This is a genomic window from Ferruginibacter sp., assembly GCF_049840995.1.
Classification (GTDB): Bacteria; Bacteroidota; Bacteroidia; order Chitinophagales; family Chitinophagaceae; genus Ferruginibacter.
Genome location: NZ_JASGIP010000004.1, coordinates 490,001 through 547,671 on the forward strand (window position 1 = coordinate 490,001; position 57,671 = coordinate 547,671).

The 57,671-nt window shown below is 42.8% G+C and carries 55 protein-coding genes and 2 rRNA genes (1 of these 57 cut by a window edge); 35 read left to right on the top strand and 22 right to left on the bottom strand.

The window, feature by feature from the left end; all coding sequences use genetic code 11:
• Window positions 1–1,853, top strand: a 23S ribosomal RNA gene (locus QM738_RS12895) (it extends 1,024 nt beyond the left edge of the window).
• A 96-nt stretch (window positions 1,854–1,949) separates the two neighbouring features.
• Window positions 1,950–2,061, top strand: a 5S ribosomal RNA gene (rrf, locus tag QM738_RS12900).
• Window positions 2,062–2,342: 281 nt separating this feature from the next.
• On the opposite strand, the gene QM738_RS12905 is transcribed toward rrf, so the two are convergent.
• The 6 genes from QM738_RS12905 to QM738_RS12930 all read right to left on the bottom strand — a co-directional run bounded on the left by QM738_RS12905 (window position 2,343) and on the right by QM738_RS12930 (window position 6,763).
• Complete coding sequence (locus tag QM738_RS12905) at window positions 2,343–2,909, bottom strand: TMEM175 family protein (protein WP_462277135.1); 567 nt, start codon at window positions 2,907–2,909, stop codon at window positions 2,343–2,345.
• 142 nt (window positions 2,910–3,051) lie between these two features.
• Window positions 3,052–3,459, bottom strand: coding sequence for an RNA recognition motif domain-containing protein (locus tag QM738_RS12910; protein WP_462277136.1), 408 nt, complete (start codon window positions 3,457–3,459; stop codon window positions 3,052–3,054).
• Window positions 3,460–3,744: 285 nt separating this feature from the next.
• On the bottom strand, window positions 3,745–4,191 hold the full coding sequence (gene rplI / locus QM738_RS12915; RefSeq protein WP_462277137.1) for a 50S ribosomal protein L9: 447 nt from the start codon (window positions 4,189–4,191) through the stop codon (window positions 3,745–3,747).
• 76 nt (window positions 4,192–4,267) lie between these two features.
• On the bottom strand, window positions 4,268–4,531 hold the full coding sequence (gene rpsR, locus QM738_RS12920; protein ID WP_462277138.1) for a 30S ribosomal protein S18: 264 nt from the start codon (window positions 4,529–4,531) through the stop codon (window positions 4,268–4,270).
• A 22-nt stretch (window positions 4,532–4,553) separates the two neighbouring features.
• Window positions 4,554–4,889, bottom strand: a complete 336-nt coding sequence (gene rpsF, locus QM738_RS12925; RefSeq protein ID WP_462277139.1) for a 30S ribosomal protein S6 — start codon at window positions 4,887–4,889, stop codon at window positions 4,554–4,556.
• Between the two features lie 152 nt (window positions 4,890–5,041).
• Window positions 5,042–6,763, bottom strand: a complete 1,722-nt coding sequence (locus tag QM738_RS12930; RefSeq protein WP_462277140.1) for a M14 family metallopeptidase — start codon at window positions 6,761–6,763, stop codon at window positions 5,042–5,044.
• A 167-nt stretch (window positions 6,764–6,930) separates the two neighbouring features.
• Between QM738_RS12930 and QM738_RS12935 the strand changes: the two genes are divergently transcribed.
• Both QM738_RS12935 and QM738_RS12940 read left to right on the top strand, forming a co-directional pair.
• On the top strand, window positions 6,931–8,196 hold the full coding sequence (locus QM738_RS12935) for a sensor histidine kinase (RefSeq protein ID WP_462277141.1): 1,266 nt from the start codon (window positions 6,931–6,933) through the stop codon (window positions 8,194–8,196).
• Window positions 8,197–8,202: 6 nt separating this feature from the next.
• Window positions 8,203–8,898 (top strand): response regulator transcription factor, encoded by a 696-nt coding sequence (locus tag QM738_RS12940; protein ID WP_462277142.1) that lies wholly within the window; start codon window positions 8,203–8,205, stop codon window positions 8,896–8,898.
• Between the two features lie 272 nt (window positions 8,899–9,170).
• Here QM738_RS12940 and QM738_RS12945 read toward each other — a convergent pair whose 3' ends face one another.
• Together QM738_RS12945 and rpsT are read right to left on the bottom strand one after the other, a co-directional pair.
• Complete coding sequence (locus QM738_RS12945) at window positions 9,171–9,488, bottom strand: hypothetical protein (RefSeq protein WP_462277143.1); 318 nt, start codon at window positions 9,486–9,488, stop codon at window positions 9,171–9,173.
• Between the two features lie 155 nt (window positions 9,489–9,643).
• Window positions 9,644–9,958, bottom strand: coding sequence for a 30S ribosomal protein S20 (gene rpsT, locus QM738_RS12950; RefSeq protein WP_462277144.1), 315 nt, complete (start codon window positions 9,956–9,958; stop codon window positions 9,644–9,646).
• 56 nt (window positions 9,959–10,014) lie between these two features.
• Between rpsT and QM738_RS12955 the strand changes: the two genes are divergently transcribed.
• Both QM738_RS12955 and QM738_RS12960 read left to right on the top strand, forming a co-directional pair.
• Entirely contained in the window at window positions 10,015–10,509 is a 495-nt protein-coding gene (locus tag QM738_RS12955) for a paraquat-inducible protein A (RefSeq protein WP_462277145.1), read from the top strand.
• A gap of 87 nt (window positions 10,510–10,596) precedes the next feature.
• Window positions 10,597–13,356: a 2-oxoglutarate dehydrogenase E1 component gene (locus QM738_RS12960; protein WP_462277146.1), complete on the top strand. Its 2,760-nt coding sequence runs from the start codon at window positions 10,597–10,599 to the stop codon at window positions 13,354–13,356.
• 52 nt (window positions 13,357–13,408) lie between these two features.
• Here QM738_RS12960 and pdeM read toward each other — a convergent pair whose 3' ends face one another.
• Both pdeM and QM738_RS12970 read right to left on the bottom strand, forming a co-directional pair.
• Window positions 13,409–14,077, bottom strand: a complete 669-nt coding sequence (gene pdeM, locus QM738_RS12965) for a ligase-associated DNA damage response endonuclease PdeM (RefSeq protein ID WP_462277147.1) — start codon at window positions 14,075–14,077, stop codon at window positions 13,409–13,411.
• Between the two features lie 150 nt (window positions 14,078–14,227).
• A complete protein-coding gene (locus tag QM738_RS12970; protein ID WP_462277148.1) occupies window positions 14,228–16,711 on the bottom strand; it encodes a ligase-associated DNA damage response DEXH box helicase in 2,484 nt (827 codons plus the stop codon).
• A gap of 138 nt (window positions 16,712–16,849) precedes the next feature.
• Here QM738_RS12970 and ffh point away from each other — a divergent pair, with 138 nt between their 5' ends.
• The 3 genes from ffh (at window position 16,850) to rimM (ending at window position 19,484) form a co-directional block, all read left to right on the top strand.
• Window positions 16,850–18,172 (top strand): signal recognition particle protein, encoded by a 1,323-nt coding sequence (gene ffh, locus QM738_RS12975; RefSeq protein ID WP_462277149.1) that lies wholly within the window; start codon window positions 16,850–16,852, stop codon window positions 18,170–18,172.
• Between the two features lie 169 nt (window positions 18,173–18,341).
• Window positions 18,342–18,791, top strand: coding sequence for a 30S ribosomal protein S16 (rpsP, locus tag QM738_RS12980; RefSeq protein WP_462277150.1), 450 nt, complete (start codon window positions 18,342–18,344; stop codon window positions 18,789–18,791).
• A 177-nt stretch (window positions 18,792–18,968) separates the two neighbouring features.
• Window positions 18,969–19,484: a ribosome maturation factor RimM gene (rimM, locus tag QM738_RS12985; protein WP_462277151.1), complete on the top strand. Its 516-nt coding sequence runs from the start codon at window positions 18,969–18,971 to the stop codon at window positions 19,482–19,484.
• A gap of 5 nt (window positions 19,485–19,489) precedes the next feature.
• On the opposite strand, the gene QM738_RS12990 is transcribed toward rimM, so the two are convergent.
• Window positions 19,490–19,888, bottom strand: coding sequence for a hypothetical protein (locus QM738_RS12990; RefSeq protein WP_462277152.1), 399 nt, complete (start codon window positions 19,886–19,888; stop codon window positions 19,490–19,492).
• Between the two features lie 127 nt (window positions 19,889–20,015).
• Here QM738_RS12990 and dinB point away from each other — a divergent pair, with 127 nt between their 5' ends.
• On the top strand, window positions 20,016–21,158 hold the full coding sequence (gene dinB / locus QM738_RS12995; protein ID WP_462277153.1) for a DNA polymerase IV: 1,143 nt from the start codon (window positions 20,016–20,018) through the stop codon (window positions 21,156–21,158).
• Window positions 21,159–21,235: 77 nt separating this feature from the next.
• Here dinB and QM738_RS13000 read toward each other — a convergent pair whose 3' ends face one another.
• Window positions 21,236–21,652 (bottom strand): RrF2 family transcriptional regulator, encoded by a 417-nt coding sequence (locus QM738_RS13000; RefSeq protein WP_462277154.1) that lies wholly within the window; start codon window positions 21,650–21,652, stop codon window positions 21,236–21,238.
• Between the two features lie 93 nt (window positions 21,653–21,745).
• Here QM738_RS13000 and QM738_RS13005 point away from each other — a divergent pair, with 93 nt between their 5' ends.
• The gene (locus QM738_RS13005; protein ID WP_462277155.1) at window positions 21,746–22,384 is read left to right on the top strand and encodes a peroxiredoxin; all 639 of its coding nucleotides are present in this window, start codon (window positions 21,746–21,748) and stop codon (window positions 22,382–22,384) included.
• Window positions 22,385–22,500: 116 nt separating this feature from the next.
• Here QM738_RS13005 and QM738_RS13010 read toward each other — a convergent pair whose 3' ends face one another.
• From QM738_RS13010 to rlmN, 4 genes are all read right to left on the bottom strand, one after another.
• Entirely contained in the window at window positions 22,501–23,256 is a 756-nt protein-coding gene (locus QM738_RS13010; protein ID WP_462277156.1) for an RluA family pseudouridine synthase, read from the bottom strand.
• Window positions 23,257–23,262: 6 nt separating this feature from the next.
• Window positions 23,263–24,285 carry a pseudouridine synthase gene (locus QM738_RS13015; protein WP_462277157.1) on the bottom strand — a complete coding sequence of 341 codons (1,023 nt, stop codon included), beginning with the start codon at window positions 24,283–24,285 and terminating at the stop codon, window positions 23,263–23,265.
• 100 nt (window positions 24,286–24,385) lie between these two features.
• Window positions 24,386–25,060, bottom strand: coding sequence for a hypothetical protein (locus tag QM738_RS13020; RefSeq protein WP_462277158.1), 675 nt, complete (start codon window positions 25,058–25,060; stop codon window positions 24,386–24,388).
• A gap of 246 nt (window positions 25,061–25,306) precedes the next feature.
• Window positions 25,307–26,347: a dual-specificity RNA methyltransferase RlmN gene (gene rlmN / locus QM738_RS13025; RefSeq protein WP_462277159.1), complete on the bottom strand. Its 1,041-nt coding sequence runs from the start codon at window positions 26,345–26,347 to the stop codon at window positions 25,307–25,309.
• A gap of 222 nt (window positions 26,348–26,569) precedes the next feature.
• Between rlmN and QM738_RS13030 the strand changes: the two genes are divergently transcribed.
• Window positions 26,570–27,763 (top strand): thiolase family protein, encoded by a 1,194-nt coding sequence (locus tag QM738_RS13030; protein WP_462277160.1) that lies wholly within the window; start codon window positions 26,570–26,572, stop codon window positions 27,761–27,763.
• Here the strand turns inward: QM738_RS13030 and QM738_RS13035 are convergent.
• From QM738_RS13035 to QM738_RS13055, 5 genes are read right to left on the bottom strand one after another with little or no spacing between them, the layout of a single operon-like run.
• A complete protein-coding gene (locus QM738_RS13035) occupies window positions 27,758–28,942 on the bottom strand; it encodes an FtsX-like permease family protein (RefSeq protein WP_462277161.1) in 1,185 nt (394 codons plus the stop codon). The two genes, QM738_RS13030 and QM738_RS13035, sit on opposite strands and share 6 nt — an antisense overlap.
• 12 nt (window positions 28,943–28,954) lie before the next feature.
• Window positions 28,955–29,596, bottom strand: a complete 642-nt coding sequence (locus QM738_RS13040) for an ATP-binding cassette domain-containing protein (protein ID WP_462277162.1) — start codon at window positions 29,594–29,596, stop codon at window positions 28,955–28,957.
• 49 nt (window positions 29,597–29,645) lie between these two features.
• Window positions 29,646–31,328: a DUF4836 family protein gene (locus QM738_RS13045; RefSeq protein WP_462277163.1), complete on the bottom strand. Its 1,683-nt coding sequence runs from the start codon at window positions 31,326–31,328 to the stop codon at window positions 29,646–29,648.
• Window positions 31,329–31,358: 30 nt separating this feature from the next.
• The gene (gene hisS / locus QM738_RS13050; protein WP_462277164.1) at window positions 31,359–32,747 is read right to left on the bottom strand and encodes a histidine--tRNA ligase; all 1,389 of its coding nucleotides are present in this window, start codon (window positions 32,745–32,747) and stop codon (window positions 31,359–31,361) included.
• An 8-nt stretch (window positions 32,748–32,755) separates the two neighbouring features.
• Window positions 32,756–33,208: a low molecular weight protein-tyrosine-phosphatase gene (locus QM738_RS13055; RefSeq protein ID WP_462277165.1), complete on the bottom strand. Its 453-nt coding sequence runs from the start codon at window positions 33,206–33,208 to the stop codon at window positions 32,756–32,758.
• Between the two features lie 232 nt (window positions 33,209–33,440).
• Between QM738_RS13055 and QM738_RS13060 the strand changes: the two genes are divergently transcribed.
• From QM738_RS13060 to QM738_RS13170, 23 genes are all read left to right on the top strand, one after another.
• Complete coding sequence (locus QM738_RS13060) at window positions 33,441–34,256, top strand: energy transducer TonB (RefSeq protein ID WP_462277166.1); 816 nt, start codon at window positions 33,441–33,443, stop codon at window positions 34,254–34,256.
• Window positions 34,257–34,280: 24 nt separating this feature from the next.
• On the top strand, window positions 34,281–34,607 hold the full coding sequence (locus QM738_RS13065) for a hypothetical protein (RefSeq protein WP_462277167.1): 327 nt from the start codon (window positions 34,281–34,283) through the stop codon (window positions 34,605–34,607).
• On the top strand, window positions 34,607–35,545 hold the full coding sequence (locus tag QM738_RS13070; protein WP_462277168.1) for a PstS family phosphate ABC transporter substrate-binding protein: 939 nt from the start codon (window positions 34,607–34,609) through the stop codon (window positions 35,543–35,545). Before QM738_RS13065 ends, QM738_RS13070 begins: the two co-directional genes overlap by 1 nt.
• Window positions 35,546–35,617: 72 nt before the next feature.
• Entirely contained in the window at window positions 35,618–37,345 is a 1,728-nt protein-coding gene (locus QM738_RS13075; RefSeq protein ID WP_462277169.1) for a tetratricopeptide repeat protein, read from the top strand.
• Window positions 37,346–37,468: 123 nt separating this feature from the next.
• Window positions 37,469–37,864, top strand: a complete 396-nt coding sequence (locus tag QM738_RS13080; RefSeq protein ID WP_462277170.1) for an NADH-quinone oxidoreductase subunit A — start codon at window positions 37,469–37,471, stop codon at window positions 37,862–37,864.
• Between the two features lie 61 nt (window positions 37,865–37,925).
• Window positions 37,926–38,489 carry an NADH-quinone oxidoreductase subunit B gene (locus tag QM738_RS13085; RefSeq protein ID WP_462277171.1) on the top strand — a complete coding sequence of 188 codons (564 nt, stop codon included), beginning with the start codon at window positions 37,926–37,928 and terminating at the stop codon, window positions 38,487–38,489.
• A gap of 81 nt (window positions 38,490–38,570) precedes the next feature.
• A complete protein-coding gene (locus QM738_RS13090; RefSeq protein WP_462277172.1) occupies window positions 38,571–39,074 on the top strand; it encodes an NADH-quinone oxidoreductase subunit C in 504 nt (167 codons plus the stop codon).
• Window positions 39,075–39,351: 277 nt separating this feature from the next.
• Window positions 39,352–40,578, top strand: a complete 1,227-nt coding sequence (locus QM738_RS13095; protein WP_462277173.1) for an NADH-quinone oxidoreductase subunit D — start codon at window positions 39,352–39,354, stop codon at window positions 40,576–40,578.
• 20 nt (window positions 40,579–40,598) lie between these two features.
• Window positions 40,599–41,132: a hypothetical protein gene (locus QM738_RS13100; protein WP_462277174.1), complete on the top strand. Its 534-nt coding sequence runs from the start codon at window positions 40,599–40,601 to the stop codon at window positions 41,130–41,132.
• Window positions 41,129–41,635: an NADH-quinone oxidoreductase subunit NuoE family protein gene (locus QM738_RS13105; RefSeq protein WP_462277175.1), complete on the top strand. Its 507-nt coding sequence runs from the start codon at window positions 41,129–41,131 to the stop codon at window positions 41,633–41,635. Before QM738_RS13100 ends, QM738_RS13105 begins: the two co-directional genes overlap by 4 nt.
• A gap of 19 nt (window positions 41,636–41,654) precedes the next feature.
• Window positions 41,655–42,086, top strand: a complete 432-nt coding sequence (locus QM738_RS13110; protein ID WP_462277176.1) for a nuclear transport factor 2 family protein — start codon at window positions 41,655–41,657, stop codon at window positions 42,084–42,086.
• Complete coding sequence (locus tag QM738_RS13115; protein WP_462277177.1) at window positions 42,087–42,506, top strand: nuclear transport factor 2 family protein; 420 nt, start codon at window positions 42,087–42,089, stop codon at window positions 42,504–42,506.
• Window positions 42,507–42,524: 18 nt separating this feature from the next.
• Window positions 42,525–43,190: a hypothetical protein gene (locus QM738_RS13120; RefSeq protein ID WP_462277178.1), complete on the top strand. Its 666-nt coding sequence runs from the start codon at window positions 42,525–42,527 to the stop codon at window positions 43,188–43,190.
• A gap of 80 nt (window positions 43,191–43,270) precedes the next feature.
• Window positions 43,271–44,626, top strand: coding sequence for an NADH-quinone oxidoreductase subunit NuoF (nuoF, locus tag QM738_RS13125; protein WP_462277179.1), 1,356 nt, complete (start codon window positions 43,271–43,273; stop codon window positions 44,624–44,626).
• 111 nt (window positions 44,627–44,737) lie between these two features.
• Entirely contained in the window at window positions 44,738–45,916 is a 1,179-nt protein-coding gene (locus QM738_RS13130; protein ID WP_462277180.1) for an NADH-quinone oxidoreductase subunit G, read from the top strand.
• 21 nt (window positions 45,917–45,937) lie between these two features.
• Window positions 45,938–46,999 (top strand): NADH-quinone oxidoreductase subunit NuoH, encoded by a 1,062-nt coding sequence (nuoH, locus tag QM738_RS13135; protein ID WP_462277181.1) that lies wholly within the window; start codon window positions 45,938–45,940, stop codon window positions 46,997–46,999.
• A gap of 29 nt (window positions 47,000–47,028) precedes the next feature.
• The gene (nuoI, locus tag QM738_RS13140; protein WP_462277182.1) at window positions 47,029–47,571 is read left to right on the top strand and encodes an NADH-quinone oxidoreductase subunit NuoI; all 543 of its coding nucleotides are present in this window, start codon (window positions 47,029–47,031) and stop codon (window positions 47,569–47,571) included.
• Between the two features lie 23 nt (window positions 47,572–47,594).
• Window positions 47,595–48,089, top strand: coding sequence for an NADH-quinone oxidoreductase subunit J family protein (locus QM738_RS13145; protein ID WP_462277183.1), 495 nt, complete (start codon window positions 47,595–47,597; stop codon window positions 48,087–48,089).
• A gap of 6 nt (window positions 48,090–48,095) precedes the next feature.
• A complete protein-coding gene (gene nuoK, locus QM738_RS13150; RefSeq protein ID WP_462277184.1) occupies window positions 48,096–48,428 on the top strand; it encodes an NADH-quinone oxidoreductase subunit NuoK in 333 nt (110 codons plus the stop codon).
• Between the two features lie 69 nt (window positions 48,429–48,497).
• Window positions 48,498–50,399 (top strand): NADH-quinone oxidoreductase subunit L, encoded by a 1,902-nt coding sequence (nuoL, locus tag QM738_RS13155; RefSeq protein ID WP_462277185.1) that lies wholly within the window; start codon window positions 48,498–48,500, stop codon window positions 50,397–50,399.
• Window positions 50,400–50,414: 15 nt separating this feature from the next.
• Window positions 50,415–51,944, top strand: coding sequence for a complex I subunit 4 family protein (locus QM738_RS13160; protein WP_462277186.1), 1,530 nt, complete (start codon window positions 50,415–50,417; stop codon window positions 51,942–51,944).
• A gap of 43 nt (window positions 51,945–51,987) precedes the next feature.
• The gene (locus QM738_RS13165; protein WP_462277187.1) at window positions 51,988–53,385 is read left to right on the top strand and encodes an NADH-quinone oxidoreductase subunit N; all 1,398 of its coding nucleotides are present in this window, start codon (window positions 51,988–51,990) and stop codon (window positions 53,383–53,385) included.
• A gap of 313 nt (window positions 53,386–53,698) precedes the next feature.
• A complete protein-coding gene (locus QM738_RS13170) occupies window positions 53,699–54,979 on the top strand; it encodes an ABC transporter permease (RefSeq protein WP_462277188.1) in 1,281 nt (426 codons plus the stop codon).
• A gap of 76 nt (window positions 54,980–55,055) precedes the next feature.
• Here QM738_RS13170 and QM738_RS13175 read toward each other — a convergent pair whose 3' ends face one another.
• Window positions 55,056–57,596, bottom strand: a complete 2,541-nt coding sequence (locus QM738_RS13175) for a zinc-dependent metalloprotease (protein WP_462277189.1) — start codon at window positions 57,594–57,596, stop codon at window positions 55,056–55,058.
• Window positions 57,597–57,671: the final 75 nt, after the last annotated feature.

Sequence of the window (57,671 nt, forward strand, 5' to 3'; positions counted from 1 at the left end):
GTCCCTAATACATGGTTAAGTTGATCAAACGAGGTGGGATTTCTATAACAGCCAGGATGTTGGCTTGGAAGCAGCCATTCATTTAAAGAGTGCGTAACAGCTCACTGGTCGAGAGATCCTGCACGGAAAATAATCGGGCATCAAACCATGAACCGAAGTTCTAAACTCTAGCCTAGGGCTAGATGTGGTAGGGGAGCATTGAAATCTGCTGCGAAGGTGATAGGCGACTATTGCTGGAGCGATTTCAAAAGAAAATGTAGGCATAAGTAACGATAATTAATGTGAAAAACATTAACGCCGTAAACCCAAGGTTTCCTGATCAATGTTAATCAGATCAGGGTTAGTCGGGTCCTTAGGCAAACCCGAAAGGGGTAGCTGATGGAAAGTTGGTTAATATTCCAACACCTACTATAGTTTCGATGGGGTGACGAGGTAGTGAAAGATCCGCGTTCTTACGGAATAGAACGTTAAAGGGTGTAGTTATAGGTTGTACAGGTAAATCCGTACGACTTGGCGAACCTGATAGTACAGCAAAGCTTCGGCAGCGCTGATAGTGATCCTAATCAAACCTCCGAGAAAAACCTCTAAGTTATGACTATAGCAGCCCGTACCGCAAACCGACACAGGTGGGTGGGATGAATATTCTAAGGCGCTCGGGTGAGCCGTGGAGAAGGAACTAGGCAAATTGACGCTGTAACTTCGGGATAAAGCGTACCGATTTCGGTCGGTCTCAGTAAAATGGTGCAACCAACTGTTTAGCAAAAACACAGGGCCCTGCAAAATCGAAAGATGACGTATAGAGCCTGATACCTGCCCGGTGCTGGAAGGTTAAGGAAGGATGTTCGGCGCAAGCCAAAGCTTCTGACTGAAGCCCCAGTAAACGGCGGCCGTAACTATAACGGTCCTAAGGTAGCGAAATTCCTTGTCGGGTAAGTTCCGACCTGCACGAATGGTCTAATGAGTTGCACACTGTCTCCTCCACGAGCCCGGTGAAATTGTAGTATCGGTGAAGATGCCGGTTACCCGTCACGGGACGGAAAGACCCCATGAACCTTCACTACAACTTTGCATTGATTTTGAATTTTTGATGTGTAGGATAGTTGGGAGACTTTGAAGAGGTGTCGCTAGGCATCTTGGAGTCGTCGTTGAAATACCAACCTTTAAACATTTAGAATCTAATCCCTAACGGGAAACAGTGCATGGTGGGTAGTTTGACTGGGGTGGTCGCCTCCTAAAGTGTAACGGAGGCTTGCAAAGGTTCCCTCAGTACGGTTGGTAATCGTACATAGAGCGTATTAGTATAAGGGAGCTTGACTGTGAGACTTACAAGTCGAGCAGGGACGAAAGTCGGCTAAAGTGATCCGGCGGTTCTGTATGGAAGGGCCGTCGCTCAAAGGATAAAAGGTACTCTGGGGATAACAGGCTGATCTCACCCAAGAGCTCATATCGACGGTGAGGTTTGGCACCTCGATGTCGGTTCGTCACATCCTGGGGCTGGAGAAGGTCCCAAGGGTTCGGCTGTTCGCCGATTAAAGTGGCACGTGAACTGGGTTCAGAACGTCGCAAGACAGTTCGGTCCCTATCTGTGATGGGCGCTAGTAAATTGAGAGGACATGACCTTAGTACGAGAGGACCGGGTCGTACGTTCCGCTGGTGTATCTGTTGTGCCGCCAGGTGCAATGCAGAGTAGCTATGAACGGCCAGGATAAACGCTGAAAGCATCTAAGCGTGAAACCTTCCTCAAGATGAGTTTACTTTTAAGGGTCGTCGAAGACTACGACGTTGATAGGCTATAGGTATAAAGGTGGTAACATCAAAGCCGAGTAGTACTAATTGCCCGTAAGCTTTATTTTTTATTTTTTCTTAGGAAAAATAATTTTAACTGGTTACTTTCTTTGCAACTTATCCCAATATGTAATTTATTATCCGTTTATTTCGGACAACCGTCTTATGGTGGTTTTGCCGAGGGTGTTCACCTCTTCCCATCCCGAACAGAGAAGTTAAGCCCCTCATGGCCGATGGTACTACACAACAATGTGGGAGAGTAGGTAGCTGCCATATTCATTTAAAGCCCTTCGATTTATCGAGGGGCTTTTTTATTGTACCTATAGCAAAATGAGAAGAGGAGGTGCTTCTTTATTTGCCTGTAAATTGAGCAGACTTATTTAGTGTATCCTGCGGTGTTAGTTGTTGCTGTAAAGCGAAAGATATTGTGCAGAAAGCGCTTGATCTGATTGAAGGGAGTAAATGAACGGCGTAGCTGCGGGAAATGATCAATGCGCTGCAGAAGAGATCAACGATCACCTTCCTTTTAGAAGCGGGTACTTATTTATAGAATTGTTTTATTTCTTCTCGATCCTCCTGTCCGGCACCAGCCATATAGCTGCTATTAGTACATAAAAGGCAAGCCCTATCGATGGGTATATAAATGCAAATGCAATACCGGGTATATTGAGCAAAATAGAGACCAGGCCTTTACGGTCTTTCCCAAAAGCCTGCGCCAGGGCAGAATCTTTTCCATTAGCATTGATAAGACATTTTACTAAAATAAAATAAGCCACGCCGGCACCGGTAGAAACCACGCCGTATGAAACCACGGGCCAGGTAGCAAAATGATTTTCGCCCATCCAGGCGGTTGTAAATGGAAAGAGGGATAACCAGAACAATAAATGAACATTGGCCCACAATACGCTGCCACTGATCTTACTTACCGAATGCAGCATATGGTGATGATTGTTCCAATAAATAGCAACATTGGTAAAACTGAGCACATAACTGAAGAACACTGGCAGCAAAGGTTTCAGGTCGCTTAAATGATCGCCGTGCGGCACTTTCAACTCCAGCACCATAATGGTAATGATGATGGCAATAACACCATCACTAAAAGCCTCCAGCCTGTTTTTTCCCATAAGCCATTTTTATAATCAGCTGCAATATAAATGCAATGGATTAATTTGACCTGCTTTAATTATTAATAACAGATCAACCTGGTTAAAATAAAAGATCCTTTCATTGCTGAAAGGATCTTCAAAAAGGTTATGATGGATGATATTAATAATCCCTGTTGTAACCGCCGCCGCTTCTGCCGCCGCCCCTGTTACCGCCACCGCCGTAACCGCCGCCGCCTCTGTTGCCGCCGCCGTAACCACCACCACCTCTGTTACCACCGCCGCCGTAGCCGCCACTTTTCTTGTAGCCACCACCGCCGCCGCCTTCCTGGCAAGGTTGTGATTCGTTAACGATCAATTTACGACCCTGTACTTCAGTTTCGTTTAATGCAGCGATTGCAGCTTTAGCAGCTTCATCGTCTTCCATTTCAACAAAACCAAAGCCTTTGCTACGGCCGTTCATTTTGTCCTTAAGGATCTTAGCGCTGGTTACGCTTCCGTATTCGGTGAAGAGATTCATTAAATCATCGTCAGTCATTGACCAACTAAGATTTCCAACATAAATGTTCATTGTAAAAACTTTTAAAATAATTAAATAAAAACTATAATGACTTAGTTGTAACAATGAACTGAATCCGACTTTTTAAAGGCTACTTCAGCTAATAGCGAAAAACTAAAACCATTAAATCGTGGTAAAGATAGGGGTTTTGTTGAAAAATTGCTATAAAAGCATAAAATTTTAATAAAATGTGATTTCGGCCCCTCCGGGTGGCTTTTTGGCTAAAACCCGGCCCTCCAGGACATAAAAAAATCCATCCGGGTAAGGGATGGACTTTTATGGTAATTTTTAAACTGCTTATTCAGCTACTACTTCAAATTCAACTTCGGTTTCGTTACCGTTACCAAAATCGATCTTGGCTTTATAAGTGCCCAGTTCTTTAACGTCATCTGAAATAGTGATACGGCGACGGTCGATTTCGTAGCCTTTTTGTTCTTTGATAGCTTTTGCTACCTGAACTGAAGTTACGCTACCAAAAATCTTACCGCTGGTACCGGTTTTAGCACCCAGCTTTAAAGCGCCATTTTGTAAAACGGCAATTACGCTGTTGATCTCAGCCAGTAATTTTGCTTCTTTTTTAGCCTGTTGCTTCTTTTTTTCTTCCATCATCTTAATGTTGGAAGGGCTGGCTTCAACAGCCAGTTTTTGAGGAATAAGATAGTTACGACCGTAACCATTTTTTACTGTAACCAGTTCGTTAACGCCGCCTAAATTATTTACATCCTGTATTAATATTACCTGCATGATTTTGCATTTTTACCCAATCTCGCCTAAGGCGAGACTTTCTCTCGCCTTAGGCGAGATTAGGGTGGTTAGAAATTTATTTTAAAAGATCTGTTACGTATGGTAAGATCGCCATTTGACGGGCTTTCTTTACTGCATCGCCTACTTTACGCTGAAACTTTAAAGAGTTACCTGTGATACGGCGTGGTAATAATTTACCCTGCTCGTTCAGGAATTTCTTTAAAAATTCTGCATCCTTATAGTCGATATAATGAATGCCCATTTTCCTGAAACGGCAATATTTCTTCGGACGCTTCTCCTGCTTAATGGCAGTAAGATATTTTATTTCGTTTTTTGCCATGGCTTAAGCTTCGGATTTTTCGTTAGTAAATTTGCTCGCCACTTTTCTTTTTGGCATTGTACTCAACGGCGTACTTGTCGAGTGCAGTGTACATGTGACGCATTTGAGATTCGTCACGTAAAAGCTGAATTTTCAACTTTTCATTGAAGCTGGATGGCGCTTTATACTCCATTACCCAATAAAGACCAGTGGTCTTTTTAGCAATGGGATAGGCCAGTGATTTCAATCCCCAGGGATTGCTGTTTAATACCTCACCTCCGTTATCAGTAACGAGGTCAGCATATTTTTTCTGAGCGGCTTTAAATTCGTCGTCAGACAGCACAGGGGTAAAAATCACCATCAATTCGTAATTGTTCATTTCCCTTGTTTTTGTTTTAAAAATTGTTTTATTCCGTTTGTTTTAAACGGGCAGCAAAGGTAGCGTTTTTAATGAATAATTAGGTAATGGATAATGGATAATTTTTTAATGAATAGATGGTTGTTTAATTAGTTGATTATCAGTTACATTGATTAAAGTAGCCTGTAAACAGGATAGCGGTTGTGGCCTGGTTCGTAATAAGGGGAGTTTTTATAGATAAAATCCAGCTGGGCAGAACCATTGGTGGCAAATTTGGGATCTGCCTTTTTCTTTTCTTCCAGCCTGCTTTTAAGCCCGGGATCATTCTTCAAAACTTCAGCAGCCAGATCTTCCCAACGGTAATCGCTGTAGCCTTCTTTCTGCTGCAGTATGGCATCAAAGAAATTCCACGCAAAAAAACTATCGTCGCCGGTGGGCTCCAGCATTTCGGTAATATAACGGTTAGTCACCTGGTTCATCGGTATCCAGTAATCGCCTTTTAAAAAACGTATTTGCTGTTTCATTACAGATACTTTTACGCCTGCATTTTTATGATGCTTCTCATAAGGCCTGGGCGAACTTTTGTAATCATCAATATGATAGGCTTCCACTTCAATAAGTGTATCTTTTGCAAATGTTTTCATTGCAACACCGTTCAGTTTTAAAAGATCGATCACGGCGCCCCATCCTTGCGGAATGATATACGCAGTGGGCAGGTCAACAAAACCGGATGGCGTGAAGCTGTTAAAAAAACGTACCTGTTTGGTAAATGGTTTACTGCGATCGTAATACATGCGTTGCAGCCCTGTGGCATCGCTGGGTTTGTATGCCTGTTCGTATCCTTTAAAAGTGATCAGGGTGTTTTTCGTGGTATCCACTGCCCACATCAATGCTCTTTTCTTTTCACTCATTACTGTTGCCTTTGCTTTATTGCGTTGTGCGATCAGCTCTTTTGCATTGGCAGCAGTTTTTTCAATCATGGTCTGCATCAGTGCATAAGTGGAAAGCACCCTGTCTTTAAAAGGCTTCAGCATATGCGTTTCGGGCATGAATGCAATGGTTTCAAACAATGCTGCATAGCCGGATGAATAACGTGGAGGATCATAAAACATTTCCATTCCTTTATCAGGCGTTTCTGTTTCAAAATTTACATAAGGTACCATATCCCATTTTTTTTCCGCCATGCCACTGTACAATTGCGGTTCAAAATTATTTTTCAGCCATGCACCGAATTCGCTTCCCAGTTTATCGTATTGTGTAGTGAGTAATGTCATCGTGTGCTGGTAATCGGCACCGTCACTTACATGGTTATCGATGAGAATATCCGGATCCAGCAAATGAAATATCTGTGCAAATGCTTTTGCATCTTTACTGTCGCATTTTGTAAAGTCCCTGTTGAGATCCAGGTTCTGTGCATTACCACGAAAGCCATATTCTTTCGGACCATTTTGATTGGCCCTTGAATAGGAGCCACGGTTGAGGCAACCACCGATATTATACACCGGTATAAAAGCCAGTGCGATATTATCAGGAAGCTGGAACTTCCTGAGTACGATATCTCTTACCAGCATCATGCTGGCATCAATGCCATCGGGTTCGCCGGGATGAATGCCATTGTTGATAAGGATCACTGCTTTATTCTGTTTATGCCACTGTGCTGCATCAAATTTTCCATCACTGCTGATCAGTACCAGGTGCAAGGGATAACCTGCATCGGTGGCGCCCATTTCTTTTACCAGCAGCATGGGAGATTGCTTGTCTAAATTCTTGTACCAGTCAATAGCTTCAAAATAAGTAGCGCTTTCCATCCCGTTTGTTTTTTCAAAACGGCATTGTTGTGCAGTACTGTTATTGAAAACAAAAAAAAGTGCAGAAACAAAAATGATCTTTCTCATTGCAATGATAAGTTTTGGTGAAGCTACAATGATTTTTCTATTGATGCATACCGTTGATAAAAATCGTTGTATCGCTGTGTGGCAGAGCTTTAACCAGTGTTTAACTTTAAATAAAACTGCTTGTTATCAATTAAGTTTCAATTTTGCTTTGTATCTTAAAAGGAATTATGAGGTCATCTGCTACAAGGTTACTTATTCTTATCACTACCATCCTGATCGCGGTCATTATCGGCCTGCAGATGCATTGGCTTAACAAGACGTATTCTTTTGAAAAAAAAGAATTCAAAACCTCGGTGGTTAAATGTATACGGGGCCTTTATGAAGATCTTGACCTGGCCGATGAACCGGGCACTAACCTGGTTAAACTGATAGAAAGCCCCAATGAAAATACATTTATTTTTAAAGTGGATGATGTGCCGCCAAGGGATACTTTAGTGAATGCACTGGTAAATGAGTTTGATGATTTTAAAGTGTATACCGATTGTAAAGTGGCAGCTTATGACGATAGTACCAAACGATACTTATACGAGGCGATTCTGCCAACGGCCGCTTCTATACATCCTGTTTCCATCGATGTGGATGCACCCAATTTTGTAAAAGATTATTCTTTTGTATACCTGAATTTTCCTAACCGCAGCAATTATATTTTAGAGAACATGAGCAACTGGATATTCACCATCATCCTTTTGCTTGCATTGCTGATAGGATTAGGCGCCAGCATTTATTACCTGTACCGGCAAAAATTCTTAAATGATGTGCAGAAGGATTTTATCAATAATGTAACGCACGAGTTCAGCACACCTTTAACGGTGATCGATCTTTCAACAGATGCTTTACAAAAACCGGGCATCCAGTCCAATCCTGATAAATACAATAAATATCTTTCGTCGATAAAATACCAGAACGAGTATTTGAAAAAACATATTCAAACACTGGTGAAAACGGTGGTGACAGAATCTTATCATTTAACGCTTGATATGAGCACGGTCTATCCCAACGAACTGGTGAAGCGGGCGATACTGCAGCTGGAGCCGATCGTGCTGCAAAAGAATGGTAAGATCATTTTTGAAGCAGATGAGAGTGAACAACCCATTACAGCGGATAATGATAACCTGTACCTTGCTATTTTTAACATTATCAATAATGCGGTAAAATACGCAGAGAACCCGAAGATCGTAATTACAACAGGGGTGCAGCAAATGAAGTATTTTATCAGCGTAAAAGACAATGGCGTGGGCATTGCACCGGCCGAACATCAAAAGATATTCAAGAAATTCTACCGGGCGCAGAATGGCAACATACATAATGGAAAAGGGCTTGGTTTGGGATTATATTTCGTGAAAAAAATCATAGACTTGCACCACGGACAGATCGTGATCAACAGCGTGGAAGGAATTGGCACCGAGTTTAAAATTATTTTACCTGTTAATTAAATCATCATGGAAACAAAAGGAAGAGTATTGATGGCAGAAGATGACCTGCACCTGGGCGATGTAATGAAAGATACATTGGAGGATGAAGGATATACAGTGATACATTGTACCGACGGGCAGCAGGCGATCGATATGTTTGACAAGGATAAATTTGATATATGCCTGCTGGATATTATGATGCCGGTGAAGGATGGCTTTACGGTTGCAAAAAAGATACGGCAGCAAACGGATATTGTACCTATTATTTTTATCAGCACCAAAGCTTTGCTGGAAGATAAGATAGAAGGTTATCACCGCGGCGCGGATGATTATATTGTAAAGCCATTCCAGATGCAGGAGCTATTGCTGAAGATGGAAGTGTTTTTACGCCGCACAAAAAAAATGTTTGCCGATACAATGCAGGAATTCTCTATTGGTAATATACATTTTCAATTCACTAATTTAAAGATGACCACGCCCGAAGGAACGATCACCATCACACAGAAAGAAGCAGAGCTGCTGAAATTTTTATGCCTGCATCCCAACAGGATCTTAAAACGGGATGAAATATTAACGGCTGTATGGGGCAAGGATGATTATTTTTTGGGCCGCAGTATGGATGTGTTCATGACCAAGATAAGAAAGTTACTTAAAGCCGATCCTTCAATAGTTTTAGAAACGATACATGGTATGGGTTTTCGTTTCAGCGTTCCCGAAAAGTAAATTATACCTGCTTCATGGTTAACATCTGCTTAACCTGTGCTTAACCAATATTAATACTCCTTAACAAAGAGGTTGCATAAGTTTGTGTTTCATATAACAGTTACCATAGCTTTGGTGGTTTTTTCATTTATGGTAAAAAAGGGGTATTTTTTAATACCCTTTTTTATTGGCCCTACATGATTGCTGTAAATAATTTACATTGATGATTGGATAAAAAAATAAAACCACCTTACGGTGGCTTTATTTTAAATGGACCTTATTGAACCCTAAAATCAACTTTTTTTGTTGGTCTTATACCGCATATCGGGTGTGCCATCTTTTTTCAGTTTTTGATTTGCTTTGAACCTTTTATCCGGTGTACCATCTTTTTTTACAGGAGCAGCAGCTGTAGCAGCAGGTGCTGGTGTTGTGGTTGTTTTTACAACCGGGGCAGTTGCAGGCTTAGCGGCAGCAGCGGGTGCAGCAGCAGGTTTTACAACGGCCATTTTTGGTTTAGCGGGTGGGGTGGCAGGTTTTGCTGCCGCGGTTTGAGCAATCGAAAAGCTTACAAATCCTACCAGCGCCAGGGCTGATAACATTAATTTTTTCATAATAGGTAAATTTGTTGTTTTATGAATAATGAACAATTTCATAAATAAAATGAAGTAAACAAGATTTGGTCTGCCGATTAACTTGTGCTTAACCAAGGTTAAATGCAAAAACCCGTCGTTTGACGGGTTTTAAAATAAAGTATGTTGAAGGCAAGTTATTTTGCTAAAGCATTCACTCTTTTAGCCAGCTTGCTCTTTAAATTAGCCGCTTTGTTTTTGTGGATAGTACCACGCTTAGCCAGTTTATCGATCATAGCAGCTACTTTTGGTAGCTGTTCTGTTGCTACAGCTTTATCGCTTGCTTTTAAATCACGTATTGCATTACGGGTTGTTTTACCGTAGTAGCGGTTACGCTCATTACGCTTTGCACTCTGACGGACATCTTTTTTGGTAGCTGAATGGTTTGCCATTAATTCTAATTTTTGGGCTGCAAAGATAAGGAGAAAGAATGAATAATTAATAATGAACAATTAATAATTTTTTGAAGCCCGCTAATATTTGCCTATTTTTCCCTTAAATAACTGATATGAACAGGGTTATACTACTTGCTTTGCACCTTATTTCACTTGTCTTGCTGGGTTTTGGCTGGGTAATGGATATGCTGCATATTGATATCAGCACCCATTTTATAGTGGATTTTAACCTGTTCAACGAAAGAAGGAGCGTGCTGGGTACCCTGCAAACCCTGTGGGAAAGCGGTAATTTCTGGCCCTTCCTGCTTATTTTACTGTTTGGCATCATCGTGCCCCTGGTAAAGTCGGGGGTTATATTTTACCTGTTGCTGGCCAAAGAGCCGGGTATCAAATGGTATCGCTTTGTAAATGCCATCAGCAAGTGGGCCATGGCCGATGTTTTTGCTATCAGCATACTGGTGGCTTTTTTGGGCGCCACGGCCATGCAGAACACCAAGGCCAGCCTGGAAAGCGGCTTCTACTTTTTTTCTGCCTATGTTTTACTCAGCGGAATCGTGGTAATGCTGTTGGGAAAATTCATCCGGAAGCCTGAAACTTCTATCGCATAATTAACGATATTTGCATACTTGTAAAGAGGCTTTGGATCAAAGGTTCAATATCTGCCGCCGGGCCCCAAAAAATTACTCCCATTTATTATGAAGGATTTCCAGTACATCACTAATTCTCATCCTAATTACATTGAAGGTTTGTATAACGATTTTGTAAAGAATCCAGACAGCGTGGAGCCCGAAATGCGCAAATTCTTTGAAGGCTTTGATTTTGCTGTAAGCAATGGTGTAAAAACGAATGGTGCAGCCACAGCTCCTGTAGCTGCCGTGAGCACTAATGGTGCTGCCATCGACTGGATGAGCGAGATAAGGGTGTACCGGATGATACTGGGCTATCGTAATAAAGGGCATTTACTGGCCGACACTAACCCTATCCGCAAACGCAAGGACAGGGGCGCTAATATTGAACTGGAATTTTATGGCTTTACCGAAGCTGACCTGGATAAAACTTTCAATGCCGGTAACCTGATCGGCCTGGGTGCAACAACACTTAGAAATATCATTGATCATTTGGAGCATGTTTACGCAGGGCATTTAGGAATAGAGTTCAAATACATCAGCAATCAAACAAAAGTGGACTGGCTTACCAAAGCAGTTGAAAAAACAATGCTGGAGCCCGTGGAATTACCACAAAAAAAGCGCATTCTTCAAAAGCTGAATGAAGGCGTGATGTTCGAAAAATTCCTGCACACCAAATACATTGGTCAAAAACGTTTTAGCCTGGAAGGGGGGGAGACGACCATTGCAGCACTGGATGCCATTATTACCACAGCTGCTGATAATAATGTGGAAGAAGTGGTGATCGGTATGGCGCACAGGGGAAGGCTGAATGTGCTGGCCAATATCATGGGTAAAACTTACGAACAGATATTCAGCGAATTTGAAGGCACCAGCACACCTGATACTACAATGGGTAGTGGTGATGTGAAATATCATTTAGGTTTTAGTAGTGAAGTACAGACCGGTCATGATAAACATATTCATTTAAAACTCTGTCCCAATCCTTCTCACCTGGAAGCGGTTGATCCCGTGGTGATAGGTTTTGCAAGAAGTAAGGCAGACATTTTATACAAGAGCGATTACGATAAGATATTACCGATACTGATACATGGCGATGCATCGGTGGCAGGGCAGGGTATTGTGTACGAATTATTGCAGATGAGCGGCCTGCCCGGTTATTATACCGGTGGTACCATTCATTTTGTGATCAATAACCAGATCGGTTTTACCACCGATTTTGAAGATGCACGTACTGCTGATTACTGTACCTCGGCTGCTGCAATGGTGCAGGCGCCTGTGTTGCACGTAAATGGTGATGATGCTGAAACTGTGGTGAAAGCTGTGGAGATAGCAACTTTATACCGCCAGGAATTCAACAGCGATATTTTTATTGATATGGTTTGCTACCGCAGGCATGGGCATAATGAAGGTGATGAGCCGAAATTCACGCAGCCGCAGTTGTATTCTATCATTGACAAACATTTAAACCCGAGAGAGGTTTATACACAATACCTGATCGAGAACGGCGAGCCGGATGCCAAAGCATTGGCAAAAGAAATGGAGCAGAAATTTTTGGCCGACTTACAGGAACGCTTAGATGAAGTAAAACAAAACCCGTTGCCTTACAATTACCAGCCCCCGGAAATTGTTTGGAAGAGTTTGCGTAAAGCGAAGCCCGAAGATTTTGATGCTTCGCCGGTAACAGCCATTAAGGAAGATGAATTTAAAATGCTGTTTGATGGCATGATGAAATGGCCGGAAGGTTTTAAACCATTGCGCAAAGTAGAAAAGCTGATACAGGATAAGATAAAACTCTTTAATGATGAAAATAAAGTAGACTGGGCCACCGGGGAACTGATGGCATACGGCAGTTTACTTACCGAAGGAAAAGATGTGCGTATGAGCGGGCAGGATGTGAAGAGAGGGACATTCAGTCACCGCCATGCTGTTATTTATGATGAAACGACCAATGCCGGCTATAACAGGCTGGATCATTTTAAAGAAGGACAACAGCAGCCTTTCCGCATTTTCAATTCTTTATTGAGTGAATATGCGGTGTTGGGTTTTGAATATGGTTATGCAATGGCCAATCCCAATGCATTAGTGATATGGGAAGCGCAGTTTGGTGATTTTTGCAATGGCGCCCAAACTATGATCGACCAGTTCATTACTGCTGCAGAAACCAAGTGGCAAAGAATGAATGGTGTGGTGATGTTGCTGCCGCATGGTTACGAAGGCCAGGGGCCGGAGCATAGCAGCGCCAGGATGGAACGCTTTTTACAAATGTGTGCCGAACTGAATATTTTGGTAACGAATGTGACCACGGCTGCCAACTTCTTCCATGTACTAAGAAGGCAACTGGCATGGCCATTCCGTAAACCATTGATCAACTTTTCACCCAAAGCGAATTTGCGCCACCCGGGTTCTTACAGCCTGATGAGCGAATTTACCAGCGGCGGTTTTAAAGAAGTGATAGATGACAACAATGTGCAGGATGCCGGTGAAATAAAGAAAGTATTGCTGTGCAGCGGTAAAGTTTATTTTGATCTTTTGGAAAGGCAACAAAAAGAGAACCGGAAAGATACTGCTATCATAAGGCTGGAACAGATACATCCGCTGCCACAAAAGCAACTGGATGCGTTGTATAAAAAATATGGTAAAGCTATCTGGTACTGGGTGCAGGAAGAACCGCTGAATATGGGCGCTGCCACTTTCTTAAGAATGAATTTAAAGAATATTAATTTTTATATCATCAGCCGCCAGGCCAGTGCGTCTACTGCCAGTGGTTATGGAAAGATACATGCCAAAGAGCAGGCACAGATCATTGATACGGCGTTTAGTATTTAAAAGATATTACACAGTTTTAGAAATAGTCCCGGTAAACTTAAACTTACCGGGATCATTTTTTATATAATATCACACTGTCTTCTACTAATGCAAACGCGGTATCTTTTTTGGAAGGCGTTACAGCATACGTACCGGTGAATTTTCCAAAGGCGGGGAGCACCGCATAATTTTCTGTAAAATAAAAACAGGGAAAGCGTAGTGATTGTTTACCCAAACCTTTAATACTTACAGCAGGATGAATATGCCCGCTGAAAAAATAATCCGCATCATTTCTTTCTTCTTCACTTACATCTTCGATATGATGTACAAAAAGAAAGTTATTTTTCCTCCAGGTGCCTTCTGCCACTTCAATGCCGGCATTTTTATACCATTGATCGGGTACAATATCATGATTGCCCCTTACCAGCAATACCGGTACATGCTGCAGATCGTTGCGCCATTTCAAAAACAATTCGTGCTCTTTATTTTCCACGCTGTGAAAAAGGTCGCCTACGATCACCACCTGCGAAGGTTTATAGAACTGGATGGCAGCGATGAACCGCTGCATGTCTTCTTTCATAACAGCGGCGGGTACGGCAATGCCGCTCTTCCTGAAATGCCCCGTTTTACCAAGATGGAGATCGGAGAGGATCAATATTTTTTCCTGCTCCCAGAACACGGTCCGGTTGCTGTTTAAAATAAAATCGTTTTGATTGATAGTATGTTTAATAAATGTTGGCATTTGGTGCATCGAATTTTTTATTCGATAAAATTTAATATTCACTTCGTGAATTTAGTTTGCCACGGATTACACGAATTAACACGGATAAAAGCAGATAATCTGTGAAAATCCGTGTAATCCGTGGCTTTAAAAAAAACAACGAAGCAGTTTTTACTCCCGATCATCCTTTGCTAACTGTTCCTGCATTCTTTTTACCCGGTCTTCCAGTTTTTCCGAAGATACATTTTCCCGCATGCTATCCACCTTTAAAGGGAAACAGAAAGGGGTTAAATGTTGTGGCCAGGTAATTACTATTTTACTGGTTTGTATCCGTTGCAGCATATCCCTTAACCTTGTTTCTTCCATCTGTTGATCAAATACTTCCCGGTACGATTGCTTTAATAAAATATTGTTGGGCTCGTACTCCGAAAATACTTTGAACAGCAGGGAAGCAGAGGATTGCAGGTGTCTTGGTTTTTGATATTGCCCCGGGTATCCCTGGAATATCAAACCTCCAATAACTGCAATGTCCCTGAATTTTCGTTTAGCCATTTCCGTACTGTTCACACTTCGTTGTATATCGGCAAAAAGATCATCTTCTGAAAATAATTCATACACATTGCTGTCGTCCAGTGGTATGGGCTGATCACTCAATAATTCAAAGCCATAATCGTTCATGGCAAACGAAAATGTAATGGGCGTTATCTGTGCAATGCGCCAGGCCAGTATGGCGGCCATGGCTTCATGCACCAGCCTGCCTTCAAATGGATATACAAATAAATGATAGCCGTCTTTTGTTTCGATATGTTCTATCAATAATTCTTTTTCCCGCGGCACATGTGATAAATAATTCTGCAGGTCGAATAAGGGCTTTAATACGTTCAATTCTTCAATCGTATTTTTTTGCTGACTGAGGGTAAGCGCCTGCCGCAATTTCTTACCCATATTACTGCTCAGACTCATACGGCCGCCTTGCCAGCTGGGAATGATGCTTTTTTTAGAAGTTGACTTTTTCACCAGCACGGTCATGTCCTTGATCATGACCAGCTCTAAATTTCTGCCTGCAATAGTAAAAGAATCCCCGGGATCCAATCTTGATATGAACCATTCTTCAATTACGCCGATATAACCGCCACTCATGAATTTTACTTTCAGCATGCTATCGCTTACAATAGTGCCAATGTGCATGCGGTGCCGCATGGCTGTGCGGCGGCTGTTGATCTTATACAAACCATTTTCCAGTATCTCTACTTTTTTATATTCATCATACTGGTTCAGTGCAACACCACCGGCGGTAATATGCAGCAATACTTCATCATATTCCTGCCGGGTGATCTCCGCAAAGCAATACGTACTTTTTACTTCGTTAAAAATTTCATCCGGGTAAAAGCCATCCGAAATAGCAATGGTGCACAGGTATTGGATCAATACATCAAAACATAATAACTGCGGCACTTTGCTTTCGATAAAATTCTCTTCCACCGCATTTTTTAAAGCGGCTGCCTCCACCAGCTCCAGGCTATGTGTGGGTAAAAAATAGATCTTACTAACAGCGCCGGGACTGTGGCCACTGCGGCCTGCCCGCTGTAAAAATCGGGCAACGCCTTTGGGTGAGCCCACCTGTATAACGGTTTCGACTGGACGAAAATCGACGCCCAGGTCCAGGCTTGCTGTACACACCACTGCTTTTAATTTACCGGAATGCAGATTCTCCTCTACCCACAAGCGCAATTCCTGTTCAATGCTGCCGTGGTGCAAGGCTACAGCGCCGGCCAGTTCCGGTGCTGCATTCAGCAGGGCTTGGTACCACATTTCCGTCATGCCGCGGGTATTGATGAATATTAAAGTAGTGCGGCTGGCCTCAATAATGGGCAGCACTTTGTGCACCAGCTTGATGCCCAAATGTCCTGCCCAGGGATATTTTTCTATCTCATCGGGAATGATGGATTGTATCGAGATCTTTTTATCCAGCTCAGCTTTAATGATCACGCCTTCATCCTGCAAAAGACTCAGCAATACTTCTTTGGCTTCTTCCAAATTACCAATGGTTGCAGAGATGCCCCATATACAACATTGAAAGTTGAATGTGGAACGTTGAAGGTGTACAATTCTTGCAATGGCCAGTTCTGTCTGCACGCCTCTTTTGCTGCCCAGCAATTCGTGCCATTCATCCACAGCTATTATTTTGAGTACTTCAAATACCGAAGGATAATTTTTTTGTGCGAGTAATAAATGCAGGCTTTCGGGTGTAATGATCAGCACTTCGGGCATCTGCCTTTTTTGCCTGGCCCTTTCATTCAGTTCCGTATCGCCATTGCGTATGCCTACCTGCCATTGCATGCCCAGTTGCTGTATCACTTCTTCCATGGCACGGGCAATGTCTTTGGCCAGCGCCCGCAGTGGTGTTATCCACAGCAACTGCAGGCCATTATTTTTTTTAGACCGGTATTGTTTGGGGTGTGCGTTGATGAACTGTATCAAAGCGCCTAAAAAAACCGAGTAGGTCTTACCACAGCCGGTGGGTGCATTTACCAAACCATTTTTATTATTGATAATATGCTGCCATGCCTGCTGCTGAAAAGTAAAAGCTGTTCTGCCATTGCTCTTCAACCAACTTTTAATGATCTTATAACCGCTGCTTTCTTCCAGGTTCATACCGGCAATTTAAGGATTGCTAAACAATTTGGCAATAACAATTTTCGTCAACGGGGAAAGGACCTCTTCGCCCTAAAATTGTTCAGGTTTACCGCCCCGTATTATTTACTTTTGCAGTCATTTTTAAATGATCATACTATGTTCAATTCGTTAAGTGAGAAGTTAGATATTGCGTTCAAGAACCTTAAAGGCCAGGGCCGTATCACCGACCTGAATGTGGCCAATACCGTTAAAGATATCCGCCGTGCATTGGTAGATGCGGATGTGAACTATAAAATTGCCAAAGAATTTACTGATAAAGTAAAGGAAAAAGCCCTGGGCTCTAAAGTATTACTGGCGGTTAATCCCGGCCAGCAGATGGTGAAGATCGTGCAGGATGAACTGACCGAACTGATGGGCGGCGAAGCAAGCGAATTCAATATTACCGGTGCACCGGCCATTATTTTAATTGCAGGTTTGCAGGGTAGTGGTAAAACCACTTTCAGTGGTAAGCTGGCCAATTATTTAAAAACAAAAAAAGGCAAATCGCCTTTGCTGGTGGCGGCAGATATTTACCGCCCTGCGGCGATCGACCAGCTGGAAGTGTTGGGTGGACAGATAGGTGTGGAGGTGTTTGCAGAAAGAGAAAATAAAGACGCGGTTTCTATTGTGCAGAATGCCATTAAAGAAGCCAAGAGCAAGAATAAGAATGTGATCATTGTGGATACTGCAGGCCGTTTGGCAGTGGATGAAGTGATGATGACGGAAGTGGCCAATATCAAAGCGGCCATTAAACCACAGGAAATTTTATTCGTGGTGGATAGTATGACGGGGCAGGATGCAGTGAACACGGCTAAAGCCTTTAATGACCGTTTGGATTTTAATGGCGTGGTATTGACAAAGCTGGATGGTGATACAAGAGGTGGTGCTGCTTTATCTATTCAATACACCGTGAACAAGCCCATTAAATTTGCCAGCAGTGGCGAAAAGATGGATACGCTGGATGTGTTTCACCCCGAGCGTATGGCACAGCGTATACTGGGCATGGGTGATATTGTGAGCCTGGTGGAAAAAGCGCAAGAACAATTTGATGAAGCCGAAGCAAGAAAACTGGAAAAGAAGATCCGCAAGAACCAGTTTGACTTTGAAGATTTTAAGACCCAGCTGCAGCAGATCAAAAAAATGGGTAACCTGAAGGACCTGATGGGTATGATACCCGGTGTAGGCAAGCAGATAAAGGATGTGGACATCAATGATGATTCTTTTAAAGGTATTGAGGCCATGATCAACAGTATGACGCTGGAAGAAAGAAGAAATCCCGATATCATCAGCCCCAGCCGTAAAACCCGTATTGCCAAAGGCGCCGGTAAGGATATTGCTGAGCTGAATGCTTTTTTAAAGCAATTTGAGCAAATGAAGGGCATGATGAAGATGATGAACAAAATGCCGATGGGCAGGATGCCGGGCATGGGTAAGCGGTAAAACAGGGCTGAATGCCTGCCAGCCAGGGGATTGCTGGGAGAATATGGCAAATCCTGCTTTCTTAGTAAAATTTTTTAAAATATTTTGGCTAATCGCTTTGGGGTGTATATCTTCGTTGTCCTTTTTTAAGGAGAAACCCTATTTAATAACAACCAAAAATTTCTATTTTATGGCTGTAAAAATGAGACTGCAAAGACATGGTTCAAAAAAGAGACCATTCTATTTCATCGTAGTAGCAGACGGCAGAAGCCCTCGCGACGGTAAATTCATTCAAAAATTAGGTACGTACAACCCATTGACTGTGCCGGCCACCATCCAGGTTGACCGCCAGAAAGCATTGGATTGGTTACAGAAAGGTGCTCAACCCACTGATACTGTACGCCGCATCCTTTCTTTTAAAGGTGTATTGTATTTAAAGCATTTACTGCGTGGTGTAGGCCTTGGCTTATTTGATGAAGCAGCAGCTATGGAGAAGTTTACAAAGTGGAGCAGTGAGCATGATGCTCATATTGCAAAACGCCAGGGTGCACACAAAAAAGCACGTATGGATAAACGTAACCAACCTGTAGTACGCAAAGTAGCAGAAGCACCAACAGAAGGAACTAAGACAGAAGAATAATTCACCTCTGTTCCGTTAATTCTTTTAAGTTCCGTTAATCTTTAGCGGAACTTTTTTTATGGCCTGACGCCCCCGTCTGACCATGTGCATGATCTGACGCCCTCGTCTGATCATGTGCTCCCCGAATTCAACTACTTTTGCAAAGCAGCAACACACTGCCAATCGAATAAGCAAACCATGAGTGAATATTTTAAAATAGGCAAGCTTGCCGCCAGCACAGGTTTAAAAGGCGAGCTGGTACTGCAGCATAACCTGGGTAAAAAAACTTCTTTAAAAGGATTGGAAGTAATTTTTATTGAAGAAAAGAAAGACAACTTTATCCCTTACTTTATACAAACAACCAAGATCCGCAGCAACACCGAAACAGTAATTAAACTGGAAGGTATTGACATCATGGAAGTTGCACGCAAACTCACTCCTAAAGAAGTATGGCTGGCGGCAGATGATTTTAAAAAATTTGCAGCTAAAACCTCGCCTATCGGTATGCTGGGTTTTATGATGGTGAATGATGGGGAAGAGATCGGTATAGTGCAGGAAGTGATAGAACAACCACACCAGGTATTGTGCAGTATTATATACAAAGGAAAAGAAGCGTTGATACCGGTGCATGAAGACAGCCTGGAAAAGATCGATATCAAAAACAAAAAAGTATTTGTTACGCTGCCCGACGGGTTGCTGGATATTTACGCTTAAACAGTTTAGTGCAATTGTGGTTTTTCTGATTTGCTTTTCAGATCGTTTAAAATAGTTTTAAAGCCGGTACATTCTGCAAATACCCGTTGCCCGATTTTTTGCCCTACGGCCCTTATAGCAGTGGCCCTGCTCTTCCGGTCGTCCTGTTGCACAAAACCATCTTCTTTTAATAAGGCATCTATCCGTGGACCAGAAACTCTTTTCAGGCAACTATCCATTTTATTAAAAAGCAATTCCATAGAAGTGATCGATTGCTGGTCGGCCATAAGGCAATCGCATGTTTTTACAGTAACGCTGTCAGTTACCGGTTTGCGGACCGCGGGTGTTTTTGCTTTGGTAAGTTGCGCAGTGGCATTGCCATAAATTGTATGCAGCAGTATAAGGAGAACAAAGTATTTGTACATGCCGGGCTGTAATATTTTAAGCCGTTAAATTAGAGCTTATTATGCAGTGGTTAAAGCTTTGGCCGATATTTTAACGTATTGCAAACACAAAGCGTTCAATAAATTGTAATTTTATCAATAAAATAAATTGGAGCCACAACGCATTATAGCGCATTTTGACCTGGATTCTTTCTTCGTTTCGGTAGAGATACTGAACGATCCTTCATTGAAAGATAAGCCGGTAATTGTGGGGGGAAGAGAGCGGGGTGTGGTGGCAGCCTGCAGTTATGCTGCAAGAAAATTTGGTATCCATTCCGGCATGCCATCCAAAAAAGCCTTCCAGTTGTGCCCGCATTTGATCGTGGCCAACAGCAGCCGGGGCGACTACAGCCGTTACAGCCGTTGGGTAACACAGATCATTGCTGCAAAGGCGCCGCTGTTTGAAAAAGCATCGGTGGATGAATTCTATATCGATCTTACAGGGATGGATAAATTCTTTAAGCCATTGCAATGGACCATCGACCTGCGGCAAGAGATCATCAACGAAACAAAACTGCCCATTTCATTCGGCCTTGCCAGTAATAAAATGATGGCCAAGATCGCTACAGATGAAGCAAAACCCAATGGATATTTACAGGTGCCTTTTGGAAAAGAAAAAGAATTTTTAGCACCGATGCCGGTGAGTAAAATTCCTGGAGTGGGGGAGCAGACCTACGAGATACTGAAGGCGATGGGTATTTATAAGATCAAAGACATCGGTGAAAGAAAGATAGAAGAGCTGGAAGAGCGGTTGGGAAAATGGGGTGCCGATCTTTGGTATAAAAGCCAGGGCATACACAATGGAGAAGTATCGCAGTACCATGAAGCAAAATCGGTAAGTACAGAAAACACTTTTGATGAGAATAAGACCGATGTGGATTTTTTAATGAGCGAACTCGTGCGTATGGTGGAACGCATTGCCTATGAATTAAGACAGGATGAAAAAGTTGCCGGCTGTGTTGCGGTTAAGATACGCTATCCTGATTTTGAAACTACATCAAGACAAACCACCATTCCCTATACCTGTGCTGATGATGAGATAATACCTATAGCCAAAGAGCTGTTTCACAAATTGTGGAAGAAAGGAACGCCCATACGTTTACTGGGTGTAAGGCTGAGTGAATTAACCAACGATGCTGTACAGACCAACCTGTTTGATGATGTGGAACGTAAAACAGACCTGTATAAAGCCATTGATAATGTAAAGGAAAGATTTGGGAAGGCATCCGTTAAAAGGGCTTCTTCAAACTAATATCGAATTTGCGCATATAAAATTTCGAATGTTTTTATAAACAAGCATCTTCTATACATTCCCACATTCGACATTCATTACTGCTCTTCATCAATAAGATCGTACAAGGTTTTCTTCTCCAAAATTTTTAAAGTAGCATCTCTTGTATAGGCCATTGCTTTGTTCAGGCCGCAGGTGGCTTCATCGCAATCTTTGCATTTTTGGTAAAAATTCAGGCTTACACAGGGTATCATGGCAATAGGACCGTCCACAATACGGATGGCAGAAGCAAGAGTGGTCTTTTTAGGGGAATTAGCGAGAAAATAACCGCCTCCTTTTCCTTTCTTGCTGTCCAGCACACCTTTATTCTTCAGCTGCAGCAGGATGCTCTCCAAAAATTTAATGGGGATCTTTTTCTTCCGGGCAATTTCCGATATCAACACCGGTCCCTGGCCATATTTGGATGCGAGGTAACCCAGGGCTTTTAAGCCATATTGTGTCTTTTTAGATAGCATGTAAACAAATATAGGGCAAAATTAAAAAATATTTGTCAATAATAGTCTATTTAATTGGTAGAGTAATTATATTTGTAGCCTAAATAACAATCTATGAGTTTACGATTAGGGGACATTGCTCCCAACTTTAAAGCAAAATCATCTATCGGGGAGATCGATTTTTATGAATACCTGGGCAATTCATGGGGGATCCTGTTCTCTCATCCTGCTGACTATACGCCTGTTTGTACAACAGAATTAGGACGTACGGCGGCCTTGAAAGATGAGTTTGCAAAACGCAATGTAAAAGTGCTGGCGCTCAGTGTTGATCCTGTTGATAAACATTTAGGATGGATCAATGATATCAATGAAACACAAAACTGCTCTGTTGAATTTCCTATTATTGCGGATGACGACAGGAAGGTTTCTGAACTATATGATTTTATTCACCCCAATGCTTCTGCAACAGCAACGGTACGTTCGCTGGTGGTACTGGGGCCGGATAAAGCGGTAAAACTGATCATCACTTATCCTGCTTCTACCGGAAGGAATTTTGTAGAGGTATTGCGTGTGGTGGATTCATTACAGCTTACTGCCAACTACAGTGTTGCTACACCTGCCAACTGGAAAGAAGGTGAAAAAGTGATCGTGGTACCTGCAGTGAGCACTGAAGATGCTATTAAGAAATTTCCAAAAGGTGTGGAGATCGTAAAGCCTTACCTGCGCTATACGCCACAGCCTAATATCGAATAATCGGTTCTTGTATTTTTAGTTTAAGCCGCTCGTTGAGCGGCTTTTTTTTGCCACGGATTACACGAATTAACACAGGAAATAATCCGTGAAAATCTGTGTAATCCGTGTCTTATGTTCTAGAGTTTTTTTAGCTGTTGCAGCAGGGCCCGCATATCTTTGGGGAGTTCGGCGGTTAAGTTGAATTCGTTGCCTTCGGCATCGGTAAATTTTAAACAATAGGAGTGTAAAGCAAGCCGGTTCAATAAAGGCTTTTCCTCTTCATCGTGTTTGCTGAGTTTGAATTTCTTTTTGATGGCAGAAAGTAACACCGGTTTTCCATCACCATACAGATCATCGCAGGCGAGGGGATGGCCCATGTTCTTGCAGTGCACCCTTATCTGGTGGGTACGCCCGGTATGCAATTGAAATTCTAATAAAGAAAAAGATCGGTGGTCTTCCACCACTTTATAATCAGTAACAGATGGTTTACCACTGCGGTGCACCACCATTAAACCTTTGTGCAAAGGATGTTCGCTGATAGGCGCATCAATAGTACCCGATCCGGCAGCAGGGGAACCATGCACAATGCCCTGGTAAAATTTTTCCACCCTGCGGTCTTCAAAAGCCTGCGATAAATATTTGTGCGTGGCTTCGTCTTTTGCAAAAATGATCAGGCCGCTGGTATCCTTATCAATACGATGAACGGTAAAGATGTGGCCGTATTTTGCAATAAGTATATCTTTTAAAGAAGTCTCACTTTGAGTTCTGTCCGGTATCGATAATAATCCCGCCGGTTTATTGATGGCAATAAAATGATCGTTCTCAAAAACAATATTTTCTGAAAGGCGGAAGGCCGCTTTGTTTTTTTTATTTTCTGAAAAATCCTGCATCATAACAACTTATTTCTTTTTGGATGCATTCATGTATTTCAATAAGCGGATCTCTTTTTCGCTGAGGTAGCGCCATTTGCTTCGTTCTACATTCTTCTTGGTAAGATTGGCATACATTACCCTGTCCAGGCCTTTTACATCATAACCTAAATGTTCAAATATGCGGCGTACAATGCGGTTGCGGCCACTGTGTATCTCTATTCCGATAATAGATTTGTCTTTACTGTCGGCATAAGCTAGGCTATCCACCTGTATCTCGCCATCTTCCAGTTTCAATCCTTTTAATATCTTGTCAAAATCAGCTTTGGCCAAAGGCTTGTCCAGCTTTGCTTCGTAGATCTTTTTTATCTGGTAACTGGGGTGCGATAATTTCTGTGTAAGATCACCATCATTGGTGAGCAATAAAACACCCGAGGTATTTCTGTCGAGCCTGCCGATAGGATATACTCTTTCGGTAGTGGCTGTTTGTATCAGTTGTAATACGGTCTTTCTTCCCTGCGGATCATCCGTAGTAGTGATATAATCTTTGGGTTTGTTGAGTAAAATGTATACGAGGTTCTTGGTTACAAATAATTTTTTGCCGTTGAACGCTACTTCGTCGGTGTGTTTTACTTTATAACCCGGCTCTGTAGCAACGGTACCGTTTACTTTTACTTTACCTTTTTCTATCAATTCCACCGCATCCCTGCGGGAACATACCCCGCAATGCGCTAAATATTTATTCAACGGCATTACTCCTGTTGAGGGATTGTCGTTGGCGGCTGCGGCTTTTGCTGATTTTGCAAAAGGCACTTTTTTAGTGGCCTTTGCCGGCTCTTCTTTTACAGGAGCAGCTTGTTTTTTAGCGGTATCCGCAGACACAGGCGCTATGCCCGATCTTTTGGCTGCCCTTGCCTGGTATTCTTCTTCTTTTTTCTTTTCAAAAAAGGCATTGCGTTCTTTACGGTAGGCTTTTTTTTCCTGGCGTATCTCTTCTTTGATCACGCTGTTTTTTTTCTTGCCTGCAAATTTCTGGAATGGAGACTGGCTCATACTATGAAGTGATTTACTGTTTTACAACAGGAGTGAGCTGCAAAGATAGCAATAAAAAAGCGAACCGGTCGGGTTCGCTTTTTTATTGCTGCAACAGTAATTATTTTGCTGCTCTTTTATCCATTCTTTCTTTCCTCATTTCTTCCATTTTTTTCAGCTGCTCATCAGTGAATATCTTTTTATTGCTTTCTTTCATTTCTGCCCTTAAAGAGGCCAGTTTTTCTTTTTTAGCCGTACGGTCCATGCTGTCATTTTCTTTTATTGCTTTTAATTTCGCTATCATGGTTTCCCGCTGTGTTTTCAATTGTGCCACTTGTTTATCGGTAAGATTCAATCGTGTTTTCATCTTATCCATTCTTGCGGCATATTGTTGCTGGCCTTTTGCTTTGGCAGTGGCTTTTAGCTGCGCCATTTTATCTTTTTGTTCCGGCGTAAGCAGGCTTTGCATTTTAGCAGCCTGTTCTTTACGTAAAGCAACTTTTCTGTCCCTTGATTCTTTTACAGTAATGTTCTCGTTCTTATTCAGTTCCTGTAATTGTTTTTTGTAATCTGCACGGTACAGTTTTGCCTGCGATTTTTGTGCTTCTGAAAGATTCAATTGCTGGGCCACACGATGATGGCGGTGGTGCCTGCGGAACTTGCGGTGACGGTGATGTTTAATAGCCTCTCTTTTTCTTTCATTCTTTATATGTGGTCTTGCTGAGGGGCTGGTTGTTTGTGCGCTGGCAGCAGATACGGATACCAGGGCGATCAATGCGATCAATAATTTTTTCATGGTAATTTATTTTTTTAATTACCAATAGACCTTGAATATGGGGAAGGGTTTAATGGGGGTGGAAGTTTTAGTGGCAGGATGGGTTGGCAGGGAGTGGTCAGACGGGGGCGTCAGAGCAAACACGATCAGACGAGGGCGTCAGATCGGGGAACACGATCTGACCGGGGCGTCAGATCGAAAAACACGATCAGACGAGGGCGTCAGATCGCGGAACATGGTCTGACGCCCCCGTCTGACCATGTGTTGTTATTTCTTATTGGCCAGTTGCCCGCAGGCTGCATCAATATCCTTACCCCTGCTGCGGCGCACCCTTACATTTACTTTATGTTTCACCAAATGATCGGTGAACAATTGCGTGGTATCTTCATCAGGTTTTATAAAGGAAGCGCCATCAATAGGATTGTATTCAATTACATTCACGAGGTGCGTAGGAATTTTCCGATAGATCTTAACCAATGCATCTGCATCTTCAATAGAATCATTCACATCTTTCAGTAAAATATATTCCAGCGTGATATCATTCTTAGTTTGTTCGTAAAAATAATTCAAGGCCTCTACCAACACTTCAATGTTGTTGCTTTCGTTGATGGGCATAATGGAATCCCGCTTTTCATCGGTAGCCGCATGTAATGAAAGGGCCAGGTTAAAACGCACTTTATCATCGCCCAGTTTTTTGATCATCTTAGCAACACCGGCAGTGGAAACGGTAATGCGTTTGGGGCTCATGGCCAGGCCGTCGTTGCTGGTGATCTTATCAATGGCCTGCAATACATTGGCGTAATTGAGCAATGGTTCGCCCATACCCATAAACACAATATTGCTGAGTTTTTTATTGTATACTTTTTCGCTCTGCTGGTTCAGTTGCGCCACCTGGTCGTAGATCTCATCAAAATTCAGGTTGCGTTTGCGTTCCATTTTGCCGGTGGCACAGAAGGAGCAGGTAAGGCTGCAGCCTATCTGGGAGGACACACAGGCCGTATTCCTGTTCTCGGTAGGTATCAACACACCCTCGATAAAATGCCCGTCATAGGTCTTAAAACGTGATTTTAAGGTGCCGTCGCTGCTGATCTGCGTGGTATCGGTGGTAATGGCGGGCAGGCTGAAATGTTCGGCCAGTTTGGTACGTAACTCCTTGCTTAAGTTGCTCATGTCATCAAAACTGGTGGCGCTTTTCTTCCATATCCATTCATAGGTCTGGATGGCACGGAATTTTTTATCGCCGATCGATTCAAAGTATTCTTTAAGCTCCGGAAGAGAGAGTGTACGTATATTTTTAACTGTGGACATACTGCAAAGATACTTTATGTAGAATTAATCGCTCAAAAGAGGGTTTTTGAGCAAACCGAAACGATTGAAGGGCGCAAATGCAGCCTGGAGCAGTGAAACAGGATTATTCCATAAATTTACGCTTTATAAAAGCTGAATAAAATAATACGGTACAAGAGTTCGACGCCAGTGAAGATGAGAACAGCTTCATAGCACGGCTCAAAAAAAGAAAGGCAATTAATTATGGAACCAGTTTATGTAATTGACGCGATCAGGACCCCTATTGGTAAATACGGCGGCGCTTTAAGCAATATCAGGCCCGACGACCTGCTGGCTTATGTGATCAAAACATTGATCAAACGCAATGATGCCATTGATGTAAATGCCATTGAAGATGTGATAGCCGGTGCTGCCAACCAGAGCGGCGAAGATAACCGCAACGTAGCGAGGATGGCGGCATTGCTTGCCGGGTTACCCGTAACCGTTAGTGGCAATACGGTGAACCGTTTATGCGCCAGTGGCTTACAGGCCATTATGGATGCAGCAAGGGCCATTGCCTGCGGCGATGGCGACCTGTTTATTGCCTGCGGCGTGGAAAGCATGAGCAGGGCGCCTTTTGTAATGCCGAAAGCCACAGCCGCTTTTTCAAGAGAGAACCAGGTGTTTGATACGACGTTAGGATGGCGTTTTGTAAATAAAAAATTATCGGAATTATATTATCCCTACAGCATGGGCGAAACTGCAGAGAATGTAGCAAGGCAATGGAATATCAGCCGCAATGCGCAGGATGAATTTGCTATGGAAAGTCAGCAGAAATATGCCAAGGCGTTGGCTGCTGATAAATGGAAAGAGGGAATCATTCCATTACAGGTGCAGGTGGGCAAAGATGTGTTTGATTTTGATAAAGATGAACATCCGCGTTTATCGAGCCTGGAAAAACTGGGGCAGTTAAAACCTGCTTTTGCAAAAGACGGCACCGTTACAGCAGGTAATTCTTCCGGCATTAATGATGGTGCTGCAGCTATGTTACTGGCCAGTGAAGTTGCGGTAAAAAAATATGGTTTGCAACCCATGGCAAAAATTGTGAGCATGGCGGTTGCTGGTGTTGATCCATCGGTAATGGGCATCGGTCCCGTGCCTGCCACTAAAAAAGCGTTGGAAAGAGCAGGCTTAACTGTTGCTGACCTTGACCTGGTGGAACTGAATGAAGCTTTTGCATCACAATCCATTGCCTGTATACACGATCTTGGTCTTGACCTGGAAAAAGTAAATGTGAATGGCGGCGCTATTGCTATCGGTCATCCATTGGGTTGCAGCGGTGTAAGAATATCCACTACTTTATTATACGAACTGAAACGCCGTAAGGCAAAATATGGTCTTGCAACCATGTGTATTGGGGTGGGGCAGGGCGCAGCAGTTGTGTATGAGGCTTTATAATTTGTACAATAGTTTTTTCACCAACCTGAAATTTACCGCCACCGAAATAAACAGCAATAATACTGCTATTGCTGCTACAGACCAATGTATGAATGGTGACAGTTCTTCGCGGTCGTTCATAGCAAAATGCTGAAAGCCCCAATGCAAAATGGCAGTTGCAATTACTGCTGCTATTACTACTGCTATGTAAACAGGGATCCATTTTTTTGCTACCGTCTTACTCAACCACTGTGGTGAATAACCCAACGTTAAAAGCAATTGCAGGTTCTCTTTACTTCTTGCGATCATCAATTGTAAATAAAAAGAAAACAAAACAGTTGCCAACAATATCACTAATACACCAAAGCCTGCAAGCCCGGTTACAATAGCCTGTAAGATCTGTTTTATCCTACCGAATTTTGTTTTGTCTTTATTAACGTGGTAATTCTTTTGTTGCAGAAAATCCAGCAACTCAGGATTGTTGGCATCTTTTGTTTTAAGATACACTCTTGAAGCAGGCACATTTTCTTTCGCCTCCAGTTGCTTGTTCATCGCATCCAAAAAATTGGCAGGCACGAGAATGCTGTTGATGCGGTCGCTGAATGCCACTATATGCGACCTGAATTGTCTTTCGCCATTACGTCCATCGCAGTTTAAAAAAAGAGCTATGCCCATGGCCGATTTCTCAGATAATTGCGGAAGGTCCCAGCTGGAAGAAAATACATTGTACATTTCCAACAGATCGGAGGAAAATATCACGGGCACTTCTGCCTGTCCTTCCTGCCAGGTAAAGTTGGGCGGCACCGTATCAATAAAATTATCCGGAATGGCTTCAATAAATATGTCTGTACTGAAGGGGATCACCTGGCCGGCGCTGGCCACCACTTTAAACTGGTTCGATCTTAAAAGCGCAGCATCTGTTATAAAAGGCTGTGATTTTATTTCTGCAAGATCCTGTTCTGTAAAACGATTGTCCTTTGCCATGTTTTGATCGGTGATGGTCTTTGTAACCGATATAAAATCAAAACCTGTTTTTTTAGGATTGCGTTCTTTTAAAAGCTGGTTGATATTGATGTACATCTGCACAGAACACAGTAACAACAGCACACCAATGCCAAGCCCAAAATAACTTAACCAGCGGCTGGCCCTGTTTTCCCCGGTGTTTAAAAATGGAGCGATATTTTTAAAAGACAAATTCATAATGCGGTGCTGTTATAAATGTAATGTTCTTCCTGCTTTAAAATATTCTATTGCTTTAAGATCGGCCAAAATGATGGACGCTTTTCTCAATGCAGCTTCTTCTTCTATCAGTTCCATCGCGATCTTACGGTTCTGTTCATCCAGGTGACTGAAGGGTTCATCCAGTAATAAAAAATCAAAAGGTTGTTGTAAAGAACGGATGATGGCAATACGCTGCTGCTCGCCATAGCTGCAGGTTTTACAAAGTTTCCCGAGTTTATTTTCAATGCCCAGTCTTTTTGCCATGTCAGCGATCCTGCTTTCGGAATGATAGGGTTGCAGTTGTCTTTTAATTTCTAAATTCTGCAATACCGTTTGTTCGGCAAACAAACGCAGGTCCTGGAAAACAATGCTGATATGCTTTTGCCGATATACTGAAAATTCTTCTGCATTAAAACCGGCTATATTATTGGTGTCATATAAAATGCTGCCGTTAAAATCCTTTCTCAGTCCATATAAAAAATGGATCAGAGAAGTCTTACCGCTGCCGCTGGGCGCAACGATCTGTATCATTTCGCCGCTGCTGAAAACATTGCTGCAGTTCCATATCTGCGAACGGGCGATCTTTTCTTGTTCAATAAAAGTGGGAACAGGTTGTTGCAGGTGTATTTGCATAAAAAATAAGCCTGTAAATATTATTTACAGGCCTGTGTTGGTATAAAAATTATTTATGTTTTTTAGCAGAATCTCCCAGTGCGGATAATGGCGGATAAGTGATCACCTCAGGTTCTTTAACTATTTCTTCCTGGTGTTTTTTCTTTTCTTCCAACGCTACTTTACCCACTAAACCGGTATATTGATTCAGCTGTTTCAAACTGTTGGTATTCTTATCCATGAAATTAATTTCTGCGGTCTGTGTAATGCCGCCATCTTCATACTCGCCGCCTTTCATGTATACATTATCCCAGGTTTTAAGCGAGGCTTCATAAACAACTTTTGCAGCACTGTCTGCTGTTAAATTTTTCTCCAGCGCTTTTAAAATGTATTGCACATTCACATAAGCGCCAAATGGCTTACCGCTGATCTTGCTTAAAAAATCGTAATTGTTATTGCTGCCTGCAAAATACTTATCGATATTTTCTTTGGAGTTACCAATAGCAAACAGTTTCCCGTTGCTGTTGTAGGCAACCGGCACAGATGAGGGAATATCTTTTCCGAATTTTTCGCCTGCTTTTATTAAAAGATTAAAAGCATCTTTATCTGCAATAGAACTTGCAAAGATCAGATCGGGTTGTACCGTTTCATCTTTGATCTCTTTGCCTCCGATCGAATCTGTTTTTGTTTTTTGTGTAAGCCCTGTCAGTGCGATCATGATATCACCTTTATTGGCCTTGATAAAATCATCCAGGCTGAATCCTGCAAAAGCCAGTCCCATATTTGCATACCCTTCCACACCCAGCAATTTTAAAAATTCTTTTATTCCTTCGGGTTTAAAGCTCATTGCGAATACAGCTGCCACATCTTTTGAAGGCAGGCGTTTGATCATATCTTCATCAATATCCTTGCCACCGTATTTTTTATATAACGCAGATAATTCTTTACCGGCATAACTTTTTGCATCAACGGATATCTTACCGTTCTCAAAATTTACTGCTGCTGTTGTAAAAGCGCCTTTGTATAATTCGGCAAGATTCAGCATTGCCAGTGCAGGATTCAGCGTATTGTTCTTATTCAATGCTTCGCTGTTCATCCAGAAATGAAGATCGCCCGGTTTTTTTACCAGTTCAGTGAATTTTGCATCATCACCTAAGGAGTTACTTTCTTTCAGGTCAAAAACATCTTTGCAGGTCTTCATCAGGTCACGGCTTTTTAAGGAGCTGCCTGCATTATCCATTGCACCTGACCAACGATGCATACCCAATTCCGGAACATCGGAGATCACTACAAATTTTTCTTTATTCCATCCCACACATACCGGCGCTTTGCTGATGAATTTTACACCGTCTTTTTCATTTTCACTGCCGCCTTCTGTTGCATCTATCCAGAACTGCCTGAATTTTTCTGCATCTTTAACGGTGCCTGTAAGCGCCACTATACCACCAAGCGAATCTCTTTGTGCAAAGAACAACAGATCGGTCTTTGTATCGATACCGCTGTTATCAGGATTGTCCAGTACTTTTTTTGCAAAGGCAGGCACAGAAGTATCGGCATACATTTCCTGGAATAAGGCATTTTGTTTTATTTCTTCCCAGGGTAATTTGGAGGATAAAGAAGCCCCGTCTATATGCATTACAATTGCAGCATCTTTGGGAGCATATCTTCCCTGCTTATTGGTTTTGGAACAGGAAGCCAGTGCCAGCAAAAGCGCAGCAGCCAGTATAGTTTGGATACGAAAACGTGTTTGCATAAAATTGATTTTGGTTTTGATACGATAAAATTATTTTGGTAACCCTTCATTGCTGTTAAAAAAAGCCGCAAGATCTTCAAAAGCCAATTCCTTTTGTTGGCCGGTAGCAAGATCTTTTACCTGGCATCGCTGCTGTTCCATTTCTTTGCTGCCGATGATCACTGCAAAAGGGATGTTCTTTTTTTCGGCATAATTAAATTGCTTGGCGATCTTCGATTCTTCTTTATGATACATTTCGCAGGCAACACCGGCTTTGCGCAATCGCTGCATCACATCAAATGCCACGGCACTTTCTTTTTCACCCATATTAAAGAACAATGCTTTGGTGCTTACCTGTAAATCAGCAGGGAACAGCTGCAATTCTTCCAGTACATCATAGATCCTGTCCACACCAAAACTGATACCAACACCGGGTATGCCATTCACACCAAATAAACCGGTAAGATCATCATACCTGCCGCCGCCACCAATGCTGCCCATCTGCACATTGGCCGGTGCTTTGGCTTCATAAATTATGCCGGTATAATAATTCAGTCCGCGGGCCAGGGTAAAATCAACAATTACGTTTTTACCTTCCGTGTGTGCCAACACTTTTTTTATTTCAGTAAGGCCGGCGCCGCTTTCTTCAATATGCCCGATCAATGCCGTCAGCTCACCGATCTTTTCAGTATTGCTTCCGTCAATGGAAATATATTTTTCTACAATGCTAACCTGTCCCTCTGTCAAACCTCTTGCTACCAACTCCGCTTTTACCTTTTCAATGCCAATCTTATCCAGTTTATCAATGGCAACAGTAATATCGGTGAGCTTGCCGGATGCGTTGCATGCCTGTGCCAGTGCCGATAATATCTTCCGGCTGTTGATCCGCAATTCATAACCCTTTAAACCCAACCGGTTGAAAACCTCGTCATAGATCAATGCAAACTCTGCATCATTCATTAAAGAATGGCTGCCTACCACATCCGCATCACATTGCGTGAACTCACGGTACCTTCCTCTTTGTGGTTTATCAGCTCTCCATACGGGCTGTACCTGGTAGCGCCTGAAGGGAAAAGTAAGTTTGGTGTGGTTCATGGCCACATATCTTGCAAAGGGAATAGTAAGATCGTATTTCAATGCTCTTTCTGTAACATCCACGCTGTTCTTTCCTTCCAGTACTTTTTCAAAACCATTTTTTGCTTTATCAATATTCTTTGGATCGTTAAGACCGTTGTTCAGTATTTTAAAGATCAGTTTATCACCTTCTTCTCCATATTTACCCATCAGTGTTTCCAGGTTTTCAAAAGCCGGTGTTTCCAGCGGTTGAAAACCGTATAATTCAAAAACTGTTTTTATTGTGGCAAGAATGTGATTCCTTTTCCGGATCACGTCGGCTGAAAAATCCCTTGTTCCCTGCGGAATGGACGGTTTATTGCTCATTTATGCGCTTATATTTTATTGATTATTTTTTCACATGCTGCATCGATCATTTGATACACTTCATGGTAGCCAGGTTCGGGCCCGTACCATGGATCGGGCACATCCCTGTTTTGCCCCGGGTATAACTCGTTCATTAAAAGATCCACTTTGCCTGCATCAAATTTTTGTTTTGCAATGCTCTTCATATCATCGATCACATCGCCGGCCATGGCATATATCTTATCATACTTTTCAAAATCAGCAGCTGTAAACCTCCTTGCCACCTGCTGGCGGATATCGATACCATGCTGCAATGCCACTTTTATACTTAACGGATGCGGATGTTCGCCTGTATGATAACCATTGGTGCCGGCGCTTTCCACTACCCAGTTCAATCCTGCTTTTAAAACTTTATCCTGCAAAATTCCTTCTGCCAGCGGGCTCCTGCAAATATTGCCCAGGCATACCATCAAAATCTTCATGCCGCAAAGATAAGCGGGAAGGAGCAAGCCGCAAGGGGAGTAGCTGCAAGGGAAATAGCCTCAAGGGAGAAGCATACTTTTTACAGTACCATGCTTTTCCCTTGAAGCTTGCAGCTATTCCCCTTGTTCTGGCTTTTATGGAATCTGCTGCTTCCTTCATCTCATTGTTGAACAAGCGCTTGTTTCAAAATATTCCTCACCTTCCCGCAAAGGCGGGAGTAAAACTAACATTATGGATGCTGAATTAATTTTGAAAAGCGATGTGCTGGATATAGTTTTTGAAAACCGTAATAAAACCTATGGCGCTTATGACCTGCGGAAGTTTTATGATAACCGCCTCATAAGATCCATTGGGTTGATGCTGGGCACTGTGACCATCTTATGCGCCTTTACATTTATACCAGATAAGAAAAAGCCGGAGAAAAACTGGATCGTTTCAGATCCGGTCTATCTACCCAACGAAAAAAAAGAGGAACCGAAAGAAAAAAAGGAACCGCAAAAACACACGCAGCCCCAAACAGTAAGCACAAAAAAGTGGGTGGCAAATTTTGAAATAGTCAAAGACAGTACCAAAACCGATATACTGGATGTTTTGAAAGAAAACACTGTACTGGGTACTGAAACAATGGATGTGCCGGGCGGCGATGGCCCCGGGCCGGTTGTAGGAGAAGGAGGTGGAGAAGGAACGGATCCCGGTCCTGCAACACCTGCTCCAGAAGTGGTGGATGTAACCACGCCGATGGATAATCCCGATGTGGAGCCCACTTTTCCCGGTGGTATGAATGCACTGGCGAAATTTTTGAAAAAGAACCTCACCAATCCCAGGGACCTGGAAGAAGGAGAGATGATCAGTGTTAAAGTAAGGTTTGTGGTGGGCAATGATGGTAAATTGAAATCATTTACCACTGTGCAGGATGGCGGCGAAGAATTTAACAAAGAAGTAATACGTGTGTTGAAGAAAATGCCCGACTGGACACCCGGTCAGTCAAAAGGAAGGGACGTATCAGTTTATTGTACCATTCCTGTAAAGTTTGTAGCAGAGAACTGACAGAGTACAATATAATTTTGTACTTTGGCAGTCCCGAAAAAATTAAAACTGCAAGGGTGCGATACGCTTGCAGTTATTTTTAAAAAATATTTTATGGCGCTGGAAGAATTTGAAAGAGAACAAATGAGCGACCGGGAAAAACACCTGGTACGCATGAAGAGTATCACTAATTATACCATGGGCGTATTTTTTATAGGCGTAGGGTTTTTCTTTATGTTCCCTATCCAGTCTACACAAAACTTCATAAGTAAGTACGATCCCACTGCTATAAAACTCTTTGCAGTGATATGCTGGATCTATGGTTTGTTCAGGTTGTACCGGGGCTATAAAAAAAATTATTTCAGGAACTGATGATGTTTAAAAATTACAGGTTCATTTTTTTTGCGGTGCTTTGCTTTGTTGCATTACTGTCTTGCGATGACCAGCCTAAAGATAAAAAAACAGTTACCGATACTCCCACCAGCGGTGTTATCAACATCAGCGTGGATGAAAGTTTTAAACCGGTAATTGAAGAGGCGATAAAAGTATACGAAGGTTCTTATCCCGACGCAAAGATCATTGCACATTATAAACCTGAAGCAGATTGTTTCAGGGATTTTTATTCCGATACCAGCAACCGGATGATCATTGTTACCCGTGGGCTTACCAGTAAAGAAAGCCGTTTTTATACCGACTCCTTAAGTTATACACCCTTTAGTAACCGTGTGGCATGGGATGCTATTACTATTGTTACCAATAAGAACAGTGGTGATACAGTGTATACCCTGGATGACCTGAAGCAACTGCTGACGGGAAAAAAAGGCCACAGTACAAAAGTGGTTTTCGACGGGTTGAATGCAACCAGTACCGTACGTTTTGCTGTAGATAGTATACTGCATGGCGGCAGCTTTGATACCAGCGTGGTAAAAGCAGTAAAAAACAGCCAGGAAGTGCTGGATTATGTGGCTTCCAATACCGACGCGATAGGTTTTGTGGGCATCAGCTGGATCGGTAACCCGGAAGATACTGCACAGGTGCATATGTTAACAAAACTAAAAATTGCTTACGTGCAATGTAGTTTATGCGATAGTACGCCCTATGTAAAACCCATGCAGGAGAGCATCAATACTAAAAGATACCCTTTGGTACGTGGTTTGTATTATATCCTCAAAGAAAATTATTCTGGCCTGGGATCGGGGTTCGCCCAGTTCCTCACGTACGAAAGAGGCCAGTTGATTTTCAGGAGAGCTTACCTGGGGCCGGTGATGGACTTTAGTTTGAGGCAGGTAAACATCAACCAGAATTTATAAAAAGTTTATGTGGAAAATAGAAGCTGATGTTTATAAAATTGATAACATTGTAAAGTAAAACAGCAAAATAAAATGAACAAGTTCAAAGCAATCGTATTCTTATTGGCCGCTGTGCTATTTGGAAACTTTGTAAATGCGCAAAGTATTGATGAAGGAAAGAAATTTCTCTACTACGGGAAATTGCTCAGCGCCCGCGCTACATTTGAAAAATTAGTGGCTGCCAACCCGGCTAATGCAGATGCTGCCTATTGGTTAGGCCAAACATACCTTGCCGCAGATGATAAAAATGATGTGGATGTTCCTGCAGCAAAAGAAGTTTACCGCAAAGCACTTGAAGCCAGCAGCAACAGCGCCTTACTGATAGCAGGTATGGGCCATGTGGAATTGCTGGAAGGCAAAACACAAGACGCACGTAACCGTTTTGAAACCGCTTTGTCTTTAAGCAGCAGTAAAAATATCGCTGTATTAAATGCAATTGGTTTGGCCAATGGCGATTTTGATATTAAGAATGGTGATGCCGCTTATGCAGTGGAAAAACTGAAACTGGCTACCACGTTAAAAGGATTTAAAGATCCTGAAACCTGGTGCCTTTTGGGTGATGCATACCGTAAGCTGGGCGATGGTGGTGCTTCATTATCCGCCTATCAAAATGCATTGACTGTTGATCCAAAATATGCAAGGGCTAAATACCGTATCGGTAAAATCTACCAGACACAGGGCCGTAGCCAGGAAGATTTGTACATGCAGTATTTTAATGACGCAATAGCGCTGGATGCTAACTACATTCCTGTATATTTCAACCTGTACAATTTATTTTACCAGTACAATGTGGTGAAAGCTGCAGAATACCTGGAAAAATATCTGAACCTTATGGGCACCGATGAACCACAGGCTTGTTATTACAGAACCACTATTAAGTATGCACAGGGTTTGTTTGCAGAAACTGTTACGCAGGCCAACTCCTGCATCGCTGCAGGCGGCGCCAATCCTGATCCACGCCTGTATGGTGTATTAGCTTATGCTTATACAAGGCAGAATGATTCTGTGAATGCAAAACAGGCATTTGAAAAATTCTTCCAGTTACAGAAACCTGAAAAGATCGGGCCAACCGATATCGGTACTTATGCAAATGTGCTGTTGAAGTTCCCGGGTAATGAAGCAAAAGCTGCAGAGCTGGTGGACAAAGCTGTTGCACTTGATAGCACTGAAGCTGGTAAAGTAACATTAATGAGGACCATGGCATCAAAATTTGAAGCACAGAAAATGTATGCCGATGCCGCCACCTGGTATAAAAAGATAGCTGATACCAAGAAAGCATCTACAAAGACCGATATCTTTAACTATGCCAACAATTACAGCCGCGGCGGTAATTACCAGGCTGCAATTGACGGATGGACCTTGTACACTACCAAATATCCCAACGAAACTTATGGATATTATATGACGGCTGTTACACAGTCCAAGATAGATACCACGATGGCACAGGGCCTTGCTGCACCAAGCTACCAGAAAGTGATAGAACTGGGCGAAGCGCAATGGGCTACCGATTCAGCTAAAGTGAAAACACATTTACTGAATGCCTACAAATATTTTATCCAGTATGTGTATAACATTAAAAAGGATAAACAAGGCGCTTCTGATTATGCGGCAAAATATCTTGCAAAAGAGCCTACCGATACAGAAGTACAGGATATCAAGAAGCAACTGGATGCTCCTGCAAGGCCGGCAACCCCTGCAAGACAACCTGCTGCAAGGCCAGCTGCGCCTAAAGCCCCTGCACCTGCAGCAAAAAAAAAGTAAAAGGTAAAAATTAATACATATATCCCCGTTACCAAAAAGTAACGGGGTTTTTTGTGCCCTTTAATATTGAATATTGCTATCGCTGCCTTATTTTTGCGGATAATCTAATAATATAATATCCGAATGCAGTTTTTCTTTCTCCAGGTAGCCAATTCCAGTAATGCAACTAATTATTTGCCGATAGCCCTGCAACTGGTATTTGCAGCGGGGTTAATTACCACCATCATGGTGCTGTCTAATTACCTTGGCCCCAAAAGAAAAACAGCTGATAAACTGGTGAATTTTGAGAGCGGTGTGGAAATAAAAGGCAATGCCCGCCAGCCAATGGCCATCAAATACTTTCTCGTGGCCATCTTATTCGTTTTATTTGATGTGGAAGTGATATTCTTCTATCCTTATGCAGTTAATTTCAGGGAACTGAAATGGGATGGATTTTGGGCTGTAGTAATGTTTGTTGGTCTGTTTGTTGCTGGATTTATATATATCATCAAGAAAGGGGCGCTGGATTGGGAAGACTAATGAGATGGCGAATATAGAATGTCGAATGTGATTCGATGTTTAACTTTTTAAATTTAAAATTATGGCACGTCCGGTTCAATATAATAATCACGTAAAGTTTGAAGGTGTTCCCGAAGGGTATATGGGCGAAGGTTTTATGGCTACCAATTTTGAAAGAGTGGTGAGCCTGGCCCGTAAAAATTCCATCTGGCCCCTTCCTTTTGCAACCAGTTGTTGCGGTATCGAATTCATGGCCACAATGGCCAGCCACTACGATCTTGCCCGTTTTGGCAGTGAGCGTGTGGGTTTTTCCCCCCGCCAGTGCGACCTGCTGATGGTAATGGGTACCATTTCTAAAAAAATGGGGCCTGTATTGCGCCAGGTATACCTGCAAATGGCTGAACCCCGCTGGGTAATGGCTGTAGGCGCCTGCGCTTCTTCGGGCGGTATTTTTGATACTTATTCTGTTTTGCAGGGTATCGACCAGGTGATACCGGTGGACGTATATGTGCCCGGTTGCCCACCAAGGCCCGAAGCAATACTGGACGGATTTATGAACATTCAGCAACTGGTGAACCAGGAAGGATTGAGGAGAAGGCACAGCGACCAGTATAAGAATTTGATGACGGAATACGGAATACAGTAAAATACAAAGCCGCAAGCTTCAAGCTACAAGGGAGTTTGCGATTGTTTTATCTTGAAGCTTGTGGCTTGAAACTTGAAGCTGATGTTAACTAACGAGACCATACAACAAAAACTAACTGAAAAATTTGGGGATCAACTCACCGAATGGGCCGAACCATATGGTATGCTTACGTTTACCGCTCCAAAAGACCTCAACATTAAAATATTGCAGTTTTTGTTTGATGATGCGGAACTGCGTTTTCAATTTTTGACCGACCTGCAGGCGGTGCATTACCCCGACAGGAAAGGCGAAGAGCTGGCCGTGGTGTATCACCTGCATAATTTAGTGGATAATGTAAGGATACGTTTTAAAGTATTTACCGACATTATCAAGCCCGATGTATTTACTGCAACGGCTTTGTACCAGTCAGCTAATTTTATGGAAAGGGAAACCTATGATTTTTTCGGGGTGAATTTTGTGGGCCATCCTAATTTAAAAAGGATACTGAATGTGGATGAGATGGATTATTTCCCGATGAGAAAAGAATTTCCGCTGGAAGACCAGACGAGGATCGATAAGGATGATGAAATGTTTGGAAGGGGGTGAGCCCTAAAGGGGATTGGGTATTTCGGTTAAAGAGTATATCTAAAAAAGTAGTCTTTTGCTTTTAGTTCCGTAGGAGCAACAGTTTGGTAGGAGAAAATGATAGAAGGTTGTTAGAAAAGCCCCGTAGGGGCGACAGTTTGTGCAAAACATAATTAAAGCTGAATAGAGATTTGACGTACAAGAGTGCGACGCCAATGAAGATGATCAAAGAAATATTGTTGGTTACAAAAAATTATTAATAAACATAATCAAAGTCCCCTTTAGGGGATTTAGGGGTATGACTGATACATCACATATTTTATTACCTGAAGGCTCGATAGAGAAACAAACCACTACACTCAACCTTGGGCCTACGCACCCTGCCACGCATGGTGTGTTCCAGAATGTGTTAGAATTAGATGGCGAACGCATATTATCTGCTGTATCAACTGTGGGATATATCCACAGGGCCTTTGAAAAACTGGCAGAACGCAGACCTTTATACCAGGTTACTCCATTGACAGACCGGTTGAACTACTGTTCTTCTCCCATCAACAATATGGGCTGGCATTTGACCTGCGAAAAATTATTAGGTGTTCAAACACCGAAAAGGGTGGATTACCTGCGGGTGATCATTATGGAACTGGCCCGTATCAGCGACCACCTGATCTGTAACTCTATTGTGGGTGTGGACAGCGGCGCTTACTCAGGCTTTTTATACCTGATGCAATTCCGGGAATTAATCTACGAAATATATGAAGAAGTATGTGGCTCCCGCCTTACTACTAATATTGGGCGTATTGGCGGTTTTGAAAGGAATTTCACAAATACAGCGTTTGAAAAACTCGAAAAATTCTTAGCTGAATATCCAAAACAGCTGAAAGAGTTTGAGAACCTGTTTACCCGTAACCGCATATTTGTAGACCGTACGGTGGGCTGCGGCCCTATCAGTGCAGAGCGTGCATTGAACTATGGCTTTACCGGTCCTAACCTGCGTGCGGCCGGAGTGGATTATGATGTGCGTGTGCACACGCCTTACAGCAGTTACGAAGATTTTGATTTTACCGTGCCTGTGGGTACCACCGGCGATTGCTATGATAGATTTTTGGTGCGGAATGAAGAAATGTGGCAGAGCTTAAGCATTATCGAACAGGCGTACCAGAAAGTACAGGAATTTAAAGGCAAGGATGCAGAAGTGTTCCACGCCGATGTGCCTGCTTATTATCTTCCTGAAAAGAAAGATGTATATACTAAAATGGAAGCGTTGATCTATCACTTTAAAATTGTGATGGGTGAAACAGAGATACCGGCAGGCGAAGTATACCACAGCGTGGAAGGCGCCAATGGCGAACTGGGTTTTTATTTGATCAGTGATGGAGGAAGAACACCTTACCGTTTGCATTTCCGCAGGCCATGTTTCATCTATTACCAGGCTTACCCTGAATTAACCAAAGGAGGCATGGTGAGTGATGCGGTAATAACAATGAGTAGTTTGAATTTGATAGCCGGAGAATTGGATGCGTAATGCAAAAGCTTTAGGAAAAGATGGATAGAAGAATATTATACTTTTTACTTGTCTTTACAATTGTAGTGGGTGTCAGTTGCATGAATAAATACCTGGCTGCAGTTGAAAAAAAATTCAATAATAATGAGGTTGGATGGAGACCAGATGACTTTGACCCTAAGAAAGGAACATTATTAATACAGAGAGTAAGGAAAAAATGGCAAAAGCGAATTGAATCTTATATGGCAAAAAATTATCCATATAAGTATGAGTATTTTAACTATTTATCAAATTTAGGCAAGTTCGAGAAATATGAAGACACTACAGAATATAGGTTTGTATTAGTGTCAACAGATCAGGTTATATGGGCGGATGCTCCGCAAGATAATAATCCTGAAACAATTAAAAGAGAAGGAATAAGGAATGTGAAACCAGATCGGTTAGCGATAGAGTCAAATGACTTTTACTTTTTGGATCGTTTAACTGGTAAAACATATTCAAAATCGGGGATGTCTGGAACGGATGCATCTATTCCGATTAAAAGTATTATTGGGTATTATTTAAAGAAAAAATGATGGAAATCAAATTCCGGGAAGATAAATTAAATAAGGTGGCGGAGATCATATCCCGTTATCCAGAAGGTAAGCAAAAAAGCGCCTTGCTGCCGGTATTGCACCTGGCACAGGAAGAATTTGGCGGATGGCTGGATGTACCGGTAATGGATTATGTGGCAACATTGCTGCAGATAGAACCTATTGAAGTGTATGAAGTGGCCAGCTTTTACAGTATGTATAATTTAAAGCCAGTAGGTAAATACATGTTTGAAGTTTGCCAGACAGGCCCCTGCATGCTGAACGGCAGCGATAATATCATTGAATACATCAAGCAGAAGCTGAACATCAATGTGGGTGAAACCACTGCTGATGGGATGTTCACACTGAAAACAGTGGAATGCCTGGGCGCCTGCGGTTATGCACCCATGATGCAGATGGGTAAATTTTACCGGGAGCATCTTACAAAGGAAAAAGTAGATGCGATCATTGAAGAATGCAGGAATGCGGCAATATCGAGTAACTAAACTTAAAGGATACACGAAATTGAAAAAATATATTTACATAGTATGCCTGCTTACCAGCCTGAATGCTGCAGCACAGGGCAAACAGGATAGGGCAGTAATGTCGAAGAGCCAGCAATTAATGGATATTGTATTCGGCAGTAAAGACAGTGCAAGCCTGGATGCGTTGTTTGCAAAAACATTGATCTATGGTCATTCCAGTGGTAAGATACAGAACCGGGAAGAAGCGATACAGGGTATCATCCATAATAAATCGGTGTATACCGAAAAAGGGATCACACCGCTCAGTGTTCGTAAATCGGGTGATTCTGTAATTGTAACAAAAGTGTTTAATGCAACAGAAAAAAAGGGAGATGGAACAGAGGCGCCATTGAATATTAGTATTGACATGGTTTGGATAAAAGAAAGCGGCGAATGGAAACTGGCAAGACGCCAGGCCTATAAAATTCAATAAATGAAGTGGACCTTATTATGGGCATTTATAGTTGTAACAACCGTTGCAAATGCGCAGACAGAAGAAGCGAAGCTGATAGCAACGGTAAAGGAATTCCATACAGCGCTGGTAAATAAGAACACGGTCTCTATCAACCAGCAAACAGATAAGGCTTTAAGCTACGGACATAGTAACGGTTGGGTGCAGACGAAGACGGATATTATAAAAGATTTTGAGACGGGCTATATCAGTTACCAGTCTTTTAAAGAAGACAGCATTACGGTAACATTGAATGGCAATATGGCGAACGTGCGTTTTGTGGCAGATGTTGCAGCAACATTAAAAGGTACCGCCAGCAGCTTTCATTTAAAAGTGCTGGAAGTGTGGGTAAAGAAGGGAAAAAGATGGATGTTGTTTGCCAGGCAGGCGGTAAAGGGATGAATTTATAAAAAAGGATTAATGAAAGTATTTTTCTTTGCTTTTTTCTTATTTCTTGCTTCTTTTGCTTTTTCGCAAAGTAATAAGGAATTGAAAGAGATTTATAAAGCTGCTCGGGATAGTAGTTCTGGTAATTATATAATCTTAAAATCGAAAGAAAAGAAAGAAATTAAGTCCATAAACGTTTATAAAGGAGGGCGAGGTGCAGGTAAAGCTGTTTTAGCAAATGGGGAAAAAATTAAATTCATTCCCGGAGATATAATAGAGTACCAGGACGAAGATGGGTTTTATAAAGTTTGCATTGCCATTGGAATGCAGTCGGATGGCGAAGTTGTAGCAGGACAAAACTTTGCAAAACGGAAATACATTGCAAACATAAACATCTATACGATGTCCCTGAATTATTCAAAGCTGCTAAGAAAAGAAAATGAATCGCCAATTTCGGTTGCATTTTTTTATTGTATTGAAACTAATAACGATGGTAATTTAGTAGCACTTGTTAATGATACAGCTGTAGTAAATAAGGTAGAATCATTGGTCAAAAAAAGTTCTGCAGCTATTGAAATAATAAATGAACTGAAAAGTAAATATGGAAAATTTACATCAGTAGGCTACGCTGCATCGAAATTACTTGACGCTGTAATGACTTATAATAAAGACGCAGCTGAAGGGAAATTGATGAATTAGTTATATTACGATTGAAGGGTTGAGGGAAAAGTTGACTGGAAAACAAAAAACGAAAAACAGAATCTCCTAAAGAGGTTAGTATGAGTAAAAAATTATTATTAGCAAACGCAAATGTTCCGGGCATCAGGGGTTTTGAGGTATACCGCCGCGAAGGTGGTTACCGCAGTGTGGAAAAAGCATTGAAGATGCAGCCGGCCGAAATAGTGGAAGAAGTAAAGAAGAGCGGCCTGCGGGGCCGTGGTGGTGCAGGTTTCCCTACGGGTATGAAGTGGAGTTTTATTGCAAAACCGGAAGGTGTGCCAAGACATTTGGTGGTGAATGCAGATGAGAGTGAGCCTGGTACTTTTAAAGATCGTTACCTGATGGAATTCATTCCGCATTATTTGATAGAAGGAATGATCGTGTCTTCGTTTGCGTTAGGCAGCAATGTAAGTTATATCTATATCCGTGGTGAATATGCCTGGATCGTGGATATACTGGAGCAGGCCATTACTGAAGCCAAACAAAATGGTTTTTTAGGAAAGAATATTTTAGGCAGTGGGTTTGACTGCGAAATATATGTGCAGCGTGGAGCAGGCGCTTATATCTGCGGAGAGGAAACTGCATTGATAGAATCGCTGGAAGGCAAGCGGGGTAACCCCAGGATCAAACCACCATTCCCTGCTGTAAAAGGCGTTTGGGAAAGGCCTACCGTGGTGAATAATGTGGAAACCATTGCGGCGGTTGTGCCCATCATCAACGATGGCGGTGAGGCATACTCGAAAATTGGCGTGGGTAAAAGCACGGGTACCAAACTGATATCTGCCTGTGGCAATATCAACAAGCCCGGTGTGTACGAAATTGATATGACCATCAGCGTGGAAGAATTTATTTTCAGCGATGAATATTGTGGTGGCATTCCCAACGGAAAAAAATTAAAAGCCTGTATACCAGGTGGTTCTTCTGTTCCTATTTTACCTGCTAACCTGTTGCTGACAACAGCTAAGGGTGAAAAAAGGATGATGAATTACGAAAGCCTTGCTGATGGCGGTTTTGCAACTGGTACCATGATGGGCTCTGGTGGTTTTATTGTACTGGATGAAGACCAGTGCGTGGTAAAACATACTTATACATTGGCAAGGTTCTACCGCCACGAAAGCTGCGGACAATGCAGCCCCTGCCGCGAAGGAACCGGCTGGATGGAGAAAATATTAAAGAAGATCGATAGCGGCAAAGGAGAGATTAAGGATATTGACCTGTTGTGGGATATTCAGCGTAAGATAGAAGGTAATACCATTTGTCCGCTGGGTGATGCGGCTGCATGGCCGGTGGCTGCTGCCATCCGTCATTTTCGTGATGAGTTTGAATGGCATGTGCTGAACCCGGATGAATGCTTGAGAAGGAATTATGGACTGGCGCATTATGCTGATCCGATCCATGTGGCAGTGCCTGCATAGCCCCCTCCGCCCCCTAAAGGGGGGACTGGGAGTTCAAAATTTGAAGTAAGTGAAATAAATTATAGTTTTTAAATTTCTTAATCTAAAAGCCCCTTTAGGGGTTGGGGTAATATGGCTGAAGAAACAAAACCTGCACCACCTGCAAACTTTAAAGTAACGATAGATAATATCACTATCGAGGTGGCACCGGGTACAACAATATTAAATGCTGCCCGTACTATTGGCGGCGACGTTACACCGCCTGCAATGTGCTATTACAGCAAATTACAGGGCAGTGGCGGTAAATGCCGTACCTGCCTGGTGGAAGTGGCGGCTGGTTCTACTGCCGACCCAAGGCCGATGCCGAAACTGGTGGCCAGCTGTCGTACAACAGTGATGGATGGTATGATCGTGAAGAATATCACCAGCGATAAAGTAAAGGATGCAAGGGCAGGTGTAGTGGAATTCTTATTATTGAACCACCCGCTGGATTGTCCTATCTGCGACCAGGCCGGTGAATGTCATTTGCAGGATCTTGGATATGAACATGGTAAAGAAGGCACCCGCTACGAATTCGGCAGAAGAACATTTGCGAAGGAAGATATCGGCCCTTATATACAATTGCACATGACAAGGTGTATACTTTGTTACCGTTGTACTTATGTGGCAGACCAGATCACAGATCAAAGGGTGCATGGTGTAACAGACCGCGGAGATCATGCGGCTATATCCACGTACATTTCTAAGGCCATTGATAATGATTTCAGTGGTAATATGATCGATGTTTGCCCGGTGGGTGCTTTGACAGATAAAACTTTCCGCTTTAAGAACAGGGTATGGTTCACCAAACCGGTGGATGCACACCGTGATTGCGAAAACCCTAAATGCTGTGGTAAAACAACTTTATGGTTGCGTGGCGAAGAAGTATTCAGGGTTACTGCACGCAAGGATGAATGGGGCGAAGTGAAAAGCTATGATGGCAAACCCGGCTGGATCTGTAATACCTGCCGTTTTGATAAAAAGAAGACGAGCGACTGGACCATTGAAGGGCCTACCAATATCAACCGTCATTCTGTGATCTCACAAGGCCATTACCAAAACCTGGTAGTGCCGAATGAAACTGTAAAAGCGGTTATGGGTGGCCGTGAGCCAAGGCTGCTGATGAATATTCACAATGTGAGCGAGGTGAATAATCCTGCAATAGAATTGAGTAAGATCAACGGGCCGGCGCACATGCAGGATTTTGCAAAATCGGGCGACCATAAAGAAGGAGCCGGAGAATCGAACCAGTTTGGTTTAACAAACAAGTAGAAATATTTTAATAGAGATAGTATGTTTTTAATGGAAGAATGGATGCCATTGGTAATTGAAAAATTAGTGCTGATACTCGTTGTAGTAATGGGATCACTGGGTATTGCCATGTACACCACTTTTGCAGAACGTAAAGTGGCGGCCATACTGCAGGACAGGAGGGGGCCCAACCGTGCAGGACCTTTTGGTTTGCTGCAACCCTTGGCCGATGGTTTGAAATTGTTTTTTAAAGAAGAGATCATCCCTAATTTTTCCTCTAAATTCCTATTCATACTCGGGCCATCTTTGGCAATGCTTACTGCTATCATGACAAGTGCGGTTATCCCCTGGGGTAATAAAGTGCATTTCTTCGACCGGGATATTTCATTGCAGATCGCTAATGTGGATGTAGGTATACTATATGTTTTTGGCGTAGTGAGTTTGGGTGTGTACGGTATCATGGTGGGTAGCTGGGCCAGTAACAATAAGTTCTCTTTAATGGGCGGTTTAAGGGCTGCATCACAGATCATCAGTTACGAGCTGGCAATGGGTATTTCTTTAATTGCATTGATCATGGTGACTGGCAACCTGAGCATTAAAGGCATGGTGGAAACACAGGTACAGAATCCCAACTGGTACGCCTGGAATGTATTCAAACAACCACTCGGTTTCCTGATATTTTTGATCTGTGCTTTTGCAGAATGTAACCGTACACCATTCGATCTGCCCGAAGCAGAAAATGAATTGATCGGTGGTTACCATACAGAATATTCCTCCATGAAACTGGGCTTTTATTTATTTGCTGAATACATCAACATGTTTGTGAGCAGCGTGATCATGGCCAGTCTGTTCTTTGGTGGTTACGATCTGCCATTCTTTAATGAAGCAGCACATGCGGATTGGGGCAACTGGTTGGCGTTGATCGGTATTGCCGCATTGATGGCAAAGGTGATCTTCTTTTTATTTTTATTCATGTGGGTGCGCTGGACGATACCGCGTTTCCGTTACGATCAGCTGATGAACCTGGGGTGGAAGATACTGATACCATTGGCGCTGGTGAACATGCTGGTAACAGGCGGACTGATCTTATTTTTTCATAGATAAATTAAATAAACCGTAAAGGTTTTTAAAATATGCAAGCATTAACTAACAGGGTAAAACAGGTAAACAGGAAGCCGATGAGCTTTGTAGAAAAGCTGTACCTGCCTGCCGTTCTTAAAGGAATGGCCATTACCTTCAGCCATATCTTTAAAAAGAAACCCACCATCAATTACCCTGAAAAGACAAGGCCTTTCAGTCCTGTATTCAGGGGGCTGCATATCCTTAACAGGGATGCAGAGGGTAGGGAGAATTGCACGGCCTGCGGCTTATGTGCAGTGGCCTGCCCGGCAGAAGCCATTACCATGGAAGCAGCTGAAAGAAAAACCGGTGAAGAGAATTTATACCGCGAAGAAAAATATGCAGCCAAATACGAGATCAATATGCTGCGTTGTATCTTTTGCGGCCTTTGCGAAGAGGCCTGCCCGAAAGATGCCATCTATTTAAGCGAAACATTTGCACCATCCGACTACCAGCGAAAACAATTTATTTACAGTAAAGATGAATTACTGATTCCGCACCCCATAGACGAACCGGAAGCCTATAAAAAAGCATTGGGTAACAGGGCAAAAAAATAGTACGTAATAATCAACAATAAAAAATGGGTCTTACACAAATCGTATTCTGGATATTAACGGCAATTGCTGTGGGCAGTGCTTTAATGGTCATTACCAGGAAGAATCCGGTACACAGCGTTTTATATTTAGTGGTAACATTCTTTGCCATTTCCGGGCATTATATTTTACTGAATGCACAGTTTCTCGCTATCGTGAATATCATTGTGTATGCAGGCGCCATCATGGTATTGTTCTTATTTGTGGTGATGCTGATGAATTTGAATGTTGCCGTGGAACCACAAAAGAATAAACTGCTGCAGTTTGCAGGTGTGATATCGGGCGGCGGTGTGTTTTTGGTATTGATAGCAGCACTGAGCAAAACCAGCGCCAACGTGCAGATGCAGGTGGGCGACTATGGATTGATAAAGAACCTAGGCCACCTGTTGTTTACCGACTACGTGGTACCGTTTGAAATAAGCAGTGTATTATTTTTAAGCGCTATGATCGGCGCAGTAGTGATCAGTAAAAGAGAACATTAATTTATTATGGATATTAAATATTACATAGCGCTTGCGGTGGGCCTATTCTGTATAGGCATCATTGGTGTATTGACACGCCGCAATGCCATCATTATTTTTATGTGCATTGAAGTAATGCTGAACGCAGTGAACTTGCTACTGGTGGCATTCTCAAAAATGCATGCGGCTGCACCCGTTGGCATCAACACGCCTTCTGTAACAGGAGATGCACAGATCTTTGTATTTTTTATAATGGTGGTGGCTGCGGCCGAAGTAGCCGTAGGGCTGGCCATTATTGTAATGATGTACAGGAATGTGCATTCGGTGGATGTAAACTTTTTAAACAGGTTAAAGAATTAAGCTCCAAGTTGCAAGCTGCAAGATCATTGCTTGTAGCTTGTGGCTGACAGCTTGTAGCTTTTATATATTATGAACAACGTTTTACAAATAGTCTGGCTGATACCATTTTTACCTTTGCTCGGTTTTTTAATTAATGGACTCGGCAGAAAACAATTATCAAAAACGCTTACCGGCATTATTGGCAGCGGGGTGATACTGGCTTCCTTTGCCATCAGCTTATGGGTTTTCTTTAATGTTAAAAGCGGTAATACGCATGTAGCGCATTATTTTAATTTTATCGATATCCCTTCTTTAAAGATCGGTTTCGATTTCCAGGTAGACCAGTTGTCTTCTTTGTTCCTGCTTATCATTACAGGTGTTGGCTTCCTCATTCATGTATACTCCACAGCATATATGCACGATGAAGAGAGTAAGGACTTTGCAAAATATTTTGCCTACCTCAACCTGTTCGTATTCTCTATGTTGCTGCTGGTAATGGGCGCCAACTATGTTATCATGTTCATTGGTTGGGAAGGTGTGGGTCTTTGTTCTTATTTATTGATCGGTTTCTGGTTCAAGAATACTGCTTATAATAATGCTGCTAAAAAAGCATTCGTGATGAACCGTATTGGTGACCTGGGTTTTTTACTCGCAGTGTTCTGGATTATCGCAAAGACCGGTTCAGCAGATTATCATACTGTATTTGCAAGTCTTAAAAATCTGAACAATACTGATATTGCCGGCATCACGCTTTTATTATTTGTAGGTGCCACCGGTAAAAGTGCACAGATACCTTTATACACCTGGTTGCCCGATGCGATGGCGGGCCCTACACCGGTATCTGCATTGATACACGCTGCCACCATGGTTACCGCAGGTATCTACATGATAGCACGCAGCAATATTTTGTACACCATGGCCCCTGCAACGCAGCATGTGATTGCGGTGATAGGTCTGGCTACTGCGGTACTTGCTGCTACCATTGCGTTGAAACAAAACGATATTAAAAAAGTGCTGGCATACAGTACCGTTAGTCAGCTCGGTTATATGTTCTTAGGATTGGGCGTGGGTGCTTACACCGGCGCTGTATTCCATGTAATGACGCATGCCTTCTTTAAAGCATTGATGTTCCTGGGTGCTGGTAGTGTGATACATGCCATGGGTGGCGAACAGGATATGCGCAATATGGGCGGACTGAAAAAATACATGGGTATTACTCAACTTACTTTTTTAATAGGCTGTCTTGCTATTGCAGGTATGCCGCCTTTCTCTGGTTTCTTCAGTAAAGATGAAATTCTTGCACATGCTTATGAAGAAAGCCCTGTATTATGGGGTGTGGGTGTGTTAACTGCATTCATGACGGCCTTCTATATGTTCCGTTTATATGCCATGACCTTTACCGGTAAATTCAGGGGCACACACGAACAGGGGCATCATTTACATGAAAGCCCTAAAGCGATTACAATACCGTTGATCGTACTGGCCATACTATCTATCATTGGTGGATGGATCGGTATACCAGAAGTATTTATGCAGGGTGGCCATAAACTGGAAGCCTTCCTGGAACCCATTTTTGCAGGCAGCAATGCTATTGCAAAAGAACATTCGCCATTGTCTCATTCCATGGAATATACTTTAATGGCTGTTTCTGTAATAGGTGCATTGATCGCATTGTTATTTGCCTGGAATAAATTCAGCAAATACGAAAAAACGGATGCTGAAGAAACCGGTTTGGGTAAAGTGCTCGCCAATAAATGGTATGTGGATGAATTGTATGAAGCCATCATTGTAAAACCATTGCAGGGCCTTGCTTCCTTCTTTAATAATATAATGGAGAAAAAAGGTATTGATGGTTTTGTGAATGGTATCGGCAAAGCAGTGAACTATGGCAGCCGCCAGGTTCGTTTGCTGCAGAGCGGCCATGTGGGCAGCTATGTGTTACTGATGGTAATTGGCATTTTAATTTTATTTATAGTACAACTGTTTTTGTAATTAGAAGTTATAGATATGCAAACTCTTGGAATACGTTTTCCTGATCTGTTGTTGTGGTCTCCGCTGATAGCCGGGTTACTCTGTTTTATTTTACGCAGCGAAAAGAATTCAAAAGCACTGGCTTTAATCTCTTCGCTCCTTACACTGGCAATTGCCGGAATAAGCCTTTCGTATGCCGGCAACAGCAAAACAGACCTGCAATTAAGTGGTCTTGTTGATAAGTATGAATGGATGCAATCTATCGGCGGCAGTTTCAATATCGGGCTGGATGGTATGGGCCGACTGCTTACATTGCTTACTGCGTTCTCATTTCCTGTAATTTTTATAGCTACCTACAATGGAAAATATAAACAACCTGCTGCCTTTTACGGATTGATGTTGTTATCGCAGGCCGGGTTAATGGGCGTGTTCACTGCACTGGATGCGCTGACCTTTTATTTCTTCTGGGAACTGGCGTTGATACCGGTATATTTTTTATGCAGCTACTGGGGTGGCGAAAAAAGGATACAGGCTACTTTCAAATTCTTTGTATATACATTTACCGGTTCACTGCTGATGCTGGTAGGTATCATTTACATGTACCTGCATACCAGTGGCGAATTTTCCAAAGCAGGTGTATTACTGCATGAGCATACTTTTTCGCTGGATGCTTTCAGGCATATTAATCTTACGCCTACAGAGCAGGGCTGGTTATTCTGGCTGTTCTTTATTGCATTCGCTATCAAGATGCCGGTATTCCCTTTCCATACCTGGCAGCCCGATACTTACGAGCAATCGCCTACAGCGGTTACAATGGTATTAAGCGGCATCATGGTAAAGATGGGGGTATTTGCAGTGTTAAGATGGGTATTGCCCGTATTCTCCGTAGCAGCTACGCATAACAGTATGATCATAATCGGCCTGGCTGTTTTCGGAATGATCTATGCCAGCCTTATTGCCATTAAGCAGGATGATCTGAAACGCCTGGTGGCTTATTCTTCTATTGCGCATATCGGGTTGATGTGTGCCACTATGTTTGCTTCTGCATCTCCGGCAGCGCCTGCAGGTGTTACCGGGATACAGGGTGTGATGATACAGATGTTCAGTCACGGTATCAATATCATTGGCCTGTGGATAGTGGTGGACCTGCTGGAAAAACAAACCGGTACCCGCAAGATATCGCAGCTGGGTGGTGTGGCGCATAAGGCGCCGGTGCTTACCATTATGCTGGTGGTGATCGCATTTGCCAATATTGCATTGCCGCTTACCAATGCTTTTGTTGGCGAGTTCATGATGTTCAACGGGTTGTTCGGGTTCAATAAATGGTACGCTGCTATTGCGGGTATCAGCATTATACTGGCGGCTGTGTATACTTTGAACATGGTGCAGAAAGTATTTTATGGCGAGACCAATGCCGTTACAGAAAATGTAAAGGAAATAGCCTGGAATGAAAAGATCATACTGGGTGTGATAGTGCTGGTGATATTTATAGTAGGTGTGTTTCCACAACCAATACTGAATTTAACTAAAGATATGGGCCTTGTAATAACCGGGCAGGCAAAATAATTAAATAACAAAACACAATCATTCCTTTAAAGAGGATAGGAATATGAACGAGATCATTTTATCAGCAATATGGGGTATTGTAATGATGCTGGCAGGTGCATTTGTAAAAAGTAAAAGCATACCTAAATATCTTGCTATTGCAGGGATCGTGGTGATATTGCTTGCCAACTGCCATGAACTGTATATGCAGGAACCGCTTTTTGGTATCGAAACAAAAGACATGCTGCATACCACCAGCCTCAACCTTACTTTTATCACGGTAATGCTGGCCTGCACTTTGTTGTTCTTTTTGCTGAATGGCCGCGACTTTGAAAAAGTGGGTTCCAATGTATCGGAATTCTTTGCCCTCATCTTCTTTATACTGTGCGGTGTGGGACTGGTGGCTACTTTCAACACCTTGCTGATACTCTTTATTGGTATCGAGATACTTTCTATCCCTTTGTACATACTAACAGGAAGCGATAAACGCAATTTAAAAAGTAATGAAGCTGCTTTGAAATATTTTTTAATGGGCGCTTTCTCCACAGGTATCATGCTGATGGGTATTGCGTTTATTTATGGCGGCACCGACTCCGCTTCTTTCTTTTTGAACAATATTAACCTGGGCGCCGGTAAAATGCCGGTGCTGATAGCTGTAGGGCTGGTGTTGCTGATGATCGCTATGTCATTTAAAGTTTCTGCTGCGCCTTTCCATTTCTGGACACCCGATGTGTACGACGGGGCCCCTACAGTATTCACTTCTTTTATGGCCACTATTGTAAAAGCGGCGGGCTTCTTTGCTTTCATCAGGCTTTTTGAAAATGCTTTTGGCTCTGTACAACCACAATGGCAAAAGCTGATCGTTATCATTACTGCTGCAACTTTGCTGATCGGTAACCTTACTGCGGTGTTCCAGCAAAGCGTGAAGCGTATGCTGGCTTACTCCAGTATTGCACAGGCTGGCTTTATGCTGCTGGCTTTATTTGCCTTGAATGATAAAGCGCAGGAAGGCCTGGTGCTGTACGCGGCTGCTTACAGCCTTGCTACCATCGGTATTTTTGCTGTACTGATAAAAATGAACGACTACACAGTGGATGGTTTTAACGGCCTTGCCAAAACACAACCGGTACTGGCGCTTACTGCCACCATCTTCCTGTTATCTCTTACAGGTATTCCTTTAACAGCCGGTTTCCAGGCTAAATTCTATATGCTGATTGCAGCCGTAAGCAACGGCCATAATTTCTGGCTGGTGATACTGGCGGTATTGTGTGCAGCTATCAGCGCTTATTATTACTTCAGGGTGATACAGGCCATTTATTTTAAAGAAAACTCAGAAGCCAATGTGCAGGAATGGGATATAACACCTGCATTCAAGATATTGCTGCTGATCACTGCCGGTTTGATCATCCTGCTGGGTATTGCACCACATCTTATCACCGACTGGTTGCATTATAATCCATAATTACAGCACAGGTAAATGCCTGTCAACCTTGCGTTGAAAGGGTAGGGGAGCAGCTCCATGCTTTGGCCCCGGAATTTCTATATAACAGTGCCCGGGCAGACCGGAAGTTGTCCGAAAGATGACCGAAGGATGTCCGAAGGATAGTGCAATGTGCTATGCTGTATCTAAAAAGTTGCTACGGGTCATCTACGAGGCATCTACGGGTGATCCTGCCTTCATCCAGCCATCATATCCCCTTCATCCTGCCATTCGTAAAAGTTTTTCCTGCCGGTCTCTTTTCTGTTATTAACTTTAAGGTATAATACATGTTTGCATGACCTTTAAAGACACCATTAAACTGTCGTGGCGCAATATCAGCAGCAGCAGGTTACGCACCGGTATTACAGTTGCCATCATTGCATTGGGTATCTGTGCTTTGATATGGTTCCTCACTTCGTTAAAAGCGGCCAGCAACAGCCTTACCAGCAGTTTTTCCACTATGGGCGCCAATGCTTTCAGCCTGCGTTATAAAGACCGTAATATACGCTTTGGCGGAGGGCCGCAAAGAGACGTGGTTAAAAAGACCAAATCGGCATTAAAGGAAAAGAACTCCAGCATTGGAAAGATCATCACGTATGAAGAGGCCAAGTCGTTCAAGGAGCGCTATGCTTTTCCTGCAAAAGTGGGACTGGCCATTAGGGGAGCGGGCAATATCGTTGTGAACAATGAAAAGAAGAAGACCAATCCAGATATCAACTTTACTGGTGGTGATGAAAATTATCTTGAACTGAATGGGTATAAGATCGCTTATGGCCGCAACCTTACGCCTTCCGATGTGGAATCGGGCCGCAATGTTTGTATGATCGGCAGCAGCGTGGCAGAAAAATTATATCCAGATAATGTGGCCAAGGCAGTAGACCAGGTGATCAATGTAGATCATATTCCTTACCGGGTATTGGCAGTGCTGGAAGATAAAGGATCGAGTGCATTTTTCAGTACGGGTAAAGTGGTCATCACTTCCTACAACAATATCCGCCGTTATTACCCCACACAGAATTCTTCTTTCGCTATTGCTGTAATGGTAAATGATGTGAACCTGATTGATGCTGCTGTTGGTGAAGCCACGGGAACGTTCAGGCCTATACGAAAACTGGATGTAAAGGAAGAAGATAATTTTTATATTGATAAAAGCGACAGCATTGCTGCAACGCTCATTAACAATCTCGGCTTTTTGGAAAAAGGGATCATTGGTGTGGCACTCATCACTTTGCTGGCATCTTCCATCGGGCTGATGAATATTATGCTGGTAGCCGTGAACGAAAGAACCAAAGAGATCGGCCTGATAAAAGCATTGGGCGGTACTAAAAAAGATATCCGCAATCAATTTCTCTGGGAGTCGATCCTTATCAGTTTATTGGGCGCTGTAGTAGGTATCGTTGTTGGTATCATACTGGGCAACCTGATCGCAATGGCTTTACATTCCGGGTTGGTGCTGTTGTGGGGATGGATCATTGGCGGTATCATTGTCTGCTCGGCAGTAGGGCTTGCAGCGGGGCTGTATCCTGCAGTAAAAGCCAGCCGGCTCGATCCTATTGTGGCTTTGCGGTACGAATAATTGCTATTTCAACAGTGTAAAAAATAAAAGGCGCTTCATTTACGAAGCGCCTTCATTATTTTCAGTTCATCCCTGGTTATTTAGGATCCAGTATCTTCTTCAAACGGTCGCTCAAGTCCTGCAGGTGATACTTACTTGCTTTATCAGTAGTACCGATAATAGCAGCATCAATAGCAGCCTTCAGTTCTTTCGCATGTCCCTTCAGGTAAGAAAGGATATCCGATTTTTTAGTATCCATTACCGGTGTGCTTGGGCCACCAAAAGATATGATCACCATCGATTGCTGTGGTGCAGGATTTAAAATTGCACCCAGTCTTTCCACGTAAGATTTCTGCAGGTTCCTCCTGTAGATATCAATGGCTTTTTTGGTGGTGAGTTCTGTAAACACACTTTGTTTAAGATCACTTAACAGATCACTTACTGTATATGCATCAGCACCAATAGACGCTTCTGCATTCAGCATTTTGTTCATAGTAGTGGTGCTCAGCATTTTGAACAATGCAGTTTCCTGCAGGCTCAAAATAGTAGTGGTAGGGTTTAAGCCTGTTTTGCTGAAAATGTCTTTATTGATCAGCCAGGTTGGTGTGGTGAATACCTGTTTGTCTACAAATTCAGCCGCTTCTTTCTGCGTGGCTTTACTTACGTATTCGTATACATTGCCGGGCTGGTTGTTCTTTTTAAATGTTTCGTACACGCCACCAAAGTTGTAGCATACGTGACCGATATACCTGCGGAACTGTGTAGTCAGCTGGTCGTACATATTACCCAGGTCGGTATAATCTTCATCTGCCTGTTTGGTCCAGGTGGCAAGATTTGGCAGAATGCGTTGCAGGTTCTTAATACCATAAGCTGATGCTTTCATGGCGTTATCACCAATACATTCGCTCTGGTCGCGGGGATCATCGGGTTGTCCCTGTCTTCCATAGTAAAAACGTTTATCGCCTGCTTTGGCTTCTATCCATTTATCCAGGATGGGCACTTCATCTTCGGCAGTAGCTGCTTCCGGTATCAGTTTATAACCCCATTCAATTGACCATTTATCGTAATCGCCAATGCGTGGATAAATACCCGCAGCAGTGATATTATCTTCCGGCTGTGCCACGTAGTTAAAACGTGCATAGTCCATAATGCTTGGTGTGTGGCCATTGGCTTCCACCCATGCTTTGTTGCGCAGGTTCTCAACAGGCACGCCTGATGATGAACCAAAGTTGTGCGGCAGGCCCAATGTATGGCCTACTTCGTGCGATGATACAAAGCGGATCAGTTGTCCCATCAGTTCATCATCAAACACCATTTTACGGGCCCTGGGGTCAATAGCGCCGGCCTGTATCATATACCAGTCGTGCAACAGTTTCATTACGTTGTGGAACCAGCCGATATGGCTTTCCATGATCTCACCGCTTCTTGGGTCCACGGTGCTAGGTCCGTAGGCATTCAGTACAGATGATGGTTTGTAGATGATAGCGCTGTTACGGGCATCTTCCAGGCTCCAGGTACTGTCCTGTTCTTTGGTAGGTGCTTCCTTACCCATAATGGCATTCTTAAAGCCTGCTTTTTCAAAAGCCACCTGCCAGTCGTTGATACCCTGTATCAGGTAAGGCACCCATTTTTTAGGAGTGGTGGGATCGATATAGTAAATGATCGGTTTGATGGGTTCCACCAGTTCGCCGCGTTTGTATTTTTCCATATCCTCGGGCTTTGGTTCCAGCCTCCAGCGTGCGATCATGCTGATGTCTTTTACACCTTGTGGATTGGCATCAAAATCGGTATAGCCGGTGCTGAAATAGCCTACACGGTTATCTTCATACCTTGCCTTCATGGGCTTTTCGGGCAGTATCAGTAAGGAGCTGTTCATTTCCAGCGTTACAGTGGCCTGGCTGGGTGCAGCAGGAGGGAAGCCGGGTTGCGGCGATCCTGCGCTTTTAGAAAAGGTCTTTACTGTAGTGATTTCTATATTCTGTGGGTAAGGACGCACACTTACGATATAGGATTTATCAGGCTGAAAACCGCCTGCCTGGAAAGATGATTTGGCATAACCTGCAAAACCAAAGATCTCGTTGTCGGCAGTGATATTGTCTGTAACATCTATCACGATACCGCCGCCGATACTGTCGGGTGCATTGGCCTTGATATCAAATGCCATTGATATAGGCTGTAGGTTACTGTTCAATACCGAATGGTACATAGGTTTGGTACTATCGGATGGATTTACACTATAGGAAATATTCTTCAGGAAGATCTTGTTGTTGGGGCCTTTTTCAAAGCGGATCACATTGCTGCCGATCTCATCGCCTGCATAGCCATTGAATTGTTTAGGGCTTTCCACCGATGATTTGGAGATCCTGTTTACTACAAGGATATCCCTGCCCAATAATTTCTGTGGCAATTCAAAGTAGTACTTGTCTTCTACTTTATGTACTACAAACAACCCCCGGGAGGTTTTGGCTTTGTCGGTAATAACTTCTTTGTAAGGTTTAGGACCGGGCTTGGGCGGCGTCATAGAAGGCATACCCCCCGGCATAGCGGGTGAAGTGGCCGGCTTATCCTGTGCGCTCACCGAAAGTGTTACACACACAGCAGAAAAAGCCAAGCAAAATTTTCTAATGCAATAAGTCATGTGGATGATTTTATATTGAATATATAAGTTTACAAACGAAAGTATTGAATACCTTTTAAAATATGGGTTTTTATG

Coding starts and splice junctions, on each gene's coding strand:
- rimM (WP_462277151.1), top strand. CDS start 18,969: ATGAGTGAATATTTTAAAATAGGCAAGCTTGCCGCCAGCACAGGTTTA.
- QM738_RS13120 (WP_462277178.1), top strand. CDS start 42,525: ATGAAAGTATTTTTCTTTGCTTTTTTCTTATTTCTTGCTTCTTTTGCT.
- QM738_RS13095 (WP_462277173.1), top strand. CDS start 39,352: ATGACTGATACATCACATATTTTATTACCTGAAGGCTCGATAGAGAAA.
- QM738_RS13055 (WP_462277165.1), bottom strand. CDS start 33,208: ATGAAGATTTTGATGGTATGCCTGGGCAATATTTGCAGGAGCCCGCTG.
- QM738_RS13045 (WP_462277163.1), bottom strand. CDS start 31,328: ATGCAAACACGTTTTCGTATCCAAACTATACTGGCTGCTGCGCTTTTG.
- QM738_RS13100 (WP_462277174.1), top strand. CDS start 40,599: ATGGATAGAAGAATATTATACTTTTTACTTGTCTTTACAATTGTAGTG.
- QM738_RS13070 (WP_462277168.1), top strand. CDS start 34,607: ATGATGTTTAAAAATTACAGGTTCATTTTTTTTGCGGTGCTTTGCTTT.
- QM738_RS13000 (WP_462277154.1), bottom strand. CDS start 21,652: ATGCTATCTAAAAAGACACAATATGGCTTAAAAGCCCTGGGTTACCTC.
- rpsR (WP_462277138.1), bottom strand. CDS start 4,531: ATGGCAAAAAACGAAATAAAATATCTTACTGCCATTAAGCAGGAGAAG.
- QM738_RS12945 (WP_462277143.1), bottom strand. CDS start 9,488: ATGAAAAAATTAATGTTATCAGCCCTGGCGCTGGTAGGATTTGTAAGC.
- QM738_RS13010 (WP_462277156.1), bottom strand. CDS start 23,256: ATGATGCAGGATTTTTCAGAAAATAAAAAAAACAAAGCGGCCTTCCGC.
- nuoH (WP_462277181.1), top strand. CDS start 45,938: ATGTTTTTAATGGAAGAATGGATGCCATTGGTAATTGAAAAATTAGTG.
- pdeM (WP_462277147.1), bottom strand. CDS start 14,077: ATGCCAACATTTATTAAACATACTATCAATCAAAACGATTTTATTTTA.
- QM738_RS12960 (WP_462277146.1), top strand. CDS start 10,597: ATGAAGGATTTCCAGTACATCACTAATTCTCATCCTAATTACATTGAA.
- rplI (WP_462277137.1), bottom strand. CDS start 4,191: ATGCAGGTAATATTAATACAGGATGTAAATAATTTAGGCGGCGTTAAC.
- QM738_RS13080 (WP_462277170.1), top strand. CDS start 37,469: ATGCAGTTTTTCTTTCTCCAGGTAGCCAATTCCAGTAATGCAACTAAT.
- QM738_RS13160 (WP_462277186.1), top strand. CDS start 50,415: ATGCAAACTCTTGGAATACGTTTTCCTGATCTGTTGTTGTGGTCTCCG.
- QM738_RS12935 (WP_462277141.1), top strand. CDS start 6,931: ATGAGGTCATCTGCTACAAGGTTACTTATTCTTATCACTACCATCCTG.
- QM738_RS13060 (WP_462277166.1), top strand. CDS start 33,441: ATGGATGCTGAATTAATTTTGAAAAGCGATGTGCTGGATATAGTTTTT.
- rpsP (WP_462277150.1), top strand. CDS start 18,342: ATGGCTGTAAAAATGAGACTGCAAAGACATGGTTCAAAAAAGAGACCA.
- QM738_RS13035 (WP_462277161.1), bottom strand. CDS start 28,942: ATGAATTTGTCTTTTAAAAATATCGCTCCATTTTTAAACACCGGGGAA.
- QM738_RS13015 (WP_462277157.1), bottom strand. CDS start 24,285: ATGAGCCAGTCTCCATTCCAGAAATTTGCAGGCAAGAAAAAAAACAGC.
- QM738_RS13165 (WP_462277187.1), top strand. CDS start 51,988: ATGAACGAGATCATTTTATCAGCAATATGGGGTATTGTAATGATGCTG.
- QM738_RS12940 (WP_462277142.1), top strand. CDS start 8,203: ATGGAAACAAAAGGAAGAGTATTGATGGCAGAAGATGACCTGCACCTG.
- QM738_RS13130 (WP_462277180.1), top strand. CDS start 44,738: ATGGCTGAAGAAACAAAACCTGCACCACCTGCAAACTTTAAAGTAACG.
- ffh (WP_462277149.1), top strand. CDS start 16,850: ATGTTCAATTCGTTAAGTGAGAAGTTAGATATTGCGTTCAAGAACCTT.
- QM738_RS12955 (WP_462277145.1), top strand. CDS start 10,015: ATGAACAGGGTTATACTACTTGCTTTGCACCTTATTTCACTTGTCTTG.
- QM738_RS12970 (WP_462277148.1), bottom strand. CDS start 16,711: ATGAACCTGGAAGAAAGCAGCGGTTATAAGATCATTAAAAGTTGGTTG.
- nuoI (WP_462277182.1), top strand. CDS start 47,029: ATGCAAGCATTAACTAACAGGGTAAAACAGGTAAACAGGAAGCCGATG.
- rlmN (WP_462277159.1), bottom strand. CDS start 26,347: ATGTCCACAGTTAAAAATATACGTACACTCTCTCTTCCGGAGCTTAAA.
- nuoF (WP_462277179.1), top strand. CDS start 43,271: ATGAGTAAAAAATTATTATTAGCAAACGCAAATGTTCCGGGCATCAGG.
- nuoL (WP_462277185.1), top strand. CDS start 48,498: ATGAACAACGTTTTACAAATAGTCTGGCTGATACCATTTTTACCTTTG.
- QM738_RS12910 (WP_462277136.1), bottom strand. CDS start 3,459: ATGAACATTTATGTTGGAAATCTTAGTTGGTCAATGACTGACGATGAT.
- QM738_RS13020 (WP_462277158.1), bottom strand. CDS start 25,060: ATGAAAAAATTATTGATCGCATTGATCGCCCTGGTATCCGTATCTGCT.
- QM738_RS13075 (WP_462277169.1), top strand. CDS start 35,618: ATGAACAAGTTCAAAGCAATCGTATTCTTATTGGCCGCTGTGCTATTT.
- nuoK (WP_462277184.1), top strand. CDS start 48,096: ATGGATATTAAATATTACATAGCGCTTGCGGTGGGCCTATTCTGTATA.
- QM738_RS13175 (WP_462277189.1), bottom strand. CDS start 57,596: ATGACTTATTGCATTAGAAAATTTTGCTTGGCTTTTTCTGCTGTGTGT.
- QM738_RS13145 (WP_462277183.1), top strand. CDS start 47,595: ATGGGTCTTACACAAATCGTATTCTGGATATTAACGGCAATTGCTGTG.
- QM738_RS13090 (WP_462277172.1), top strand. CDS start 38,571: ATGTTAACTAACGAGACCATACAACAAAAACTAACTGAAAAATTTGGG.
- QM738_RS12905 (WP_462277135.1), bottom strand. CDS start 2,909: ATGGGAAAAAACAGGCTGGAGGCTTTTAGTGATGGTGTTATTGCCATC.
- QM738_RS13105 (WP_462277175.1), top strand. CDS start 41,129: ATGATGGAAATCAAATTCCGGGAAGATAAATTAAATAAGGTGGCGGAG.
- QM738_RS13115 (WP_462277177.1), top strand. CDS start 42,087: ATGAAGTGGACCTTATTATGGGCATTTATAGTTGTAACAACCGTTGCA.
- QM738_RS13030 (WP_462277160.1), top strand. CDS start 26,570: ATGGAACCAGTTTATGTAATTGACGCGATCAGGACCCCTATTGGTAAA.
- QM738_RS12990 (WP_462277152.1), bottom strand. CDS start 19,888: ATGTACAAATACTTTGTTCTCCTTATACTGCTGCATACAATTTATGGC.
- QM738_RS13005 (WP_462277155.1), top strand. CDS start 21,746: ATGAGTTTACGATTAGGGGACATTGCTCCCAACTTTAAAGCAAAATCA.
- hisS (WP_462277164.1), bottom strand. CDS start 32,747: ATGAGCAATAAACCGTCCATTCCGCAGGGAACAAGGGATTTTTCAGCC.
- QM738_RS13170 (WP_462277188.1), top strand. CDS start 53,699: ATGACCTTTAAAGACACCATTAAACTGTCGTGGCGCAATATCAGCAGC.
- QM738_RS13040 (WP_462277162.1), bottom strand. CDS start 29,596: ATGCAAATACACCTGCAACAACCTGTTCCCACTTTTATTGAACAAGAA.
- QM738_RS12930 (WP_462277140.1), bottom strand. CDS start 6,763: ATGAGAAAGATCATTTTTGTTTCTGCACTTTTTTTTGTTTTCAATAAC.
- QM738_RS13085 (WP_462277171.1), top strand. CDS start 37,926: ATGGCACGTCCGGTTCAATATAATAATCACGTAAAGTTTGAAGGTGTT.
- rpsF (WP_462277139.1), bottom strand. CDS start 4,889: ATGAACAATTACGAATTGATGGTGATTTTTACCCCTGTGCTGTCTGAC.